Origin of the sequence: Clostridium sp. MCC353 (assembly GCF_018785315.1) — a bacterium.
GTDB lineage: Bacteria > Bacillota > Clostridia > Lachnospirales > Lachnospiraceae > CHH4-2.
This window is the reverse complement of sequence record NZ_WQPN01000039.1, coordinates 29,750-87,420: the sequence shown is the minus strand read 5'-3', so window position 1 is coordinate 87,420 and position 57,671 is coordinate 29,750. Positions and strand designations below refer to the sequence as shown.

Below are 57,671 nucleotides of genomic sequence, written 5' to 3'. Positions count from 1 at the left end.
ATCCCGCCAGACTTATGTCAGCGGCAAGGCGGTGAAAAAGACAGGAGAACTTCTGAAAAAGAAGATTTTGGAATATGCGTCTTATATGCTGAAACTGGATGCGGATGCCATGGATATCATGGATAACACGGTTGTCAGCAGAGAAAACGGAGACGCTCTGCTTTCTATGGAAGAACTGGCAACCACAGCATTTTACAGTTTGGACCGCTCGGTGCACATTACGGCGGAAACTACCAGCCACTGCAAAGAAAATACATTTGCAACCGGAGCCTGCTTTGCTGAAGTGGAAGTCGACATGCCGCTAGGCAGGATCAAGGTGCTCAATATTGTCAATGTCCATGACAGCGGCGTCCTCATCAACCCTAAACTGGCCGAAGCCCAGGTACATGGAGGCATGAGCATGGGGCTGGGATACGGTCTGAGCGAACAATTGCTATTCGATCCGAAAACAGGCCGTGCGTTAAATGACAATCTTCTGGATTATAAGCTGCCCACAGCCATGGACACCCCGGACCTTAAAGTGGAATTTGTAGAATTGGAAGATCCCACAGGCCCATTTGGAAACAAAGCATTGGGAGAACCGCCTGCGATCCCGGTAGCCCCGGCTCTGAGAAATGCAGTTTTAAATGCCACAGGCGTGGCGGTGGATTCCCTGCCTTTGGATCCCCAGAAACTGGTGGCGCATTTTAAAAATGCCGGATTAATTTAGAGGGAGGATGCATATGTACGATATTGAAAAATTTTATCAGGCATCGGATATAGATGATGCGGTCCGCGCTCTGGAAGCAGATCCGGAGGCTGTGGTGATCTCGGGAGGCAGCGATGTCCTGATTAAGATCAGGGAAGGAAAGCTGGCAGGATGTTCTTTGGTCAGCATTCATGGGATTAAGGAGCTGGAAGGCGTGAGGATGGAAGAGGACGGCACCATTGTGATCGGCCCTGCCACCACATTTTCCCATGTTACCAACAATGAAATCATCCAAACATATATACCAATTCTGGGAGACGCCGTGGATCAGGCCGGAGGCCCCCAGCTCAGAAATATCGGCACAGTGGGCGGAAATGTCTGCAACGGCGTAACCAGCGCGGACAGCGCATCCAGTTTCTGCGTTTTAGACGCGGCGCTGGTGCTGCAGGGCCCGAACGGAAGGCGTGAAGTGCCGATAACCGAATGGTATACCGGACCTGGAAGAACCGTCAGGGAACACGATGAGCTTTTGGTGGAAATCCGTATTAAAAAAGAGAGTTATGAGGGTTACGGCGGACATTATATCAAGTACGGCAAGCGCAATGCCATGGAAATCGCGACTTTAGGCTGCGCGGTCACTGTGAAACTGAGCGATGATAAGAAAAAGGTGGAAGATCTGCATATCGCCTACGGCGTGGCAGCCCCTACCCCGATCCGCTGTTTTGCCACAGAAGCCAGGGCAAAAGAAATGGAAACAGGTGAGGAGCTGTATCAGATGGTGGGCAGGAGCGTATTGGAGGAAGTGAATCCCCGAACCAGTTGGAGGGCTTCCAAGGAGTTCAGGCTTCAGCTTGTGGAAGAGCTTGGAAAGAGGGCTCTGAAACAGGCGGTGATCAATGCGGGAGGTGAATGTGATGCTTAAAATTATCCATATGATTGTCAACGACAAGCCGGTGGAACTGGCTGTAGACGACAGAGAATCCCTGCTTGAAACCTTGAGAAACCGTCTGGGCCTCACCAGTGTAAAAAAAGGATGCGAAGTGGGAGAGTGCGGCGCCTGTACCGTTTTGGTGGATGGAGAAGCCATAGACAGCTGTATCTATCTGACCATGTGGGCGGAGGGCCGCAGGATCATGACGGTGGAAGGGTTAAAAGGACCAAACGGAGAACTGAGCCCGATCCAGAAGGCATTTGTGGAAGAGGCGGCGGTCCAATGTGGATTCTGCACTCCGGGCCTGATAATGACAGCCGTGGAGATCGTGGGAACCGGGAAACGCTATAACCGCGAAGAACTGAGAAAGATGATTTCCGGCCATCTCTGCCGGTGTACGGGATATGAGAATATTCTGAATGCGATGGAGAGGATTGTGGAGGAAACTTATAAGGTGGTTGGAAAAGAGTAAGTCGGGCGGACTGGGACTGGAAAAATCAACAAAGAAATAAAAGAAAGAGATGAAATTAAATATAAAATAAAATATAAAACAGAGTGAAGCTGCGGAGAGTGAATTTTTGCAGCTTCACTCTGTTTTGCTAACGGTAAAAGGGCAGTTCAAGAGAAAAATATGTGGTGTACCTTCCTATTTAAGGAATCCCATGTTATAATTTGGTTGAAAATCAGATTGTGAGGCGGTAGGCTGAAAGAGGAGGAATATTATGAATATGCTGAAAAAGATCCCAATCACTCAAATAGAAAACATCAAAATCGGCCATGCCCAGGACGAAACCGGAGGGACGGGATGTACGGTTATCATCTGCGAAACAGGAGCTGTTACCGGAGTGGATATCAGGGGAGGCGGACCGGCGTCCAGGGAATCGGCTTTGCTCAATCCGGTGGCGGCCAATGACGGAGTCCACGCTGTCCTGCTCAGCGGTGGCAGCGCCTTTGGCCTGGATGCGGCAGGCGGTGTGATGGAGTATCTGGAAGAAAGGAACGTGGGTTTTCCGGTGGGAGTGACGAAAGTCCCGATTGTATGTGAATCCTGCCTGTTCGATTTGAGGGTTGCGGATTTTAAGGCACGGCCGGACAAAAAGATGGGCTATGACGCCTGCGTCGATGCGGAAAAAAACAGCCCGGGCCAGGGAAATGTGGGAGCGGGAACCGGAGCTACGGTGGGTAAATTCTACGGAGAGGCGGGAATGATGAAGTCCGGCCTGGGCATTTACGCGGTATCCCTGGGGGAGCTGAAAGTCGGAGCGGTTGTGGCGGTCAATGCGTTGGGAGATGTCTGCGATTATGAAACCAATGAGAAGCTGGCCGGGCTGATCGATCCTAAGACTGGTGAATTTACTGACAGTGAAGAGGCATTTTACAGAGCGTATGCCAATATGAAAGATCTTTTTACCGGAAATACCACCATCGGCGCCGTTATTACCAACGCAGGGTTTAGCAAAACCGAGATGACAAAAATCGCTTCCATGGCTCAAAACGGATATGCCAGAAGCATCCGTCCGGTGCATACCACCGCAGATGGCGACAGCATTTATGCCATGTCCGCAGGCGGGGTGAAAGCGGATATCAATGTGGTGGGAACGCTGGCCGCAAAAGTGATGGCTGAGGCTGTAAAATCAGCGGTTTTAGAAGCTGAAGGCGCTTATGGCTTGAAAGCGGCCCGGGATTTCGGGGCACAGATTAAAAAATAATGCCAGCAGATATATATTTGTCTGATATTTTTCTTCCATCTGAACTGTTATCATTAATGTGTTAAGAAAGAAAAAAATTGTTGCAATCCTCTGATAAAGGTGAGATAATTTACGCGTATGTGATTACAACATATTAAAGGAGGAAGAAAAATGAGAAAATTTTTAAGCGTTGTGTTAACAGCGGCCATGGCTGCGTCTTTAGCGGCGTGCGGAGGACAGGCTAAGACAGAAGAATCCAAGCCTGCAAACACCACGGCGGCAGAAGCGACAACCGCGGCGGAAGGGTCTGCTGCGGCAGCAGGAGATTCTAAAGAAGCTGGACAGCCGTCAGAAGCGGCAGCAGGCGAAGGCGTGGCGAAAGAAGATTTAAAAGTCGGCTTCATTTACATTGGCGATGAAAATGAAGGCTATACCGCGGCTCATTATGCGGGAGCCAAGGCAATGCAGGAAAAGCTGGGATTAACAGACGACCAGCTCATTATCAAATGGACCATTCCGGAGGATGAAACCTGTTATGACGCAGCAGTTGATTTGGCAGATCAGGGCTGCAACATCATTTTCGCAAACAGTTTCGGACATGAGCCGTATATGCTTCAGGCGGCGGAGGAATTCCCGGAAGTGGAGTTCTGTCATGCGACCGGCTATCAGGCTAAAGGAAGCGGACTGGCCAATATGCATAACTATTTCACCTCTGTTTATGAATCTCGTTACGTATCAGGTGTGGTTGCAGGTTTAAAATTAAACCAGATGATTGAAGAAGGCAAGATTACGGAAGATACCGCGAAAGTAGGCTACGTAGGCGCATTCCCATATGCGGAAGTTATCAGCGGTTATACGTCGTTCTTCTTAGGCGTCCGTTCTGTATGTCCTACTGCAACGATGGATGTAACCTATACAAACAGCTGGGCAAGCTTTGACCTGGAAAAAGAAGCTGCCGAAGCTTTGATCGCGGATAAATGCGTGCTGATCAGCCAGCATGCGGATACAACCGGAGCGGCTACTGCCTGTGAAGCGGCAGGGGTTCCGATTGTGGGATATAACATTTCCATGATTGCGACCGCTCCCACCCAGGCCCTCACTTCCGCCTCCATCGACTGGGCCCCATATGTTACCTATGCGGTACAGAGCGTAATGGAAGGAAAAACAATTGAACCTGACTGGTGCCATGGATACGCTGAGGGAGCTGATAAGATCACAGAACTCAATGAAGCATGCATCGCTCCGGGAACTGCTGAAAAGGTAAAAGAAGTGGAAAGCGCTATCATCGATGGTTCTTTAAAAGTATTTGATACTTCAACCTGGACCGTAAAGGGTGAAACGATGAATTCATGTGAGAAAGACGGCATCGAATACATATCTGACGGATATTTCCATGAATCAGAATTTGCGTCTGCCCCATCTTTCGATATCATCATTGACGGTATTACAGATTTAACCAAGAAATAAAAATAGAGAGAGGCGGAGCTGCCTGCTGGTAGTTCCGCCTTTTTAAAATGGAGGTCTGTCTGTGGGACAACAGATAAATGCGATTGAATTAAAGAATATCACCAAGAGATTTGGAAAAGTGGTGGCCAATGACAAAGTATGCCTTTCTGTCCGCAACGGGGAAATCTTGTCCATACTGGGAGAAAACGGCAGCGGCAAGACCACGCTGATGAACATGCTTTCCGGGATTTATTTTCCGGATGAGGGCCAGATATTTGTAGAAGGGCAGGAAGTCACGATCAAATCGCCAAAGGATTCCTTTGCTTTGGGGATCGGTATGATCCATCAGCATTTTAAGCTGGTAGATGTTTTAACCGCGGCGGAGAATATTATACTGGGGCTGCCGGGCAGAGAAATTCTGGATATGCAGGAAGTTGTAAAGAAGATAACTGAATTGGTTCAAAAATACGGATTTGAATTGAATCCCAACCAGAAGATATACGATATGTCGGTTTCACAGAAACAGACGGTGGAGATCATCAAAGTGCTGTATCGGGGAGCCAGAATCTTGATTCTGGATGAACCGACTGCGGTATTGACCCCGCAGGAAACGGATAAGCTGTTTGCCGTACTCAGAAATATGCGGGCGGATGGGCGTTCCATCATCATAATCACGCATAAGCTGCATGAAGTTTTGACCTTGTCGGACCGTGTATCCGTTCTCCGAAAAGGCCGGTACATAGGAACTGTGAACACTTGTGATGCGACGGCGGAATCGCTGACCGAAATGATGGTGGGCAAAAAAGTGAGTTTGGATATTGACAGACCAGAGCCAGTGAACCCGGTAAAAAGGCTGGAAGTAAATGGCTTGAGCTGTGTGAATAAAGAGGGAATCCCCACGTTGAGCGAGGCATCGTTTACCGCTTATGGAGGGGAGATTCTGGGAATAGCAGGTATTGCGGGAAGCGGTCAGAAGGAACTGTTAGAGGCGATTGCAGGGCTGCAGCCCATAAACGGCGGCCGGGTCACTTATTATCCGACGGAAGGAGAGGCGGAAGTGATCACCGAGAAATCGGCTGCTGAGATCCGCAAGCTGGGAATCCGCCTTTCTTTCGTGCCGGAAGACCGCCTCGGCATGGGGCTTGTGGGTTCCATGGACATGACGGATAATATGATGCTGAGGGGATACAACAAGGGAAAAAGCCTGTTTGTGGACAGAAAGACGCCGAGAAGCCTGGCGGAAAGCATCATAGAGAAGCTGGAAGTGGTGACGCCGGGAGTGTCCACTCCGGTGAGAAAACTGTCCGGCGGCAATGTACAAAAGGTTCTGGTAGGACGGGAAATTTCGTCAAATCCCACGGTGCTGATGGTGGCCTATCCGGTGAGGGGACTGGATATTAACTCCTCTTATACCATTTATCATCTGTTAAATGAACAGAAGCAGCAGGGCGTGGCCGTTCTCTGTGTGGGAGAGGATTTGGATGTCCTTTTGGAATTGTGCGACAGGATTCTGGTACTCTGTGGAGGAAGAATCAGCGGCATTGTGGATGCCAGGACAACAACGAAGGAAGAAGTAGGGCTTTTGATGACAAAGACCGGAAAGGAGGGGAACCATGAGTAAAGAAGGGGCTGTTAACCTGAATAAAGAGCCATTTGCCCACATTTCCAAGAGGGACGATATCTCGTTCTGGAAGGCCTGGGGAATCCGCCTGGCGGCTGTCCTCCTCTCTCTGGTGGTGTGTGCGGTTGTCATTTTTGCGCTCACAAAACTGAATCCGATTGAGGTTTATAAAGCTATTTTCAGCGGAGCTGTAGGAACCAGCAGAAGATCCTGGGTTACGATCAGGGATTCCCTGGTGCTGCTGATCATAGCCATTGGAATCACGCCTGCGTTCAAAATGAAATTCTGGAACATCGGAGCAGAGGGCCAGGTATTGATCGGAGGCGCTGCAACCGCGGCGGTTATGATCTATGCCGGGAATTCCATGCCTTCCGGGATGCTGTTTCTGGTTATGATTATAGCCAGTATTGCGGCAGGCGTAGTCTGGGGTCTGATTCCGGCGGTGTTCAAAGCCTATTGGAATACGAATGAAACTTTATTCACATTAATGCTTAATTATGTAGCCATGCAGATCGTCACATTCTGCATTGTTTTCTGGGAGAACCCGTCCGGTTCCAATACGGTGGGAACGATCAATTCATCCACGAAAGCGGGGTGGCTGCCTCCTTTATTCGGCCTCACCTATGGATGGAATGTGGTTCTGGTCCTGGCCATGACTGTGGGGATGTACATCTATCTGAAATACAGCAAACAGGGCTATGAGATTTCCGTGGTGGGGGAAAGTGAAAATACGGCCAGTTATGTGGGAATCAGCGTAAAGAAAGTGATCATGAGAACCATGGCCATTTCGGGCGGCATCTGCGGCCTGGCCGGGTTTCTGTTAGTCAGCGGCGCAGGCCATACCATCTCCACCAGTACGGCGGGAGGCCGCGGTTTTACTGCGATTATCGTGGCGTGGCTGTCTAAATTCAACGCGTTTGCTATGATTTTAGTATCCTTCTTTTTGGTGTTTATGCAGAAAGGAGCGATGCAGATCGCATCCCAGTTTAAGTTAAATGAAAATGCCTCCGATGTGATCACCGGCATTATCCTGTTTTTTATCCTGGGCAGTGAGTTTTTTATCAACTATAAAGTGGAATTCAGAAAAAGATGTAAGGAGGGCTGATGATATGGGAATTATCGCAATATTTCTTCAGAAGGCAATTGCCCAGGGCATCACGATTCTTTACGGTGCCTTAGGTGAAATCGTAACGGAAAAGTCAGGAAATTTAAATCTGGGTGTGCCCGGGATCATGTACATGGGCGGAATCGCCGGACTGACCAGTGCATTTTTATACGAGAATTCGGTGGAAACGCCAAACGGTGTGATTGGGCTTTTGTTATCATTTGCCTGCGCGTTTCTCTGTTCTGTTTTGGGCGGATTGATCTACAGCGTGCTGACCATTACGCTGAGGGCCAACCAGAATGTGACTGGTCTTGCGCTGACCACGTTCGGCGTTGGATTCGGCAACTTTTTTGGAGGGTCTTTATCCCAGCTGGCAGGCGGTGTGGGCCAGATTTCCGTGGCAGCTACAGGAGCTGCTTATAAAACGGCCATACCCGGCCTGTCTAAAATACCGGTAATCGGGGAAATCTTTTTCTCCTTCGGTTTTCTGACGTATCTCTGCATCGTTTTGGCGGTCATCCTGTCCTGGTTTTTATCAAGGACGAGGAAGGGGCTGAATCTCAGGGCAGTGGGGGAAAACCCGGGAACCGCGGATGCGGCAGGCATCAGCGTGACCAAGTATAAATACCTGGCAACCTGTATCGGCAGCGGGATCAGCGGCCTGGGCGGACTTTATTTCGTTATGGAGTATTCAGGCGGAACATGGACCAACAATGGGTTCGGCGACAGAGGCTGGCTGGCCATTGCACTGGTTATTTTCGCACTGTGGAAACCGGTTAATGCGATTTGGGGATCCATTTTGTTTGGCGGGCTGTACATTTTATATCTCTATATTCCGGGATTGGGAAGAAGCACTCAGGAGATATTCAAAATGTTTCCGTATCTGGTGACGATCATTGTGCTGATCTTTTCCAGTTTCAGGAAAAAGAGGGAGCATCAGCCGCCGGGAAGTTTGGGGCTGGCTTATTTTCGGGAGGAGAGGTAGTTTGTTGGCGGAAAGGACGCTGAGAGAATCCTTTCCGCCATGCTCCAGAACGGACGCGGACAGAAACAGGCGGCATGGCGGCTCCGGGTTTGCAGAGAGGGTAGGATTAAGACAAAAAGAGGCCGGAAAAGATGGGACCGGCGCCATTCGAAGAGAACTTCTTATAACTTCTCTTCGAATGGCGCCTTGAATGTTGATTTGGAAATACAACATTCACCCATCTTTTCCGGCCTCTTTTTGCCTAAATTTTACCGATCTCTGCAAACATGTCGCCGCCATACCGCCTGTTTCTGCCCGTGTCCGTTCCGGAGCATGGCAGAAAGGATTCTCTCAGCTGGGTATCTCAGGCCAGGGGAAAACTTAATAGATTGGTGTAGCCGAAAACTGTTTGAGATTAAAAAAGCAATTTGTTGCTGAACTAGTTTACAGGGAACAGGGCGCCGGAGGCGTCCGGGCGGAAGGTTTTGGGGGTGGTGAGCATTTGACCGTTTTCCTGGAGGTAATAGGTTTTGCCGTCGATGGTCAGGAAACCGGTGCACATGATTCCGTCAGTGTCTAAGTAGTACCAGCTTCCGTTATCGTTGAGCCAGCCGGTGAAACGGGCGCCTTCTTTAGTGTAATAAACCCAGTTTCCGTCTTCCTGGGACCAGCCAAAAGGAGGGAGCTGATCTTGGGCGGTACTGGCGGAGGAATCGGCAAAGAGCACCAGTTTTGTGGCTCTGTTGGCGGTCGGTTCGGTCCAAATCAGGCAGTTGTCTCCGGGTTTCAGGCTGCGGATGTCGATGTAGTTTCTGGTTAAGTAGGGCAGGAAGGTGCAGTCTGCGGGAAGTTCATAAACCGTGTCCCCGGATGTCAGAGTGCCTGCCGTCTGGTCCGCATTTAAAGTTATGCTGTCAATGGTGACGTATTCGGGAACTTTATAATCGGCTGGGATATTGCATAAAATCATGGATGGATTGCCTATCGGGGGAAGACTCATGGTTACAGCCGGGCCAATGTAGGCATAGATCAGTTCATTGTCCCTGATCTGATCCTGGGCCACAGGGAATCCGGTTACTGCATCCAGGATCCGGGTATGCTGAGCGGAGATGTTAAGAACCAGTTCCTGGCCGTAGCCGTTTTGATCGTCTCTTCTGATGGTCAGACGGTTGTTTTCATTTTGGGTAACAGGGCCGTATATCTTTAGCTGTTCGGCGCCGCCGGACGATACGGCGGCGCTGGCGGATGCGGCGTTTCCCGTGAATAAAATTGCTGACATGCAGGCGCAGGCCAGCAGTGATTTTGATAATTTTCTCATAATCTTCCTCATTTCCGCAGGAGATTGAAATCCCTGCATTTTTGATGAGTTAACTATATCAGGTATTTCCGGAAATTGGAATTACGAAAGGCTTACAATTTCTTTCGTAATTCCAAACTATTGCTGTGTTTTGCGGAAATAGACGAATACAAAATATTTTACAATGCAGAATACTGCAAATAAGGAAGAAACAAATTCCGCAGACGGAACAGCCAGCCATAACCCGTTGATTCCTAAAAGGACAGGCAGAAACAGGATGGCCAGGATCTCTGCGATAAAGGTCCGCAAAAAGGAGATGGATGCGGAAATCAGGCCATTTGACAATGCGGTAAACAAGGCCGATGCGAAGATGTTAATTCCCGCAAATAAAAAGTTCCAGATGAAGATCCGGTAGCCGTGGAGGGTCAGCTCATAGAGGGCATTCCCTCTTCCTGTGAAGACCGCGACTACGAATTCGGCGGTAATGAATGCGGTCAGCACCACAAAAACAGTAGCGGTGATAACCAGAAAGGAGCATTTTTTAAAGAGTCCTCTCAGTTCTTCTTTGTTGCCGCTGCCGTAGTGGTAACTGAATACCGGCGCGATTCCGTTGGAAAATCCTATGTGCAGGGCGGCGAACAGAAACTGGGTGTACATTACCACACTGAGGGCGGCGACACCGTCTTCCCCGGCCAGCGTCATCATGGATTTATTGAACAGAAATACGATAATTCCCGACGCCACGCTGGATACCATTTCTGAGGAACCGTTGGATAGGGTCTGTAAAATGGTTTGGGCCTCATACCGGAAACGGGCAAAACGAAGTTCTCCCTCATTTCTATAGAAGAACAGGAAGGATGGGATGCTGGCTACCAGACAACTGATGCCGGTGCCCAAAGCCGCCCCGATGATTCCCAGATTCATAGGCACAATAAAAATATAATCCAAAACGATATTTGAAATTCCGGCCGCTACCGTTAAAAATAATGACAGATTAGGCTGTCCCGCCGTAACCAGCAGCGTCTGGAAAATAATCTGAAGAATGGAAGCCCACAGGAAAATGGAATAGACCCTGAGATATTTTGTACATTCTTCGATCAGACGTTCGCTGGAACCGAGAAGCAGGGAAATTTCCCGGGAAAATGCTACCAGCAGCACAGAACAGATGATACCCCAGGCAAATGTGAAGGCGATGATCAGTGAAAATGATTTCCGGGCGCCTTTTACATTTCCCTCTCCCAGTTTTCTTCCTATTACGGCGCTTCCTCCGGTTCCCATCATAATTCCGATGCCGTTGGTCAGATTGATAACCGGAAGAACGATGTTGATCGCCGACAAGGCGTCGCTGCCCACGAAACGGGACACGAATATGCCGTCCACAATTGTATATAAAGATGTAAAAATCATGGTCAGGATGCTGGGCAGTGTGAAAAGCAGAATATCCTTTGTTGTAAAATGTTTCGAAATTGAGTATTTCAAGTCTGTTACCTCCCTGTAAGTTGTGATACAATGAGGAGCATATAGTATGGGGTAACCCAACGGTCAAGAGGAAACGTTAAAAATATTCCCGATGGCTAATTTCTCACCCCTAAATTTGTGCCGGAGCCATAAATTTGAACTGGATTTGAACTTTTCAGGGCGTTGTTATGCAGCGCAGAATTTGTGCAGCGCAGAATTTGTGCAGCGCAGAATTTGTGCAGCGCAGAATTTGTGCAGCGCAAAACTTGTGTTACGCAAAATTTGCGTTTCGCAAAACTTGCGTTACGCAAAACTTGCGTTACGCAGTACTTAAAAAAATTGTTCCGGCAGGGAAGGATTTATATTATATGAAAAATGAGAATTTATTTCCAATAGGAGAATTTGCCCGTCTGTGCGGGGTAAAAAAAGATACGCTGTTTCACTATGATAAAATTGGCATATTAAAGCCGGAGGTGATCGCTGAAAATGGATACCGTTATTATTCCTACCGCCAATTTTCCACATTTGACATCATTGCCTGTTTGAAGGAATGCGGCACACCTTTGCGGGAGATCAAATCCTATATCGATAACCAGGACACGGAATATTTCTTAGATATTTTACAGGATAAGGAGCGGATTCTGGAGGAGGAGCAGGCCAAAATAGAGCGGATGCGCCGGGTGATGAAAAATACTGTGGCTATGACGAAAAAAGCTCTGACTGTGGAATCCGGGACCTGCGGAATCGAGGAATGCGGGGAAGAACACATGCTGGTCACTGAAAAACTTTGTATTAAGGAAGGAAGTCCGGCGGATCAGATGAATGCAATAGATCAGTTGTTTCATGTGATCGAAGAAATCAAAATGCAGGAAGAGTTTCCCATAGGATCCATTGTGCTCAAAGAGCATCTGCTGGAGGGCGAATTTATAGAAGATTATTATTACTGCAAAATATCCGGTTCCGCGGATCATCCCCGGTATTTAAAAAAGCCTGCGGGAACTTATGCGTTTATCTATCATGTCGGCCCTTACCAGACCCTGCCGGAATCTTACCGGAAACTGATTGCGTTTATCGGTTCACAGGATTACGGAATACGTGGAAATGGTTATGAGCAGGAGATGATGAACCATCTGGCTGTGAAGGATCCTGAAAAATATGTGCTTAAAATATCCATTAAAATCGGGAAATTGGATTGAGGGATTTCGAACAGGTAAATAGCTGCCGGGCGGCGAAAAAAGAAAACAAATTGATGAATGCTCAAACAGATTTTATGGAAAGATAAAAGGTGAAACTGCGGTTTGCAGGAAGATTTTTGTACATTGTTAATTTTCTCGAACAAGTGTTTGCAAAATAAAATAGATTGTGATATGATGGGTTCCATAGCATATTGAATATCTTATTATGAGGAGTTAAAGAATGGCTAAGCAATACATCAAGATACGGGGTGCCAATGAGCACAATTTAAAGAATATATCCCTTGACATACCAAGGAATGAGTTAGTGGTACTGACCGGCCTCAGCGGTTCGGGCAAGTCCTCCCTTGCGTTTGATACGATTTACGCGGAAGGGCAGCGCCGTTACATGGAGTCGCTGTCTTCTTACGCCCGCCAGTTTTTAGGACAGATGGAAAAACCTGATGTGGAGAATATTGAAGGGCTTTCTCCGGCCATTTCCATTGACCAGAAGTCCACCAACCGTAATCCCAGATCCACAGTGGGAACGGTAACGGAGATCTATGACTATATGAGGCTTTTATATGCCAGAATCGGCATCCCCCATTGCCCTAAGTGCGGGAAAGAGATTAAAAAACAGTCGGTGGACCAGATGGTGGATCAGATCATGTCCATGCCGGAGCGCAGCAGAATTCAGCTTCTGGCCCCCGTAGTCCGGGGACGGAAAGGGGAACACGCCAAGGTTTTGGAACATGCCAGAAAAGGCGGATACGTGAGGGTGCGTGTGGACGGCAATATGTATGAGCTGTCGGAAGAGATCAAGCTGGATAAGAATATCAAGCACAACATTGAGATTGTGGTAGACCGGCTTGTGGTGAAAGAAGGGATTGAGAAACGCCTTACGGATTCTATCGAGACGGTCATGGCTTTGTCGGACGGTCTGATGACCGTGGATGTGACGGACGGGGAACCTGTTAACTTCAGCCAGAGCTTCTCCTGTCCTGATTGTGGAATCAGCGTGGACGAGGTGGAACCCAGAAGCTTTTCCTTTAATAACCCCTTCGGCGCGTGTCCGGACTGTTTCGGACTGGGATATAAGATGGAATTTGATGAAGACCTGATGATTCCTGATAAGAGCCTGAGCATCACACAGGGAGCTATCGTTGTGATGGGATGGCAGTCCTGCGCGGATAAAGGAAGCTTTACGCGGGCGATCCTGGATGCGCTGGCAGAAGAGTACCATTTCAGTCTGGATACCCCATTTGAAGAATATCCTAAGGAAATCCATGATGTGATCATCCATGGAACGAAGGGAAAGGAAGTAAAGGTTCATTATAAAGGACAGAGGGGGGAGGGCGTTTATGATGTGGCCTTTGAAGGCCTCCTTATGAATGTGGCCCGCCGCTACCGTGAGACGTATTCTGAATCTTCCAAGGCGGAATATGAGACATTTATGAGAATCACCCCCTGTCCCGGCTGCCGCGGCCAGAGGCTTAAAAAAGAATCCCTTGCGGTCACTGTGGGGAATAAGAATATCTATGAAGCCACCAATATGTCCATTGTTAAGTTCAGAACCTTTTTAGAGAATCTTGAACTGACTAAGATGCAGACAGCCATTGGTGAGCAGATTTTAAAAGAAATCAAGGCAAGAGTTACATTTTTGATCAACGTTGGCCTGGAATACCTGTCCTTATCCAGAGCTACAGGGACTTTATCCGGCGGTGAGGCCCAGCGTATCCGTCTGGCAACCCAGATCGGTTCCGGGCTGGTGGGAGTTGCGTATATTCTGGACGAGCCCAGCATCGGCCTTCATCAGAGGGATAACGATAAACTGTTAAAGACCCTGCTCCATCTGCGGGATCTGGGCAACAGCGTCCTGGTGGTGGAACATGATGAGGATACCATGCGTGCGGCGGATTTCATTGTGGATATCGGTCCGGGAGCGGGAGAACACGGCGGCCAGGTGGTGGCTGTGGGAACGGCAAACCAGATTATGAAGTGTAAAGAATCCATCACAGGCGCTTATCTCAGCGGGAAAATTAAGATACCGGTGCCGGAGGAACGCCGTCAGCCAACGGGGTATCTGAAGGTAAAAGGGGCGGCAGAGAACAATTTGAAGAACATCGATGTCACCTTCCCATTAGGGGTTATGACCTGTGTGACCGGAGTTTCCGGTTCAGGAAAGAGTTCCCTGGTCAATGAAATCCTATATAAAGCGCTGGCTAAAAAACTGAACAGAGCCAGGACAATTCCCGGAAAGCATAAGGGAATGGAAGGGGTGGAACTGCTGGATAAGGTTATAGCCATCGACCAGTCCCCCATCGGAAGGACGCCAAGGTCCAATCCTGCCACCTATACAGGAGTATTTGATCTGATCCGGGATCTGTTTGCATCCACTTCCGATGCGAAGGCAAAGGGTTACTCAAAAGGACGTTTTAGTTTTAATGTAAAAGGCGGACGGTGTGAAGCCTGCAGCGGTGACGGTATTATCAAAATTGAGATGCATTTTCTGCCGGATGTCTATGTGCCCTGTGAAGTCTGCGGCGGAAAGCGCTATAACCGTGAGACGCTGGATGTGAAGTATAAAGGTAAGAGCATTTATGATGTTCTCAATATGACTGTGGAAGAAGCGTTGAAATTCTTCGAAAATGTACCGTCCATTGCCCGTAAAATATCAACATTGTACGATGTTGGACTTTCCTATATCCGATTAGGACAGCCGTCTACGGAATTGTCGGGAGGCGAGGCCCAGAGAATTAAACTGGCAACCGAACTGAGCAAGAGAGGGACGGGAAAGACGATCTATATTTTGGACGAGCCCACCACCGGCCTTCATTTTGCGGATGTCCATAAGCTGGTGGAGATTTTGAGAAAACTGTCTGACGGAGGAAATACGGTTATCGTGATCGAACATAATCTGGATGTGATCAAGACTGCGGATTATATTATCGACATCGGCCCGGAAGGCGGAGACAAGGGCGGAACGGTAATTGCCCAGGGAACACCGGAAGAAGTGGCCGAATGCCCGTGCTCTTATACCGGACAGTACGTTAAAAAATATTTATAAAAAATTCTTGCCAACAAAAAACTCTTATCATATAATATAGAACATTATGAAACAATGCGGGCCAAATTAAGTCTGCCATTGCATATAGAGGACATAATACAGAGGACATAGGAGGAAAATTTGTGGATAGAGAGATGATTATTGTGCTGGACTTTGGCGGACAGTACAATCAGTTAATTGCCAGAAGAGTCAGAGAATGCAGCGTGTATTGTGAAGTTCATCCGTATACTTTGAGCTTGGACGAGATCAGGGAGATGAACCCCAAAGGGATCATCTTTACGGGCGGCCCCAACAGCGTATATGGAGAGGATTCTCCGCGCTGTGAAAAAGAGATCTTTGACTTGGGCATCCCGATTCTGGGGATTTGCTATGGTTCTCAGCTTATGGCCTATATGCTGGGCGGTAAAGTTACCACTGCCCCGGTCAGCGAATACGGAAAGACAGAAGTGGATGCGGATGGAAGTTCTGTGATCTTTAAGGGAGTTTCATCTAAGACGGTCTGCTGGATGAGCCATACCGATTATATTGAGAAAGCACCAGAGGGCTTTAAAGTCACAGCCCATACCCCGGTTTGCCCTGTAGCGGGAATGGAATGCGGGGAGCGTGGATTATATGCGGTGCAGTTCCATCCGGAAGTCATGCATACTCAGGAAGGCAAGAAGATGCTTTCCAATTTTGTATATGATGTGTGTAAGTGTTCCGGTGACTGGAAGATGGATTCTTTTGTGGATACTTCCATCAAAGCGATCCGCGAGAAAGTAGGAACCGGAAAAGTGCTCTGCGCCTTATCGGGCGGCGTGGATTCTTCTGTGGCCGCTGTTATGCTGGCAAAAGCGGTGGGAAAACAGCTTACCTGCGTGTTTGTGGATCATGGACTTCTTCGTAAAGACGAGGGGGATGAAGTGGAAGCGGTATTTGGCCCCAGCGGCCCATATGACTTGAATTTCATCCGCGTAAACGCACAGGAACGCTTTTATGAAAAGCTGGCCGGAGTGGAAGAGCCGGAAGCAAAACGCAAGATCATCGGTGAAGAATTCATCCGCGTTTTTGAAGATGAAGCGAAGAAAATTGGAAAAGTGGATTATTTTGTTCAGGGAACCATTTATCCGGATGTGATCGAATCCGGCCTTGGCAAATCCGCAGTGATTAAATCCCACCACAATGTGGGCGGACTTCCGGAACATGTTGATTTTAAAGAAATTATCGAACCACTGCGCCTGCTGTTTAAGGACGAGGTGCGAAAAGCCGGTTTGGAACTGGGAATACCGGAATACCTGGTATTCAGACAGCCATTTCCGGGCCCCGGACTGGGCGTCCGCATCATTGGCGCTGTGACGCCGGAAAAGGTGAGGATTGTACAGGAAGCGGACGCGATCTACAGGGAAGAGATCGCAAAAGCCGGAGTGGATAAAGATCTGGGCCAGTATTTCGCAGCGGTTACTAATATGCGCTCTGTGGGCTGTATGGGCGATGAGAGGACATATGATTACGCAATCGCATTGAGAGCAGTTTTGACCTCTGATTTCATGACTGCGGAATCCGCAGAACTACCTTGGGAAGTGCTGGGGACGGTTACGCGCAGGATTGTGAATGAGGTGAAGGGCGTGAACCGGGTGCTGTATGACTGTACCGGGAAGCCGCCGGCTACGATTGAATTCGAATAATAGAGAAAAGTCCAGGAACCTAGTGTTTATGCGGGTTCCCGGGCTTTTTTTATGGCCCGTGACATTGCTGTGACATTATTTTTTTGAAATTTGGTATTTTTAGGTCGCCGCGCTGCTATGCCGGTACCGGTCGGGAAGCACGCTTGCAAGGGAATTGATTAATTTGAGATCCTGTGATAAGATTTCCGTATGAGCACCGTGTACAGGGTGGCAGCCTCCCATCTTACCAAAGAAGGGAGGTGGTGTGGTATGGGGACATTTGAAATTTTGAGCTTGCTCTTTTTGGGCGGCACGTTCCTGATCGCATTACTGACCTACATAGACAGGCATAATAAGAAATAAAAAATGCCTACCCTGTCAGCCAAACAGGATAGGCGCGTCCTCATGAGGACGTAACTTGAACGCTGGGCTTCCACCTTGTGGGCGGTTGCTCTTTTGCTATACTCATTATACATCAGAAAAAAAGAAAATGCAAGCAGAGGGAAAGCTCCGGATAGCGTTACTTTACTTTACTTTCGGAAACAAAAGATAGAATTCACCCATATGGCAGAATTAAGATTTGTTCCTTCTAAGTTATCATATTTTGTCTGTTTTTTCTACCGCCTCTTTTCTGCTATATTCTGTGACAGGTCATGTGGCTCTTTTTCCCCTTTCAGCATGGCTGCTACGAAATTTTCAATTTCCTTGATGTCATTTTCGATAAAATGTAGTATACCATTATGAATAGAAAGCACTTTCCTTTGTTGTGATCGTATTTCGCAAATTAAAACATACCACAAAGCGGTGCTTTCTTTTTTTGTTTTTGATAGTTTACATAATTTACCATCAACTAATTATCTGAAAGTAATGTTACGCTAATATTCAATCCTATCACCAATTCGTTGTTCATCATTTATGATATTCTTAAATTTCCGATTCCCTCCAACTGCATAGTGAAAATATTATATTAGTCACGTACTGCCATATTGATTCTAGTGTCTTCATGATCTCCGCTGACCCCATCTATTTAGAAAATAGAAAAAACGCGCAAATCAAAAAGGGGATAGTGAAACTCCATAAAAGTTTATATAAAATTAATAGACTTACTGGTCTGTTTGTGATATATTGTAAAAACAGACCAGTAAGTCTATTTCAAGGAGAATATGCTATGAAACGTGAAGAAAAAAATTTAATCAGCTTACAAAAAATTTTAGAGTATGCAACGCAGGAATTTGCGCAGAGAGGTTATGGCCTGAGTTCTGTCAACACTATTTGTAATACGGGGGGCATTTCCAAAGGAATTCTTTATCATTATTTTAAGGATAAAGACGAACTATATTTGTCATGCCTGAAAACTTGCTTCGAACGATTGACTGCCTTTCTGAGAGAAGAGGCAACGGATATCCAAGGATCTGTTGACGAATGTTTGGAACGTTATTTTAATGCGAGATTGATTTTTTTGAGAAAAATCCTCAGTTATGCCCCTTGTTTTGTGAGGCAGTTATTACGCCGCCTGTCCATTTGAAAGATGCGATTTGGGAAATCAGAGAGGATTTCGATGCACTGAATGTTTTTGTACTGACTAATATGCTGGAAAAAGTACCGCTCCGGCCGGATATCACGGTGGATGAAGTGGTTAAGATATTCCGGCTGTATCAGGACTTTATTAACGCGCGGTATCAGATGGGCAACTTTGAAGAAGATGGATGGAAGCAGCATGAACAGATTTGCAGGCGGTCCCTGCATGTTCTGCTGTATGGCGTGATAGAAAGGGGGAACGGGCATGAAGAGAGCTTCTGCTAATAATCAAGAATCTATTTTATCTGACATTGAGCCTGCAAAGGCAATTATCAAGCTGGCTGTTCCCGCTACCATGGCACTGCTGGCAAAGGCTGTCTATAATATAGTAGATACAGCATATATCGGAATGCTGGACAGTGATATCGCCCTCGCTGCTGTGGGCGTCACTCTTCCTCTGCTTCTCATTATGGTTTCAGTGGAAAATATCTTTGCGGCAGGCGCAGCAGTGCTGGCAGGCCGGCAGCTGGGAGCGAACGATAAAGAGGGAGCTAACCGCATAGTGACAACTATAGTCGGCCTCTCCATGTTGATTGGTATTTGCCTTTGCATTTTGGGGATAATTTACATGGAACCGCTGTTGCAGGCGTTCGGCGCCTCCGAAGCGGTTCTTCCTCAAGCGAAGGATTATGCGTTTTGGATGTTTATAGCCGCCCTGTTTAATCTTCCGGCTCAAAGCCTTAACTGCGCGGCCAGAGCGGAATCTTCCGTAAAAATATCCTCTATCGCGGTTATCTCCGGAGCGCTGCTGAATGTAGTGCTGGATCCGGTATTTATGTTTTCCTGGGGTTTTGATATGGGAGTAGAGGGGGCGTCCCTTGCCACTACAATTTCCCAGTTTGTGACCTTTGGCATTCTGATGTGGTTCTATCTGGGCGGACATTCCATTATTGAAGTCAAACCGCGCTATTTCAGGCCTTCCTTCAGTTTGGTATGGAGCGTTATGTCCATTGGAATTCCCACAGCAGTCATACAAATCTGTCTTGCTGTTGCAACCTCGCTGACTAATATCGCCGCAAAGCCTTTGCCGGATGCAGATCTCATCATAGCAGCTTACGGTGTGGTGCAGCGGTTGATACTGATCGGCTGCTATGTGGTTATGGGGTTTATGCAGGGATATCAGCCGGTAGCTTCCTATGCTTTTGGAGCTAAAGATGAAGAGCGCTTCCATCAGTCCGTGCGGTTTGCGTTAAAAGGCTCTCTGCTGTTGACTGTGGCAGTGGCAGCAGTATATATTCTGCTGGCCCAGCCCCTTATCCTGCTGTTTAACCGAAATCCGGCCGTAGTGGAGTTTGGTAAGTGGCTGTTGATTTCGCAGGTAGCGGTTTATCCTGCGTTTGGCTTGTGTTACATGATGACGATTACATTTCAGACCATCGGGGCATCGAAGATGGGGCTGCTTTTGTCTATGATCCGTCAAGGTGTATTTTATATTCCGTTTATTCTGTTTTTGCCACGCGTATTTGGAGTGTCAGGCATCTATTTTTCACAGCCTGCTGCAGATGTGCTGACCATACTTTTGTGCGTCCTTCTTATAAAACCGATGAAGAAGACTGCATCAAAAATGATGGATAAAACAGGGAAGAGGACGTAAAATAATTCCCATTTAGGTGGGGGAAAATTATGAAAAATAAGACTAGACTATGAAATGATATTTCGTATATAATATTTTTCACGAAAAAACAATAGCAACTTGTGATCAAATATGCTTTATAATCGTCTAATTCTGCAAAAATATTGTTATTTCATGTCATTTATGGTATTTTGGGGTTAGTGAGACAGCTTAGAAATAACGGCCGATGAAAGCGATAAATCACTAATAATTACATATTACATTTCTTAATATCATATCTGTTATAATCTATGTTTTCTAAAAAACAGCGTCTGGTTTCCAGGCGCTGTTTTTATTTCATAGGAAAGTTCATCCTATGAAATAAAAAGCCCTCCGGGCAGGAACGCACTACGGCGGAAAAGGAAATATGCCGCTGAAGCGGCCCGCCGTAGGCGGAGAATCCCGTGAACGGGATTCTTTCTTGTATGGTATCCATTAATTGAAATGAAAACAAAGACGGAAAAAGAATTTTTATATCTATAGTTGTTGTACATTAAATGCGGTAGTCTGCGGTGGAATGCTGGCGGTCTGGAAGTTCGCATGGGTAATCCGTACCATCTGGCCCGGCTGCAGATTTCTGAATCTTATGGGCAGACCGAAGCGGTTTGTAAAAGTAGTTGTGTTGGTAATATTAAACCTCGTTTGATTGTTCATATTATTTCGATCTGATGTAATGATATAATTTTCGTCGAAATCAATAAAGATAATCTGTCCTGTAGTAGTTGAAGACGGCCGCTGAGGCGGGAGAGGACGTGGGGGCGGGAGAGGCCGCTGAGGCGGAAGGGGCCGCTGTGGAGGAAACGGCTGCGGAAGGCTGCTTTTTACCATAATTAAAATTGCATTGGACTGAGGGGGAATACTCCTCGTCATACGTGAATCAGCTATAACATTTACGCGCATTCCCTTCTGAAGGCAGCATAAACACATACTTTGCCCGAAGGAATTTAAGATAGTAGTGTTTGGATTGATATTTAATCTGAGACTTTGCTTAGAGGTGGAATTGCTTCCTCCCGAGGAAGAGTAAGTGATCAATATATTTCCTGAAGAATTATTAAAACAGAACGCATCCTCTATTAAAGCATTATTTATTCGTATTGTGTTGCCGAATAAGAGTTCAAGTGGATCAAAAGCCATAATATATATTACCACCAGAGTATTTTAATACAATGTATGCGAATTTTATTTGAAATGTGTGCTGATTAGCGCTGAAACTGAAATAAAAACACCGTCCGGTTGTCAAGCGATGGATTACCTGTTATAATCCACATAAGTATGAGGGGCCGGCAGTCAGCTCTAATTTCTGAAAAAGTTTTTGGGAGATAACAGATTAATTTAAAAGGAGACAGTCCATGTGCAAATGCGGTGTGTGCCAGAGAATTGAATTGATAAAACAAGGCCAAAATCCTTACTTTGTAAAAGAACTTGAAACCGGATATGTTGTAATCGGAGATTATCAAAGATTTAGAGGATATACTCTTTTTCTGTGTAAAGAACATGCGGAAGAACTGCATTTTTTGGAAGAGGAATTCAGATATAAATTTCTACGGGAAATGTCAACGGTTGCGGAAGCGGTTTACAAGGCTTTTAAGCCGGATAAACTGAACTATGAACTGTTGGGAGTGGGCAATGCAGTCCATATGCATTGGCATTTCTTCCCAAGGCGGAACGGTGATACCCCCAATCCGGGGCCTGTATGGAAACTGGATAAATCAGAGATGTACCATGAAAAATACCGTCCTGCCAAACTGGATCTGGAAGAGTTGAAAGCCCAGTTAAGGGCAGAACTGGATCAATTAACAGAATGACGGAAAGCAGGAGAATGACGGAAAGATATGGTGAACGGATGATTGTCACAGATTTTAAAGAATGCCACATAAAAGAGGCGCAGAGAATCGCCCATGAGAATTATGACGAGGAACGGATGCATACACCGATATTGCCTGAGATCGAAATATTCCCGGATTTGACAAATTTTGCAGCCAACGGACTGGGAGTGGCGGCATTTGAGAATGACCGTATGACCGGGTTTCTGTGCTGCTTTAATCCGCGGGAACGCGTATTTGGATCTTTAGCGAGAGGATGTTTTTCACCCATCCAGGCACACGGTGCGGTAATAGAAAACAGGGAAATGATCTATAAGAGGATGTACCAGGCAGCAGCGGAAAAATGGACGGCTCAAACGATCGCCTGCCATTCAATCGCCCTGTATGCCCATGACCATGAGGCGGAAAATGCCATGTTTACTTATGGATTTGGCCGCCGGTGTGTGGACGCAGTGCGGGCGATGGAGATAATTCCATGCCGTCCATGCGGCGGGATTACGTTTGAAGAGCTTTCGAAAGCAGATAAAAGGCGGATAAAAGAACTCCGGTGGATGCTGGCGGAGCACATGGGAAAAAGCCCTTGTTTTATGCGCACTGAGAGGAAGGATTTTGAGCGGAAATTTGGGGCATGGGAAAAGGAAGATACCAGGGTATTTATTGCCAAAGATGGAGAGGAACTTGTCGCATTTGCCGAGATTTCAGATGAAGCGGAAACATTCGCCGCAACCCAAACGGCGGATATGTGTAATTTGTGCGGGGCGTTTTGCATTCCCAGATTGCGGGGAAGGGATGTGTACCAGAATTTGCTGAACTTTGTTATGATTCAGATGAGGGCAGAAGGTTATAACCGGCTGGGCGTTGATTATGAAAGCTTTAATCCCACGGCGAATGCCTTCTGGCCCAAGTATTTTTCTGAATATACACACGGCGTCGTCCGCAGAATTGATGAATGCGCCTTTATGGGCTGATATAGACGGCAAATGCTGGAATTCAGAAAGGAGGGACTTTTAGTTTGGAAATATTCAAGGGAGGCCGGATTCCGGCGGAACATAAGAAGAGAGAGAAGAAAAAAGCGGCGTATGAAAAAGAATTCAGATACCTGATGAGCCAGGAAGAGAAGATGAGAAAGACCGCGGAGCAGAAAACAGATCCTGCATGGAAGAAGAATCTGGAGCAGAGGATTCCACCCAAAGTCCAGGTGAATCTGCAGAAAGCCTTCTGCACCGCTTTTTCCGTGGTATTTGAACAGGGAGAAGGGCTGATTGGAAAGACCTTTAACAGAGAAACCATTTTAGAGGATTACTCGATTCAGGATTACGCTGTTCAGGTGAAAGGAAGCCATAAACAGATAAAAAACATGAGAAAAAAGGCAGGAGCGCCTGACTTGAGAAACCTGGCCATAACGACAGCGGAGGGAATCGGTTTGGGAGCTCTGGGCATCGGAATCCCGGATATTGTCTTTTTTACGGGTTTTATCCTTAAAGGCGTATATGAAACATCCCTTCATTACGGTTACGATTACATGCTGCCTGAGGAAAAACTGCTGATTTTAAAGCTTTTGGAGGCTGCGTTGGCTAAGGGAGAGGATTGGAACCGGCTGAATGGGGAAGTGGATTCCTGGATGGAACAGGGAATGGGGACGGCAGACATGGAGCAGGAGCTTAAAGCCCAGATGAAACGGACTGCAGACGCATTTGCTCTGGATATGCTTTTGATGAAATTCATACAGGGCCTTCCGCTGGTCGGCGTCTTGGGAGGGGTGGGAAACCCGGTTTATTATAAGAAGATCATGAAATATGTCCGGCTGAAATATCAAAAACGCTATGTCCTAAACGGTCTTGAAAAGATAAAAAAAGACCAGTCATAACTGCCGGTTAAAAAATATAAAGAAAAGTTAACAGACGCTCAATTGTGACACGGGTCTGAATCTGTTATGCTGAAATGTGTCTGCCGGAACGTATTTTTTAGGCGGATTTTAACAGCGCAATAAACAGATTGGAGGAAGATGCCAGGATCAGCGCCTGATGAAACGGAGTTTTGTCAGTTCTCCGTTTCCCGAAGGCGCAAATACCGGCAGAAAATCATATGAAAATTGGTGAAGTGATACGCAAATACCGGAAAGAGAAACAGCTCACACAGGAACAGATGGCCAATTGTCTCGGAGTTACGGCTCCAGCCGTCAATAAATGGGAAAATGGAAATGCATATCCGGATATCACGCTTTTGGCCCCCATTGCCCGGCTGCTGGGAATCAGCACGGACCTTCTATTGTCCTATCGGGAAGAACTTACGGATAAAGAGATCACCGGGATGGCGGCCTGCCTGGGAGAGAAGCTCAGGAAAGAAGCATATGGACAGGCGTTTTCATGGGCTGAGGAAAGGATTCTGGAATATCCCAATTGTGATAAGCTGATTCTCACAATGGCCCAGATTTTGGACAGTTACCGGTATATAGTCAAAGCGGCGGATGCAGAAACCTATGACGGCAGAATCCATGGATTTTATGTGCGGGCGTTGAACAGCAAAGATCAGGAAATCGCCCAGGCGGCCGCGGCCGCGCTTTTTTACTTCTGTTTATCGAAAGAAGAATTTGATACGGCCCAGGAATACCTGGATCAAATACAGGAGAGAACTGTGAACCCGGACCGGCTGCAGGCGGTGCTGTATCAAAGGCAGGGGAAGACAGAGGAAGCGTATGAACGATATGAACGGTTATTATTTTCCTCATATGGTGACATCAACTGGGCTTTGAATGGAATCCACACCCTGGCTTTGGAGGAACACGATGTGGATAAAGCTGAGAAAATGGCTGAAAAACAGAGACAACTGGCGGAATTACTGGAAATGGGAAAATATATGGAAGTTTCTCCCGGTCTGGATCTGGCAGTGTTGAAACAGGATAAAGAAGCGGCCATTCAAATCATGACGGATCTGGTTCATAATATAAAACATGTGGACGGGTTCAGAAATTCAAAATTGTATGAACACATGAGTTTTTCCAACTCGGGAAAGAAGAATTTCGCATTCATGCTTTTGAAGGAATTAGAGGAAGAAGAAAGCATTGATTTTATTAAAGACGATAGACGATATAAAATGCTGATGCGGGAATTAAAGAACATGGCGGAGGAATAGTGGTTTTTCCATGATTAGAAAGCGGCTGATTGAGGCCGCTTTTTTCTATATAGAATCCTGTCTGTGGGATTCTTTCTTAATTCCGATTGTTTTTAACGGGCAGGTTGAGTATAATAAATCCTATAGATTGTATATGGAATAGTTAAAATGCATAAAAACCTATCATAACGGAAAAGCGAGGGATTGAGAGTGCCGGAAGGAAACAGCCAGTGGATGCGGAAAGATAAAAATATTGAAGCCTGCCAAAAGGATGATTATACAATAAAAAATGTTGCTTCTTATATCAATAAGATTGACCAGCTCATTACCGCCCGGAACAGTGAAGACAGTATTCTGGTGTACAGGGGGGAATCCAAATGGTATCCCACATCCTGCCGCGCCAATATCTTCCGTAAAGGTGTGATGGATGGAAACCGCTTTTTTGAGAAAAGCTTATTTGATGCCATGAGGCAGAGTTATCTGACCAATGACAAGCGTTATCTGGACAATGCCATTGACGCCCAGCATGGGGAATTTCCCAGCAGGCTTTTGGATGTAACCTATAACTGCCTGTCGGCCCTTTACTTTGCGGTCACGCCCTATTACCATAACCCGGAAAATTCCATGGATCAGGAAGACGGGATGGTATTTATCTTTTTTATAGATGAAATTTTCAGCCCCAGCGCCCAGAATACCAATGACAATTATGACGCGATCATCAACCGGGATAAGAAGTGGTATACGGATAAGATCATATTTGAGAAAAACCATAAATTCATCGACCATACGAAGCTGAATAAGAGGATCATTGCCCAGCAGGGGGCATTTATACTGTTTCAGGGAAATGACGCGTCTGATCTGCCGGATTATATGACCTATGGAATCCGTATTCCCAAAGAGGCGAAACCTCTGATCAGAAAAGAACTGCGGCAGATGTTCGGGATTCATACCGGGACGATTTATCCGGAGATCATGAACCTGGTGGACGATATCAGCGAAAAGAGCAAGAAATTGAACACGGAAGAATTCTGCTGCAATAATGAGCTGAATTACGCTGTGAACAACCTGAATAAAGAATTGGATTATTATTTTGACTATATCATTGATAAAAAGAGAGCGGCAAAAGAAGATGGCGGAAAGGCGGATATTGACCAGGCTTTAATTTATGTGGAATCGGTAATCAACAGCTACCGGATCGGCCTGCTGGATTTCTTAGAAGATTTTCCTCAATATGAAGAAGAAAACGTGATAACCAGGGATCAGATGAAAAAGATCATCGGCAGATATAACCAGATGGTCGCTGATTTTACGGAAGAACTGGGCCGGTACGGTATTGAGGCATTTTCAGGCGGACAGTTACAGATTTTGACCGATTGATACTTGAGGGACGGCAGCCCGCCTTTCCGGAAACTGCCGGCGCCGTCTCAGACGGCATACGTGAATGGTTGAAAGGACAAAGGATAAATGAGTGTGATCAGGATGAAGACAAAGAAGATAGAAGCGTATGGGGAATACATCAGAAATATTTTAATTAACCGGGATATTGACTGCGACGAGCAGTGGTGGGAGGGACTGGAGTCCAGTTCCGAAATCGAGAGCCTGATAAATACAGAGACATACAAGATCAGCAATTCCCTCAAGATGAAAATTGAGTCCGAGGAGAAATTCATATTTTTAGGATTTAAGCAGTGCGTGGACAGGGAAAGGCTGCTGAAAGAAATCGGGGATGAAGTGAAACATATGGCTGATGGCTATGACGGCGGGCTGGGAAGCATTCATTTGGTCTGTTTCGTGACAAATATGAGAAACCGGATTTTTCTGGAAAAATTGATCTGCTCTGAAGAAGGGCAGAAGATGAAGAGACGGGTACGGACCATCACCGGGAATAAGAGAGACAGGATCAACTGCACCTATATTCTGGATCACGAGTTCAAGAAGCAGGATATCAAGCTCGTAAACCTGAAACGGTATGAACTCATACAGATGCCTGCCCCCAGAAGCCATATTAACTGGGAAGGAAATGAAACCTTTAAGGCAGGGCGGAAAGGTTATGTGATGACCGTGGATCTGTACCAGCTGGTGGAGATCTATAATAAAGTGGGAGACCGTTTGTTTGACCGGAATGTAAGGTATGGCCTCAATGAGCAGCTGGGGGTGGACCAGGCGATCAAAGATACGCTGGAGAACAATCCGGAGCAATTCTGGTTTAAGAATAACGGCGTCACCATTATGGTGGAATGGCGGGATTTTAAGCTGGACCGGGTTGGCGAGATCCTGCTCGAGAGTTTAAATGAATATGGGAATTTACAGTTTTCTGTGATCAATGGGGCTCAGACCATCACTGCGGCTGCGGAGTATTTCTATGGACAGGAATATGAGCTGGAAGAATGCCGGCTGGAGGCGGAGAAAAAGAAGATAAGGGACCGGATTAACGGTTCCAAAGGAGCCCAGGTATTGCTGCGGATCATACATATTCCCCGGGAGGAGGAAGGCGGCGCCCAGGATGGCAGCTCAAAAGAGGTCAGTGAGATCAGCGTGGCATTAAACCGGCAGAAGCCGATTAAGTCGGAGGACATTGCGTTTGCGTCGCCGTTTGTTGAAAAAATGGCGGGATATCTGGAACGGGAGCAAAGGGCTGGAAGAAAGTATTTTAAGCTGGTAAAACGGGGAGAGGACAGCCGATTCGAACACAGCATTGATTTGGTGGAGTTTGCCAGGGCCCAAAAAGCCTGCGCCGGGGAGCCGGGGGATGCCAGAAGCAAAGGCACCAATACGCTGCTGAGTTTTGAAAGCGGGTTGAACGCGGACTATCATTTTAAGGACACCGGTATTTTTGCGGAAGAGTGGATGAACGCGGACCCGTCGGAAGAACCCCTGGTTTTCCAAAAATATTACGGAGCCGTCAGCTTTGCCGTGAAAACCAGCCGATTGTATGAAAAACTGCGGCCGGATTTTTATTTTCCGGATTTCAAACAGCAGGTTGTGATTCAGAACGGAAAATGGTACTTTACGTCTTATCTGACAGGCCTGTTCAACTCGTTTCATACGGACTTTTTGGAGTTTCAGGATCGTTTTGATCTGGTGAACCTCTGTATGACGGAGCTTATGGAACTGTTTGCCAAACGTGTGGCGGAGCTTTCCGGTGACTACCTGGAAGATGAGTACGAGTTTAATTCCAACCTGTTTAAAAAGAATGAATTTTTTAACTATATCGTCAATGAAATGGATTGGACAGAATTTGGTGATTTGGTCAATGACCTGCCGGAATCAGGGGGCAATCTGTTATTTACGGGGCCTGAGGACCAGTCGGCAAACAGGATCCTGGCCCTGAAGGTCAACCGGATAGAATTGGGAACCGGGGAGGACGAACAGGATATTTCTGTTGATAGTACGGCTGAGGCCATGGTTAAAACTACGGAATATATACTCACTAATTATCATTATACCAACGCTGAAATCATCGCATGGTGCGGAGGCTGGCTGGGCGATGACCGGGCTGAGATCGATTTTACCGCCGGATATTTCAGGGGCAGAGAGAAGAAGATAATGGTAAATGGAAAAGAGTACTGGATTGGGACTTCGTCCAACAGCAAGAGAAAATACGACCAGATAGAAGAGCTGTGTATGGTGGTCGGAGTAAAACACGGAACCATAAGATGGTATTCCAAAAGTGTGAAAAAACCCATATTTGAATGGTAATGAGCAGTCCGCCCGCAGGATACCACCTGCAGGCGGACGTATCATTTCAGACAGGTCTGAACTGTTACAGGCGGACTGCATTTTATGCAGTTTAGGATTCCCACAGTTTGACGAAAAACTGTGCATTGGAGGCCAAATACTTATATTTATGGCGGATGATGTGAAAGGTCCGCCGGATATGGAAATCTGTGTTCAGTTCCACCAAATCCCCCTTTTCCAGCATGTCTTTTAAAAGGTGGCGGGAGAGCACCGTAACCGCTTTGCCGTTTAGTACCTGTTGGAAAATATTGGAGTAATTGATTGTGGACCAGACGGGGGTCAGCTTTATCCCATTTTTGGCAGCTTCGCTGTTCAAATGCTCTCTGGTTCCGGTTCCATTTTCAGGAAGGCTTAATCCGGCCTCATTGAGATCCTGGAGGGAGAGCATTTTAGAGGAGCGGTCTATTGAGTAACCGGCCAGGGGATGAAACGGAGCGCATACGGCGGCCAGGTCATCTTTATGAAACGGAGTGGATACCAGGGTATCTAAATGAATAATCCCTTCAATAATGCCCAGATCCAGCTCATTCACAGCCACCTTTTCTTCCACATAACTGCTGTGATTTTCCGTAATCCGGACCAGGGTGCCGGGGTAGGTTTCATAATACCGGTCCAGATAGTTCTGAATGTAAGTGATGCCGATCCCAAGGCTGCAGCCCACTTTTAAAACAGGGGAAACTGCCTGGGACTGGAGATGGTTTTCGAGCTGTTCCATGCTGAGTAGAACATTTTTGCTGTCCTTCCACAACTGCTTTCCGGCAGCGGTGAGATAAATCTGGCGGTCAATCCGGTCAAAGAGACGGACATCATAGTGTTTTTCCAGTTCGCCAATCATTCTGCTCACTGCTGGCTGGGTCATATAGAGACGTTCCGCCGCTTTTGTCATGCTCAACTCTTCACACACCGTGCAGAAGACCGTCATATGTTTTAAGGTCATAAGCCCTCCTATCCATACTGAAAATGATATGATACTAATGCAATTATATTATTTTACACATGGATATGCAAGTGATATACTTCATTTGAACAAAAGAAGATTTAAAAAGGCAGATTTTGAAATGGGCGGCAGATTTGGCGGCGTCATGTCCAAACCGCTGCTAAAAAAGGAAAGGGAAGGGGATTGGTGATGAAAACAGATACTGCGGCAAATAAATTGAAAACATTGTTCTGCTCCAATTTTATGATCAGCGCCTGTACATTTGGCGGGGGAGGCGTTATCATACCGGTTTTGCAGAAAAAGTATGTGGAGGATTTGAAATGGATTGAGGAAGATGAGATGATGGACATGATCGCCATCGCCCAATCCTCACCGGGTATTATGGCAGTGAATACCTCCATTATCATCGGATACCGGATAGCGGGGATCAGAGGGGCAGTCTGCTCCATTGCCGGAAGCGTGCTGCCTCCAATGGTAATTTTATCGATAATTTCATTCATTTATGAAGCGTTCTGCACCAATTATATCGTTGCATTGGTGCTGCGGGGAATGGAAGCCGGGGTGGCGGCAGTGATGATCAATGTGTCAATAAACATGTCCGCCAATGTGGTAAAACACAAGAATCTGCTCAACGATATTCTTTTGGCCGCAGCAGCAGTGGCCGCCATATTCTTTGGAGTTCCTATTATAAAACTAATTCTGATATGCGGCGCCATCAGTATAGCTGCGGTGGTTATAAACGGGTATAAGGAGAAAGTGAGGGGAACGGCATGATCTATTGGCAATTGTTTCAGACATTTTTTATTGTTGGCTTATTCGGATTTGGCGGCGGCTATGGGGCGACGGCGCTGATGCAGGATTTGATCGTGAGCGAGCGGGGCTGGCTGACTATGAAGGAATTTGCGGATGTGATCACCGTATCCGAGATGACACCCGGCCCTATGGGAATTAACATCGCTTCTTTTGTAGGCGTTCAGATGGCGGGAATCCCCGGAACGGTGGTATCTACCTTATCTTACGTACTTCCTTCCGCAGTAATTGTCATGACGCTGGCATGGTTTTATATGAAATACAGGCAGCTAAAAGGGGTTCAGCAGGTATTAAAAGGCCTTCAGCCGGCAGTCTGCGCATTAATCATATCTGCCGCAGTCCGCCTTGCGGTGAACGCAGTCTGGGCGGGCCATATAGAGTTTGCGAAAACCAATTGGCCGGCGGCTGCCATGTGCGTTGTTTTTTTAGTATTGCTCCGGAAAAAATGGATCGCACCGATACCTGCAATATTCGCCAGCGGTGCTGTTGGGGCGGTTATTTATGCATTTTTGGGGTAGAGAGTTAATTTTTTTTGCGGGAGTTACGCCGTGAATCCTGGGAACGGGGACGGGCAGGGCCTGCGCCCCCCCGGGGGCCAGCTTCCAACCGTAAGTGGGGCTAGGTCTGCAAGGGCGGACAGAGGCGGTGCGGCGCCCATTCGAGGTGAACTCTTTATGGACTTCACCTCTCAGTGGGCGCCTCAGAAACTGATCTGGTTTTCAGTTTCTGCCCGCCTCTGTCCGCCCTTGCAGACCTAGCCCCACTTACGGTTTCCAGATGCCCCCCAGGGGCGCAGGCCCTGCCCGTCCCCGTTCCCAGGATTCACGGCTGGGTATCGGCTGAATAAATTTACATCACCCCTCAAGGCATTTTTGAAAATGCCTTGAGGGGTGATGTAAAAAAAATGGATGCGGTAAAAAATCCCCCTTCTGCTTCCCCAGGCTGACACTAAACCTGCATTCTACAAATCAGGCCTGAGAAAACCAGCAGGAAAGCGGGACGACGGCCCGCCCCGCCTGTCCCAGCCCCCGGCTCTCCATACGGCCCCTCGCCCCGCTTTCCTGCGTAACTTACTCATCTCCCCCCAGCAAAATCCCCTCCTTTAAACCTGCATATCATTTCATTGGTCAAACTGAAATCATCATATTTAGCTGTAATCTCATCTCTCTCCATCCACACTGCCAGGGACAATTCCTGTTCGTCCACATGGAGGGTGTCGTCCCCGTCCAGTTCGCAGAAGAATCCCATTAAAAGGGTACTGGTCATGGCCCAGGGCTGGCTTTTGTAATAGGTGATATTTTTTACTCGGATTCCCGTTTCTTCCATAACTTCCCGCCGCACTGTTTCTTCAATGGATTCCCCGATTTCTGTGAATCCCGCGACCAGTGCATAGTTGGAATATTCCCTTCCCGCATATTTGGTCATTAGCAGTTTGGTTCCATTGGTAACGGCTACAATGACAGCCGGATTGATCCTGGGATAGACCAGATTGGAGCAGGCGGTACAGCGCAGCATCCGCTCCTTATGGTCATGTTCCAGCTTTTGGCCGCAGCGTCCGCAGAAACGGTTGGTCTGGTACCAATTGATAATGTGCATGGCAGTGAGGCCGGCGAATGCCAGGTGTTTGGGCCTGAGGGAGCGGAAACTGCTGCGGGGGACAAAATGATATCCGTCAGGCGGCGTCATCCCCGCTGCGTCCAGCCAGAAATAATCCTCCTGGTCAATGGTGAATAAAAATATGGAATTCACTCCATGCGGCGCGATTTGGCCGTATTGGGGAAATGAGAACCCGTCTTCATTTTCACTGACCAGTACGGAGCCATTCTGTGTGATAATTATTAAGCTGTCAGTCTGTGGTTCCTTTTCCGTGTATTCATTATGGAAAATATGTGGTGTGATATCCTGTATCAAAGCTTGAATCCTCCTCTAAAACGTTTGTGGCAGACAATATGTCTATACTACCACAAAAACCGGGAAAATCAAGAGAAATGCCGTCAGCCCCGGGAATGCAGCCGGACCAGTAAAAGGCCGGTTATGGCCAGTAAAAACTGTGAGGCGGGAGAGGACAGCCACACGCCGTTTAGCCCCATCATTTTCGGAAGAAATGCTATGAGCAGGACGGATAAGAGAACCGGCTCTCCGTAAACCATGAGGCAGGCGGAGCCGCTATTTCCTGTGGCATAAAAATAGGATGTGGTTACCCGGCAGAAAGCGGTGAAAAGAAAGCCCGGGAGGAAAAAATTCATTCCCTGTACGGCAGCTATACCCACCTCACCGGACGCTCCGAAAAGAGGGGGAATGTAATCTGCCAGTAAAAAAATACCGGCGCCCATTATGAAAGCGATGATTGCGGAGAATAGGTAAGCTAAAACCCGGACCTGCAACGCACTTTTTAAATCCCCCTGTCCCAGGCTCAGGCTGATCAGCGGCTGGCTGCCGTCACTGATCCCTTGGAGAAGCAGGAGGACAATGGAGGTCACATAAGAAATCACTGCGTAGGCGGCAACCGCAGATTCTCCGCCGTAAGCCATAGCCCATTTGTTGAGAAGGATCATGACAAGGAAAGGCGACATGGTAAGTCCAAAGGGAGAAACACCCGTTTTTATGATTACGCCTGTGACAGAGGAACGCCATCTGTAGTGCCGGAAGGATAAACCAGCCGCTTTTTTTACCAGGAAAGCCAGGCAGGGCAGAATGGTACCCCCCTGGCCGATGACAGTTGCCAGCGCCGCCCCTGTCATCCCCGTCTGGAAATGGGCGACGAAAAGCCAGTCCAGCAGAATATTTGTGATAAAACCGCAGACCATAGCGGTCATGGCCAGCAGCGCCCTGTTAAAATTCCGGAGAATAGGGGTTAAGCCTGTGGCGAAAATCTGGAATACGGTTCCGGTTGTGATGATCTTCATATATTCGGATGCGGCCTCCAGCACATGTCCATTGGCTCCCATGACAGACAGCAGAGGCCGGTACAGAGAGAAAAACAGCGCTGTCAGGACGGCTCCGGCAGCCAGCAGAAGTCCCAGGGTACTGCCCAGATAGAGCTTTTCCTGCTCACTGTCATTTCTGCCTCGGAAGATGGATATTTGGATGGCGCCTCCCATGCCCAGCCCTGTGCCCATGGCCTGAATAAATGCCGCCAGCGGGAATGCGATATTTATAGCCGCCAGCCCGGTATCGCCCATATTCTGTCCGATGAAGAATCCGTCTACGATTGTATACAGGCCGGAAAACGCGAAAGCGAGCATGGACGGCAGTACGTTTTGGAAAAATTTGTTAGTCATTGTAATTACCCCACTTTTCTAGTATGATAGAGAGTATAAATGTTAAAGTAACTTTAATGTCAAGAGCTTTTTATAACGCGGCTGTTAGAAAAGGTTATTGCTCACAGCCCCGCAAAGCGGCACGGCCGGCAGGCCGTATCCGCCCGAGGGGGCTGTGAACAATAATCAGAAAGGCGGTGGGAGTTTGAACGAACAAAAGACGCTGACAAAGCTGGCAGAACTGTTCCATATCGCCCCTTCGGCTTTGAGATATTGGGATAATGAAGGGCTGATCCGGTTTGAGCGGTCGGATGAGAACAATTACAGATATCCGTCCATCCAAACTATGCTGGACATCTGCGAGGTGCTTTTGAACCGCAGCCTGTCCATCCCTCTCAGGGAAATGCGGAAGATTCCACAGATGAATGCAAAAGAATACGAACAGATGTTAGATCAAAATGAGAAAAAATTAAAAGAACAGGCCAGGGAAATACAATTGGCAGTTAAACGGATCCATATAAAACAGCAGCGTCTGAACCAGCTGAACCAACTTCGCCGGCAGAACTGTTTTGTGGTGGAGGAGAGACTATTTCCGGCCGTTAAAGATTTTTCCTTTCAGAGTGAGCAGGATCTCCAGCGTTTTGTTACCGATCCCTATCAGGCTGCCGTTTTAGTCTCCCCGGATGGAACCATCCGGTACGGCCTTTTTACAAAAGAAGAGAAAGGCATGATTCTGCGGAGGGCCGATGAACAGAAGAAACGTTATCTCAAGGGGCTGCTCCGCCTGCCTTCCGATGGGAGGGAAGAAAGCAACTACCAGGCATTTTCAGAAGAAGCCGCACATTTGGGCGCCGCTCAGGGGCTTGTTTTCGGCAGGTTTTTGATTTCAGTCTGCGACCAGGACAGGTACGATTATTATGAGGCGTGGATGGAGCTGGAAGAGTGATTTGACATTACAGAAAGAGAGAGGATACAGCCCATGCTGGATTTTCATACAAAATACAGGCCGTTGACATCACGGCCATTTTTATCCAATCATACATATGCCGAATATCCGCCCTGCCAGGCCCTGAAACCGTATATCTCCTGTTACTGGACCACGTCAGAACCGGAAAATATACCGGGATCAGGAGAATGCGGCGGGGTGCTGGTGATACCGGATACCTGTGTCGATCTGATGATAACGGTCAACCATACCAGACAGAAAATAACGGGCAGGTGGTGCGGGATGCAGGATCATTCCTATGTAACGGAAAGCCGTCCTGTGACAGGGGAACAGATTTCCGGCTTCGCGGTGCGGTTTCATTTTTGGGCGGTTCATCTGTTCCTAAATTTGAATTTCCGGGAACTTTATAACCAGGTATTGGATGCGGAAACGGTTCAGAGAGAGTGGCTGACCGTATTTGAACCATTTTTTTATGTTTTGGATGTGAAAGAACGGATTCAGCTGGTGGAGAAATTTTTGGCCGATAAGTTGGCTGAAGACCGTGTTGACCACAACCTTTTTAATTCATTTCAGCAGATTCTGTCATCGTCGGGGACGGCGACGGTCAGGGAAATCTGCAGTTACAGTTGTATCAGCCAAAGGCAGTTGGAACGCCAGTTCCTGCAGCAGGTCGGATTGTCCATAAAAAGAACTTCTAATTTGGTCCGCTATCAGAATGTCTGGCGGGAGGTGGCCGGATCGGAACAGTTTGGGATTCAGGACGCGGTTTACCGTTACAGATATGCCGATCAGTCCCATCTTTTAAAGGAATTTAAACGGTTTCACGGAGTGACGCCGGAACAGGCAAAACAGATCGCCTTGTCAAACCGTTAGATGTCGTTTTTTTACAATACTAATTTCTATGCGGATGATATATTAAGTACCGGAGGCTGGAGTATATTTAAAATTTACTTTAGGGAAGTCTTATCACATAAGGCCGCGGCTGGCGGTGGAAATGAGGATTGTATGAAAAAATTAGATCAAAAAGCATATTGTGAAGTGAAAAATTGGATGCACCGCAATGCCAGGGCATTGGAATTGGCTGTCTGGCAGTATCATTTTGAAGATGGAAGCCGGGAAAAGATAGTGGAGGAATTGGCCTATTATCAAAATGAAGACGGAGGATTTGGAAACGTGCTGGAAGCAGACTGCTGGAATCAGGAATCCACGCCGTATACTACCTTAATTGCCATTGGTATTTTGAGGGATATAGGGGCATTTGCTCCGGCTGATCCTATGGTGCAGGGGATTTTCCGGTATTTGGAAAATTGCAGGTACTGTTCCTCACAGGGATGGTTTTTCTCCATTCCATCCAATGACCAATACCCCCGCGCTCCGTGGTGGACTTACAATGAAGAGGCCAATGCCCTCCATGGAACGGGTATAACCGCTTCTCTGGCAGGAACGGTTCTTCATTATGCGGACCGGGATTCCGAACTGTTTAAAAAGGCGGCAGACTATGCAAAACAGTTATTGGACAAGGTGAGTACAACGGAAGATTTGGGAGAAATGGGCGTCGGCGGAATCTTCATGCTGGTGGGAGATATTGAGCAGAGCGGTTTGTCGGATCAATTTGACTGCACCGCAGCGAAACAACGTCTTCCGGAACTGGTTAACCAGGCTATCGAGAGAGATGTGAACAAATGGAACGGTTACTGTATGAGACCGTCGGAATGCATTCCGTCCCCCCATGCCCCGGCTTACAGGGGAAATGAAGAGATTGTGGAGAAGGAGCTGGACTATCTGATTGAAACCAGAAACCCGGGCGGAGTGTGGAATATTACCTGGTCCTGGTTTGACTTAGGAGAGAAGTACGGCAAGGAATTTGCCATCAGTGAAAATTGGTGGATGGCCACAAAAACGATTGAAAAGATGAGATTTTTAAGGAATTTTGGAAGGTTATCATAATTGATTCAGAGTAATTTTCGAATATAGGCTGATGTTGGCGGAATGCTGTATTGATTTTTTACAGCATTCCGTTTTATTATTGTAACGAAATGACAAAAAATCGGATGTATAGAGTGAAAGGGGGAATGACAGTGCAGGATATGGACCGTATTTACAGGGAATACGCTCACATGGTCTATAAATATTTACTGGTGAAAACCAGGGACAGCGGCTGGGCGGAAGAACTGACCCAGGAGACATTTTACCGCGCCGTCTATTCTCTTGAAAACTATAACGGGGAATGTAAGGTATCCACCTGGCTGTGTCAAATCGCCAAACATGTCTGGATGCAGGACCTGGAGAAACGGAAAAAACACCGGACAGAGGAACTTACGGAGAATATGGAATGGAAAACGGCCGGTATGGATGAACAGCTTCTCTATTCGGAGCAGAAAATGACGGTGATGAAGGCTCTGCACGGAATGAAAGAGCCTGCGCGGGAAGTGATGTATCTGAGGATATTCGGGGAACTGAGTTTTAAGGAAATCGGTGAAGTGATGGGCCGGAGTGAAACCTGGGCCAGAGTTACATTTTACCGGGGCAGAAAGGGATTGATGAAAGGAGAGATTATATGAGCCGGAAAATGGACTGTGATATTATTCAGGATCTGCTTCCTCTCTATGCGGAACGCCTGGCTTCTGAGGCCAGCTGCCGGATGGTCCGGGAACATTTGGAAGAATGTGAAGAATGCCGAAATCTGTTAGCCGAACTGGAAACTCCGGTTCAGGGGATGTCGGAGGAAGAAAAAGAGGAAATTGATTTTTTAAAAAAGATAAGGAAACGCCATAAAAGGCTTTTCAGGGCGACAGCAGGCTTGACAGTGATTCTGCTGGCGGCTGTACTGTCTGCAGCCGTTAAATTCTATGTGATTGGAAACCCGGTCGATCCAAATTCAGTGACCTATGAATGCGTGTATGACCCGGAGACGAAGGAACTGACGGTCCGCGGAACGATTAATTACCGTATGACGGAATTTAGCGGTATACGGGTGAAGGAAAGCAGCATTTACGGGAACACTCTGGATGTAAAGGTGCTGGGGGCCGACCGGTTTTCCTATGACAAAAACTATAATACGAATTTTACGGAAACCATTAAGATACCGGATGACGGTGAATGCTGGCGGGTGGATTTGGTGGGGCCGGGATATACCAGGCGCAGTCTATGGGACGGATTCCGGTTCGAGGACATGACGCCGGAAGAAATGGAGGAGTTCTTATCACCGGAAACCCGTGTCACCTCGGACCAGGTGAAAATGATTACGGCAGATATGACCAGTGCAGACGTTCAGGAACTTCTGGGGACCACGACGGGCACCTATCAGGACGGCTCCCTGAACTATACTTTGACTTATATTGTGGATGAAGACTATCTGATTGAGCTGGTTTTCGACACATCAAACCCAGAACTTCCCTGCGGTAAAACCGGAGAAGAGATTCTGGAAGGGAAACGTAAACGGGAACCATTGGAATACCGGATCGAAGGAGACAGGCTTATCACATTTCCGGGAGAACAGGGATGAGACCGGGGAACCGTCCGGATAGGTCTGAACAGTTACGAGACCGGGGAACCGTCCGGATAGGTCTGAACGGTTACGAGACAGGGGAACCGTCCGGATGGGGCTGAACGGTTACGAGACAAGAGAACCGTCCAGATAGGTCTGAACAGTTATGAGACCGGGGATTGACGGAATGGTTTCTGCACAAAAAAGATGGAAATTAGGTGAAAGTGTGTTATTATAAAAAAGAAGTAAAGGGATTTAGACAAAAAGTTTGTTATTAAAAAATAAAGGGATTAACGGGTCATAAAGTTTCAGAACCGTATTTTAAGGACATATGTTTGAGGAGGAACAATCATGGGAGAATTGTCAAAGCTGCCCAACTTAGGGCCGGTTGTGGAAAGCCAATTAAATCAGGTGGGAATTACCACTTATGAGCAGTTAAAGGAGGTTGGGAGCAAACAGGCCTGGCTGAAAATTAAGGCCATTGACAGTTCTGCCTGCATTCACCGCCTGCTGGCTATTGAGGGTGCGATTCAGGGGATTAAGAAAACCCAGCTTCCGGAGGAAAAGAAGGAAGAGCTGAGGGGATTTTACAGGGCGGCTAAAAAGTAGGGCGCAGCGGCAGTCGCTTTCATTTAAGGGATTTAGTCGGAAGCAAAACAGATATATATGATGATTATTGGAGAAATTATATGGATGGATCGGGAATAAAACCACAGGTAATTGAAGATGAAAGAAATACTGGAAGCCCATGGATATGAAGAAGGGGCAACAGGTTCGCCTAAAACTATTCTAAAAACAGCTTATAAAGCTGGAATGATAAAAAATGAAGATTTGTGGCAACGGTTCAGATAGGTCTGCGCATTTACTGCGCGGACCGTACGAAAACATGGTGGTCGCAGGCATCCAGCCCTTCGCCGCAGGCGACTTTAATGGGCTGGATGCGTAACAGTTCAGACTTGTCTGAACTGTTACGATTTGTGGCTCCGGGCTTTGCAGGAGCGGAATAATGTTGCTCATTCCTATAATCAAAAGATAGCGCTTGAAATTGTCATGTGGGTAAAGTTGACTTTTTATAATACATTTTGTGAATTGAAAAAGGAAATCGATGATAATTGGATATAGAAGGCAGCAGTATTCCCTTTGTGACAGTGACAGACTACATGAGCAGTGATATCGGCGGTCTGATGGAATTAATTTGAGGTTATCGAATACCATAAAGAGCAGGAAGAATGTGGAATTAGACAGTTCCACATTCTTTCTGCTCTTTTTTTGTATAAAACATCCAAAATTATAAACAAAACAGTTGACTTGTTATGCACAATGTGTTACGCTTCAATCAGATAATGCATCATGCATGATGCATTATCTGGAACCGCCAAAATAGAAAAGGAGGATTTTATTTATGAAAAAACTGACAGCATTTTTTCTCATCCTCGCCGTATCAGGCGCCCTGACGGCCTGCGCCACGGCAGAGACGACTCAAAAAACTGACAAATCCGCTGACAAGACAGAGACAGCTAAGGACAGCACTGAATATATAACAGCCGTAGACGGCAGCAAGGTGGCTAAACCGGAGAAATTTCCAAAGGGACCGGTCACAATTCTGGTGGGATCGACTGCGGGAGGGGGGACGGACATCATGTCCAGGGCCCTGGCGGAACCCATGTCGGAGCTGATGGGGGTGGCTGTGAACATCGTAAACCGGGAAGGCGCCAGCGGCACCATTGCGGCTGACGAATGCGCGAAGGCGAAGCCGGACGGATATACGATCATCACCGGCATGCCCGCGCCCTGGTACATAAAACCGCATCTATCGGATCTGACCTATGATCCGTTCCAGGATTTCCGCAATATTTCCGTCATATCGCCGGATGAGCCCCTTGTAATTGTGGTTCCCGCGGATTCTGAGATCGGGGACTTTGAACAGGTGGTACAGATGATGAAGGACGGGGAGAAAGTGGTATGGGGGACATCCAACCCAGGTTCCGTCGGAAACTGCGGCCTCAGCGATTTGTTCATGAAAATGGATATCTACGGCAAGTTTGAGATGGTGCCCTTTGCGGGCGCGGCCGACGCCCTGACTTCCCTGATCGGAGGCCATATCACCATCTCCACGGCCGACTTAGCTGAAGCGGCTCCGAGAGTGGCCAACGGAACCCTCAAGGCCATCGCAGTATTTGGAAATGAGCGCTGCGAGGCTCTTCCCGATGTTCCATGTCTGAAAGAGCTGGGATTTGACAATACGGACTGGGTGATTGCGTTTAAATGGATCTCAGTGCCCGTGGAAACTCCGGATGAGATCGTGGACTACCTGAAAGCGGTGATTGATTTGTCCGTGATGAGCGATTCCTATAAGGAGTTCATCAGATCTCAGAACGGTCTCGACACCTATATCATGAGTGAAGAGGATTTGGATAAAAAATTGAAGGAATGTTATGATGCATATGATGAAGTCCTTACGGCCACCGGGCAGCATAAATAATCTGTCCGGAAGCGGCCGGAGGCTGAGGCCGGCAGGCCTGTGGGGAGGATGCCATGAACCAATATAAGACAAATATAATAACCTCTGTATTTTTTATCATTTTTGGAATTGCAGTTTGGACTGCGGTGCCGTACTGCATCCGGTATGCGGACACTTACAGCATGGGAAATGAGATTCTTACCAGCTATTTCATGCCTCGTGTCCTCGTGGTGATCCTGGTCTTTAACAGCACAGTCAATCTTCTGATCAATCTGACGCATTATCTGAGATCCAGAAAAAACGGAAGCGCCATGCCCGCCTATGCAGGCATAGCGTGGGCGAAGGAAAGGCATGTCCTGGTGTTTGCCGTCATCATGCTGGTCTATGCGGCAGCGCTCACCCATTTGGGATTCATCCTCTCTTCCGCAATCTGCTGCGGCGCCCTGCTGGTCTATGTCCGGGATAAGAAACCGCTGCATTATGCGATTGTACTGGCTTTTATCATGGTGATGTATCTGGTATTCACCAGAGTGCTGTATGTAAAACTGCCATAATTTAAGGAGGAAAAATGGACGCGTTATATGTGTTAAAAACGATTTTTACCGCGACGAACCTGTTATTCATGCTCCTTGGCATGGCGGCCGGAATCATTATAGGCGCTCTTCCGGGGCTGACGGCTACCATGGGAGTTGCCATATTGCTGCCGCTGACCTTTGGTATGGACTCGATCACCGGCATGCTCACCCTTTTGGCAGTGTACTGCGGAGGAATTTACGGAGGGTCCATCACCGCCGTTCTGATCAAAGCTCCGGGAACGCCGGCCTCAGCCGCAACGGTTTTGGACGGCTATCCGCTAGCCCGAAGAGGGGAAGGTGGAAATGCTCTGTATGCGGCATTGGTCAGCTCCGTGATCGGGGGTGTCTTCAGTTGTGCCATGCTGATGTTCTTCGCACCTAAGCTGGCTTCGGCCGCGCTCAGATTCGGGTCCCCGGAATATTTTTCACTGGCGCTTTTTGGCCTGACCGTGATCTCCACCGCCACCAGCAAAAATGCTTTTAAAGGGCTGATGATGGCTTCCATAGGCCTGCTGATCACCATGATCGGCATCGATCCCATCGAAGGGGTGACCCGTTTTACCTTTGGATTCACCAGTCTGAGCAGCGGGATCGCTCTGGTTCCCGCCATGCTGGGAGCATTTGCGCTGACAGAGTTGTTCGCCAAAATGAGAGACGGAGATCAGACATCGGGAACGGTTGCTGGCTACAGCAAGGCCAATCTGAAGATTAAAGATATCCTGTCTTACTGGAAGACGATTCTTAAATCTTCCTGTATCGGCACATTTATCGGGGCTGTGCCAGGCACAGGAGCGGCAATTTCCTCATTTCTGGCTTATAACGAAGCGAAGAGAGCGTCCAGGGAGCCGGAGACTTTTGGAAAGGGAAACATAGAGGGGGTAATCGCATCGGAAACCGCCAATAATGCGGTCACAGGCGCTACCCTGATCCCGCTTCTGACCCTGGGAATACCGGGCGACAGCGTGACCGCTATCCTGATCGGGGCTCTGATGATGCAGGGAATCGTGCCGGGACCCACCTTATTTACGGAAAATGTGTACTGGGTCTACGCGATTATGGGAGGTTTGCTCATTATCAACATCCTGATGTTGTTTGAGGGCCGTTTTTTCTGCCGCTTTTTCGTCAATGTCACGAAAATACCGGCCAACGTTCTGGTAGCGCTGATCATGGTTTTATGTGTTCTGGGATCATTTGCCGTGAATAACACGGTATTCGATGTGAAAGTTACCCTTGTTTTCGGGATTCTGTGCTATGTCTTATCGAGGCTGGATTTCCCAATGACCCCGCTTGTCATCTCCATGGTGCTGGGCAGTTTAGCGGAGCGGAATCTGCGCCAGTCCCTGGTCATGTCGGGAGGGAGCTTTTCCATATTTTTCACCAGGCCCATCAGTGTGGCGTTTCTGCTGGTAACTTTTCTTCTGATGGCGGTATCCGTGTGGAAAACCCTGCAGGAGACATCCAAGAAGAGTGTGGAAGAGCTGCTGACAGAAGCAGCCGAAAAATCCATGAACGAAGCAGATGGGTGCTTAAACAAAACGGAGGAATAAAACACGCTCCAGGAAAGGAAAGAGAAAAAATTGAAAGCGATCATGGTTATGTTTGATTCATTGAACAGAAGAATGCTGTCCACCTATGGGTGTGACTGGACTCATACGCCCAATTTCACCCGCCTGCAGGAGCGCACAGCAGTATTTGACAACAGCTTTGTGGGCAGCATGCCGTGTATGCCCGCCCGCCGGGAGCTTCACACGGGGCGGTATAATTTTCTGCACCGTCCATGGGGGCCGCTGGAACCTTTTGACGACTCCATGCCGGAGCTGTTAAAAGAACACGGTGTCTACACCCATCTGGTAACCGACCACTACCATTACTGGGAGGACGGGGGAGCCACCTATCATACCCGCTACAGCTCCTGGGAAGGCGTGCGTGGACAAGAAGGAGATCCCTGGAAGGGATTGGTGGGAGGCCCCGATATTCCTGAGAACAGGATTGGGCGCAATATCTTTTATACGCCTCATTACTATGTAAATAAAGAGTATTTAAGCAGGGGAAAGCCGTGTGCAGTTCAGACATTCGACCTGGGGCTGGAATTTTTGGAGACCAACCGGGAGAAGGATAACTGGTTTCTGCAGATTGAGGCGTTTGACCCCCATGAACCCTTCTTTTCTCCCAAAGAATACGGAGATCTGTATACCCATGAATACGATGGCCCGGAATTTGACTGGCCGGATTACAAGCAGGTGACAGAATCACCGGAGGAAATCGACCATGTGCGCAGGCTCTATGCGGCGTCCCTCAGCATGTGTGACCGCCAATTGGGCAGGGTGCTCGATTATATGGACGATCATCAGATGTGGGAAGATACCATGCTGATCGTGTGTACCGACCACGGTTTCCTTTTGGGGGAGCACGGCTGGTGGGCGAAAAACAGAGCGCCGTACTTTAACGAAGTAGCCCATACCCCTCTCTATATCTGGGACCCCAGGTATGGGATCAGGGGAGAACGGCGGCGGTCTGTGGTACAGATGATCGATTTCGCGCCTACGCTGCTCCGGTATTTCGGGGTTAAAATACCAAAGGATATGATGGGCAGGCCTCTGGATGAAGTGATAAAAGAGGACAGCCCGGTGCGTGAGACAGCTCTGTATGGACTTCACGGAGCCCATATCTGCTGTACCGACGGGGAATATGTGTACATGAGAGCCCCTGTATCGGAAGAAAACCAGCCGGTCTTTTCCTATACGCTGATGCCAATGTCAAATGCCAGTTTTATGACGGAGAGAGAATTGAAAACAGCGGAGCTGACCGGTCCCTTGTCATTTACCAAAGGAATGAAAGTCCTGCGCATGCAGTTTTTCGGACGGCCTAAGAATATCGGAATCGGTATCGAATCCTATCAGCAGGGGACTATGCTCTATGATCAGGTAAATGACATCCATCAGCTGAACCAGATCAAGGACAGGGCGTTGGAGGAGCGCATGATCCATAAACTGATAAAGGCCATGAAGGAAAATGATGCGCCGGAAGAACAGTATGAGCGCCTGGGGCTTTTGGAGTATATGGAACATTTGGAATAGAGGAGGGCAGACAATGAGTTCGAAACCTAATATATTATTTTTCTTTACCGACCAGCAGCGGTATGATACGGCCGGCTGCTACGGACAGAAGCTGAACGTTACGCCGAATCTGGACCGTCTTGCAAAAGAAGGAATAAAATTTGAATATGCCTTCACCTGCCAGCCGGTATGCGGCCCGGCCCGTTCCTGTCTGCAGACCGGACGGTATGCCACAGACACCGGCTGTTATACCAACGGGCGGGCCCTGGATGTGAACATGGATACCATAGCGAAACAATTGAAACGGGCCGGATACGAAACCGCATATGTGGGGAAATGGCATCTGGCGTCCGACCGGCATAAACCAGGAGAGCATTTGTACGCCACGTCCCCGATCCCTTTGGAGCGCTGCGGAGGATATGAGGATTATCTGGCTATAGCGGATGTGCTGGAGGCCACAAGCCATGGGTACAATGGATATGTGTACGATAAAGAAGGGCGAAAGATGGAATTCACCGGCTACCGGGCGGACTGTATTACGGATTATGCAGTGGATTATCTGCAAAATAAGGCAGCGGAAGATCCATTTTTATTATTCATTTCCTACATAGAACCCCATCAGCAGAATGACCATGGCCGTTATGAGGGGCCAGCCGGGTCTAAGGCGCGGTTCCGGGATTATGAGGTGCCCGAGGATCTTCTGTGCGGAGAGTTTGAAGGTGACTGGAAGCAGAATTACCCGGATTATCTGGGGCAGTGCAGCAGTCTGGATTATAATCTGGGGCGGATTGTGGATGTTTTAAAGGAAAAAGGCATGTACGAGGACACGATCATCGTCTATACCAGCGATCATGGAAACCATTTTAAAACCAGGGAAGGGGAATATAAGAGGCAGTGCTTTGAAAACTGTCTGCGCATTCCGCTCATCATCCGCGGGGGTGAATTCAGGGGCGGGAAGACTTATACGGATCTGGTCAGTCTGATCAACCTGCCTCCGATGGTGATGGAGCTGGCTGGCCTGCCGGTTCCGGAGTACATGCCCGAGCGTTCGCTTCTCCACCTGCTGCATGACGACGAACCGTGGCAGGAAGAGATCTTTTACCAGATTTCTGAGACGGACTGCGCCCGCGGAATCCGGACAAAACGCTATAAATACTGTGTCTGGGCGCCTCACAAGCAGCCTGTGCTGCGCATGAATGAGGAATTTTCAGGACATCAGTATCATTATGAAATGATTCCCAAATGCAGGGCGGACAGTGACAGTTATGTGGAACAATATCTGTTTGATCTGGTAAAAGATCCGGTGGAAGCGGATAATCTGGTTTTGAATCCAGAGTACGGCCAGATCAGAAGTTATCTTCGGGAACGCCTTATTTCCCGGATGGAACGGGCTGGGGAACAGGCGCCGGTCATCTATCCGGCAGGCACGGATTTAAACCGGGAGTACAGCATATAGTAACAGTTCAGACAGGTATGAACTGTTACAGCACATAAGCCGTCCGGCGGTTCTTTTCCCGATCTGCGGTTGAAAAGAGCATAAGTTGTGTTATAATTGGAAGAAATGGCAATACATGGAATTAATGGCCGCTTTTAGATGGATAGGTGGATGCCAAATTATTAATTAGTGGGAGAGATATACAAGATGGGTGTAAATATAGATGCAGATGCTATGAAGAGAAGCACTTCCGATTATGTGACGGAGGTCTTGAGAAAAGCGATCATTACGCGTGAGCTGGCGCAGGGTGAACGCCTGGTCGAGATCGATATAGCGAAAAAGCTGAATGTGAGCATCACTCCGGTCCGTCATGCATTTATGCAGCTTTCAAAGGAAGGCCTGATCGAAGTCTATCCGTATAAAGGCAGCTATGTCACGAAGATCACTTCAAAGCTGGTGTCCGATATGTCCGTATGCAGGACGATGCTGGAACCGGAGTGCGCTCTGTACGCCTATGACAATTTTCTGGAAACCGATCCGGATTACCTGAAAAATATCGTCATAACAGCCAGCCAGGAGTATGAAAGAACCAATGATCTCTACACTCTGCTGATCAATGATGCGAAGCTGCACAGAAGCATCATAGAGTTTTCAAAGAATAAGGTGATGCTGGATATGTGGGAAGCGATCAATTTCCGTGTGCTCCTGCTACAGTCTTACGCTAAGAAGGGAAAGGAATTCAAAATATCCCAGTTTATCAATAACCACGCAGAAATCGTGGAGACTCTGGCGTTAAAAAAGGGGAAAGAGGCATTTTCCAAGGCGGTGAAAGATCATATGTTACGATCTAGGGAGAATGATTTTCAGGGTTTTTTTGAGGAATAAGAATATGATATGCCGGAAAGAAGGCCGGAATTGGGAAAGCAGCTCCAGTTCCGGCCTTCTTATGGTACGAAACAATACTTGTAAAGTGAAAGAGTATGAGTTAAAATATGAGTGAAAACTAAATAACGCAAAGAAAAAAACACAGTCCCGGCCGGTAGTCCGGGCGCAGCTTTTATCTGTCAGTAACCTGCCTCCTCGGTTGTCCATTCTTTGCTGTAAAAAGCGAGGAGTATTTATTATGCAAAAAAGCAGACTGACAGTTTATTACAATGGCGCCCTGTGGATTGGAGTTTATGAACGTATTTTGGATGGCCGGCTGGAAGCGGGCAAGATCATATTCGGGCCAGAACCAAAGGATTATGAGGTTTACCAATTTCTGCTGCAGAACTGGAAAAACCTTCGATTCAGCCCTCCGGTAGAGATTGAGAAGGAGACGGAGAGCAGGATTAATCCAAAACGAATGCAGCGCATGATCAAAAAACAGCTTGAAGCAGATGGAACCGGGACGGGCACGAAATCCCAGCAGGCATTGAAATTACAGCAGGAACAGGCAAAAGCGGAACGAAAGCATTTCAGCCGTGAACAGAAAGAAGAGGACCGGCAGCGCCAGTTCCAGTTAAAACAGCAGAAAAAGAAAGAAAAGCATAGAGGCAGATAGTAACAGTTCAGACGGCTTATCTTCTTGACCGAAAAAGCCGGTCAAGAAGCACCGGATGTCCATCCGATGTGAAAATTGATAAAGAAAGCTGCTTACAAGCGAGCTTGACGCTGCTTTCTTTATCAATTTTCCCGCCGTCTGAACTGTTACGCTTATTTTGGTGATTGACAAATTTTTAATCTAATGATATTGTAGGTACAGAAATTGAGAGAGAGGTGTCTTTTTGTTAATTGTATTTGTTATGGAAAATAATTAATCTATGAAGATGGTAAGAAAGCCGGAGGAACTTGTAAAAGATTCCTTTTGTTTGTGTACCGTCAGTCCATGACAGATATGCAATAGCGGATTCGAGATAAACCTATGCGGCATTCCCTGTTTATGGATGTCCATAGGTTTTTTTATTTTCCATTTTTCATGTAAAAACAGATGTAACAGTTCAGACGGCTCATCTTCTTGACCGAAAAGGCCGGTCAAGAAGCATTGGATGTCTATCCGATGTGAAAACTGATAAAGAAAACTGCTTACAAGCGAGCTTGACGTAGCTTTCTTTATCAATTTTCCCGCCGTCTGAACTGTTACAAACAGATTATAAAAGAGTTTGAATGAGAGGAAAATACAATGAACAAAACATATGAGACACTAGGTTACACAACGATTTTAAAACAGATGTCAGAATTCGCAAATTCCAGGCAGGCAAAAGGGATGATACTGGAAATGAAGCCGTTTTTGGTGGAATCAGAATTGAGGAAACATTTAAGAGATACCACCCAGGCCAGAAAGATGCTGGATCTGGCAGGTGTTCCGCCCATACCATCCATGGATGGAGTGGAAGAACTCATTTTAAAAGCGGTGAAGGGAGATATGCTGTTTCCGGAAGACCTGGAGAAAATCGGTTCCTTTCTGGCGGCAGTCAGGCGATTGGGAGATTATCTGAGAAAAGGGGTGGAGCAGCAGATCGGAATCGCTTTTTACAGAGAGAATCTGACGCCTATGGAAGATCTGGAAGAAGTGATCGGAAATGCCATACGAAACGGGCGGATCGATGATTATGCTTCCGGTACGCTAAGGGATATCCGCAGAGAACTGGTCATGCTGGAAGAGAAAATAAAGGCAAAAGCGGAAGCACTGATGAAATCCCAGAAAAACTGCATGGCGGAGAACTTCATCGTGACCCGCAACGGACGAATCTGTCTGCCGGTTAAAAAGGAATATAAAGGAAAGATACAGGGGGCTGTGGTAGACCGTTCGGCCACAGGTTCAACTTTGTTTATCGAGCCGGAACAGGTCGGGCGGCTGAAAGAAGAATACGACCTGGCAAAACTGGCAGAAGACAGTGAAGAGCGCAGAATCCTGTATGAAATTACCGGCATGGCGGCGGACCGGGAAGAAATTTTTTTAGAGAACATGAAAACGGTCATAAAGCTGGATTTTATATTCGCAAAGGGCAGGATGAGCCTGGAGATGAACGGAGCGGAACCGGTGATCAATACAGACCGCCGGATCAGGATAGCAAAAGGCAGACATCCCATGATAAGAAAAGAAGAATGTGTTCCGCTGGACTTTGCAATCGGAGGAACGAACCGGGGAGTGATCATTACAGGGCCCAATACGGGAGGAAAGACGGTGGCCATTAAAACCGTGGGCCTTCTGAGCCTGATGGCATGTTCCGGCCTTCACGTCCCCTGCGAATCGGCGGATATCTGTATGAACTGTCAGGTGCTCTGTGACATCGGAGACGGCCAGAATATCGAAGACAATCTTTCCACATTTTCCGCCCATGTCACCAGGATTCTGGAGATTTTGAAACGGGTGAACCGGGAAAGCCTGATTATCCTGGACGAACTGGGTTCGGGAACTGATCCGGCGGAAGGGATGGGAATCGCGATTGCCATATTGGAACAGCTCAGGATGAGCGGATGCCTGTTTTTGGTGACCACCCATTATCCGGAAGTGAAGGCGTATGCGGAAAAACATGAGGAGATCATCAATGCCAGAATGGCCTTTGACCGGGAAAACTTAAAACCTCTCTACCGTCTGGAAATCGGGGAAACCGGAGAAAGCTGCGCCCTTTATATAGCGAAAAGGCTGGGAATGCCGGATGATATGATCGCCGAGGCGGCGAAGGCGGCATATGGAAACCAGGCGGAAGGCTTGACGGATCAAACCCTTCCGGAACTCACAGGACGGAGCCGCTTAGAAAAAGTGAAGGTTTCGGGAATCAAAAAGATGGAAGTGAAAACTGATCTGGTGCAGCGCCCCGGTTTATTCAGGCGGGGCGACAGCGTAGCCGTTCTGCCGGACGGAAAGATCGGCATTGTGGTGAAAGAAGAGGATGCCCAGGGGAATGTGCTGGTGCAGATCCAGAAAGTAAAACAGCTATACAACCACAAAAGGCTAAAGTTAAAGGTAAAAGCTTCTGAACTCTACCCGGAAGATTATGACTTTTCCATCATATTTGACACGGTGGAAAATAGAAAAGCCAGGCATAAAATGGGAAAAGGGCATCAGGAAGGGCTTGTAATTACGGTTGAAGAATAGAGACGCCAGCAGTTCTCAGCAGTTGATCTGATCTTTAACCAATGCGATAAAATCCGTGAAATAGGAAGGAAGATAGTTTCCTTTTCTGTATGCAACCGCAATGGGAAAGGAGAGATCTGAGGAACCGATTTCAAAACTGGCTATCGGCTTGTCGTAGCGGAAATATTTGATATAACTTTCATAATTGAAGGAGACCCCATAGCCTTCTGCGGTCATTTGGGCTGCAGTTTCCATATTCTCTATTATAAAGGTCTTTTTGGGCGTGAATCCGGCCTGTGAAAGGGCTGAATCAGTAAAGGCGCGGATTGACTGGGCAGGGGACTGCAGGATAAAACGTTCATTTTCCAATAATTTTGCATCGATCCAGGGATAGGCATGTCCCTGGATTTTTTCTGCTGTCTGGCAGGCAGGATGATCCCAGGGAATGGACATGATAAGGCGGTCCTGGTAAATGGGAACGATTTCCAGCTTTTCCGCGTCAAAAAAACGGTTTGTTATAATCAGATCCAATTCACCGGATAATAACATTTCTTCCATGGCTTTGCTGCTGTTTTCAGTCAGAAGAACTTCGATTTGGGGATAACGGCTGTGAAATTCAGTCAGCACTTTGGGAAGCAGGTAAGTACTCCGGCGGCTGTGAATGCCCAGGCGCAGGCGGCCTGTATATCCGGCGATCAGATCACTCAGTTCCGCATGAAACTGATGTTCCAGAACCAGCATCTGTCTGGCATTTTTCAGATAAATCTCTCCGGCGCAGGTGGGAATAAAACGTTTTCCAATCCGGTCAAACAAGCGCACTCCCATGCGTTCCTCCAGACGGCTGATAAATATACTCAATGTGGGCTGGGTAATGAAAAGCTCATCCGCCGCTTTTGTTATGCTCCCGTGTCTGGCCAGCGCAACCACATATTCCTGTTCTTTCAGATCCATAAAATCCCTCCCCCAAAATCATAGCCTTAGTCAATGATTATATTAAAAAAAATAAATTAGACAAATGATTATGAAATCATTATACTGGAATTACCAGGAAAGGTCAAGAAAAACGGCCTTTTCCCAAATCCGCGGCCCGGGGGAATATGAGATAAAAGGAGAAGGAGTTATGTCAAAAGAGGAGAAAGCAAAAAAGGGGTTTCGGATGCCCCACACATTTGTCATTATTTTCATCATCATTTTAGCAGCAGTTTTATTTACCTGGCTGATTCCGGCGGGAGAGTACGCCAGGTTTGAAAATGAACAGGGAATAAAGGTGATCGATCCATCCCAGTTCAGTTTAATCAGCAGAAGTCCGGTTAATCCGCTGTTCATCACATCCTACATTGTGAATGCATTTATTAAAAACGCGGACTTAATTATGGTTATTTTATTTTCCGGCGGAGCGTTCCACATCATCACCCAGACGGGAGCGCTTCAGGCGGTTATCGCAAAACTGGCGAAAAAGTTTTCCAATCATATCGGGATATTCATTCCTCTGCTGTCCCTGGTATTCGCGTTGATCTGCACCACTCAGGCGGTAAACATGTTTATCGCATTCGCACCGGTTATGGTAATGCTGTCTCTGGCCCTTGGGCTGGATTCCATCTGTGGCGCTGCGATCATTATTCTGGGAGGGGCCATTGGTTTTTCTACAGGGACATTGAATGTGAGCACCACGGTGATCAGCCAGAAAATCGCAGAGCTTCCCTTATATTCAGGGATTGGCTACCGGTTTTTATGTTTCGGCGTCTTCTTTGTGGTAACCAATCTGTTTTTAATCCGTTATGCTAATAAGATCCGCAAAAATCCCAGCCTGTCCCCCATGTATGAGCTGGACAGCCAAAATGCCATGAAAGCAAACCTGAAACTGGACGATTTCGGGGAGATGACATTCAGAAAATGGCTGGCGGTGGTTTGTCTGGTGATTGCGCTTGTTATTATCGTGTACGGCAGCGTTTTTAAAGGCTGGGATGTGGCGGAACATGCGGCCGTATTTATGGCACTCGGCATAATAGCAGGTCTGGCGGCAGGATTTAAACCAAGCCAGATTTCCAAAGAATTTTTGGCCGGATGCAAGGATATGCTGGGAGCGGCCATGATCATCGGGCTGGCGCGCAGCATCGGAAGCATTATGACGGACGGAAATATCATCGATACGGTAGTACATACTCTGGCCGGCATATTAAATGTGATACCGTTCTATCTCCAGGGAATAGGAATGCTGATTGCTAACACGATTATTAACGTGTTCATCACCTCCGGTTCCGGTCAGGCGTCGGTAGTGATGCCGATTATGGTGCCTCTCGCAGACCTTCTTGGAATGACCAGGCAGACTGCGATTCTGGCCTTTAACTTTGGAGACGGATTCTGCAACTATGTGCTGCCGACTTCCACCGCCTTGATGGGCATCATCGGCGCGGCCAATATTCCCTATGATAAATGGATGAAATTCATGTGGAAATGTTTTCTGCTCTGGATGGCCACCGGCGCGGTCATGATATTGATCGCTCAGATCATCCATCTGGGACCGATGTAATAGGATTGGCTGGAAGAAAAAGGCGCTGTCCGGCAGCGTCAGAGAATTGGAGGGAATCATGAAGAGACTATTATTTGAGGAGATAGAAAAACAATCGGATCAGCTTATCTATATGGCTGATACCATTTTCGACAACCCGGAAACGGGGGGAGAGGAAAAAATGGCCTCCGGGCTGCTGGCCGGTTATCTGGAAAAACAAGGTTTTACCGTGGAAACAGGGCTGGCCGGTTTGGACACCGCTTTCCGGGGAATCTGGCAGAATGGACAGGGGGGCCCTGTAATAGGCCTTCTCTGTGAATACGATGCGCTGGAAGATTTGGGACATGGCTGCGGCCATCACATGCAGGGCCCTGCATGTGTGGGGGCGGCCGTGGCGCTGAAAAACAGGTTCCGGGATAAACCTTACCGGCTTGTGGTATATGGAACTCCGGCGGAGGAAACTTTTGGAGGCAAAATCAATTTGATGAAAGCGGGATATTTGAAGGAGCTGGACGCGGCGCTGATGATGCACGGCGCCCCGGATACCTGTACGGATATGAAATGTCTGGCCCTGTCGTCCTTTGACGTCATTTACCGCGGTAAAGCCGCCCATGCAGCCATATGCCCGGAAGAAGGCAGGAGCGCTTTTGACGCAATGCTCCTGGCCTTTCAGGGAGTGGAGTTTTTAAGAGAACATGTGAGGGACGATGTGAGAATGCATTACACGCTGAGACAACTGCCCGGTCCGGAAAATGTGGTTCCGGAAGTTTCAGCCGGCCGGTTTACGCTCCGATCCTTTTCAAGAGAATATTTGGATGAGGTGATAAAACGGTTTATGGATGTGGTGGAGGGTGCCGCTTTGATGGCAGGTGTTTCCTATGAAGTAGAAGAACAGCCGCCTCTGGATAATAAAGTCCCTGTGACCACATTAAATAATCTGCTGGTGGACAATGCCAGGGAGGCAGGAGCGCCGGGAATAAGGCCTCCCAGAGAGCGGACCGGGTCTACTGACTTTGGAAATGTAATGCATGAGATCCCGGGCAGCTGCATCCGCGTAAAATTCGTACCGGAAGGGACTTCTTCCCATTCCCAGGCCTATATCGATGCGGGAAAAACCAAGGAAGCCCATGACTGTGTGTTGTATGGGGCGAAAGCCATGGCAGGAACGGTTCTGGATCTCTTGCAGCAGGAGGGGATTTTGGACGCGGTAAAAGAAGAATTTAAGAAAAACAGAGAGATATATAAATAGAAGGAACAGTCCGCCTGCCATCAGGCGGGCGGACTGAGGAGAATAGGGAAGGGATGGTAAAAACGAGATGGCTAAACATGATTTGGTAAAGAAAGGATGGTAAAAAAGATGGTCAGAAAGAAAAATATGGTTAAAAATATATGCTGTCTGCTGGCCGGATCTTTTATCTACAGCCTGGGCACCCATTGTTTTGTAGCTCCTGCCAACATCGCTCCCGGCGGAGCCGCCGGCCTGGCTTTGATGGCAAACTATGTATGCGGCCTGCCGGTGGGAATTCTGACTATGGTGATAAATATACCGCTTTTAATTCTGGCATGGATCTATTTGAGCAGAGGATTTGCCGTCAGTACGGCGGTTTCCTGCGGCGTCTGTTCAGTAATTCTGGACATGGTAGTGGCTCCGGTGTTCCCAGTTTATCAGGGAGACCGGCTGTTATGCAGTTTATTCGGAGGGATACTCGTAGGGGCGGGTATGGCGCTCATATTTCTTTCAGGTTCCACTACCGGAGGAAGCGATATTCTGGGATATATTCTTCAGAAAAAGAGACCTCATATTTCCATCGGCAGGGCGCTGATGATTGTGGATGGGATTGTCCTTCTGTTTTCCATTTATATTTTTAACAATGTGGAATCAGGGCTTTTCGGCCTGATCGCCCTGTATGCCCAGACAAGAGTGATTGACAGTATGATCTATGGAAATGATATGGGCAGCATGGTGACCATTATAACCGGAAAACCCGGGGAAATTGCGTCCAGGATTATTGAAGAACTGGAACGGAGCGCCACGATTATGGCAGGAAAGGGCGCTTACAGCCGAAAAGATACCCAGGTGCTTCTCTGTACGGTGAGAAAATCCCAGTTCAGCAGGCTGAAAGAAATTATCAGGGAATCGGATCCGGCGGCATTTGTCATGGTAACAGAGACGACAGAGGTGTTTGGAGAAGGGTTTAAAGAAATACAGCAGGAATAAAAAATGCCGGAACTCAATGTGAGTCCGGCATCTGAATTATCTTATGCAACGCAAACGTTGGCTGCTTTTAATTTGCGGGAATCTTTCGGATCGATTTCGGTATCGAATGTAACTTTCTGGCCTTCTTCTAAGCTCTTGAATCCGTTGGAAACGATTGCTGAAAAATGTACGAATACATCATCTCCGCCGTTATCATTTGTAATAAATCCGTATCCTTTTTGTGCGTTAAACCACTTAACTGTACCGTTATTCATAATCAGTACCTCCATATAATATTCGAATCAAAGAAAAAAGCTGACCGCAGATAACAAATCATTTTAAACGACTTGTTATAGCGCGGTCAGCTTTAAAATTCATATTGATTACTGGTGTAAGCATAACACTGATTTCAGAAAGTGTCAATCAAAATGTGTAAATAATGCGTTAAAAACAGGCGGCGATCATCTTTTGGCGAACCTCTTCTTCTGTGATCTCCATAGCTACAGAAAATTCAGAACAAATCAGCTTTTCGACCTTTTTCAAATTCCTGTCATCCGTTGCGGTTAAGTTCTTTCCGGCCAGGGAGCGCTTGCTCTTTTCCTGCTCAATCCCTTTAAATACCTCCAGATATTGTTTGTAGTCTCCGGTTTTCATAATTTCTGCATATTCTTTTTCACGGAATTTATTGTTTTTGTTATATAGTCCTTCTAATTCAGGCATACATCCTACATACTGTTCCGCCTGCTTTTTAGAAATGGTGTATCTCATCATATGTTTATTCTCTAATTTTACGTAGATAATATTACCGGTTGTATGAAGGGGCTGCAGTTTGTAATAAACCTGGCCGGTTTTTATAAAATCAGGAACTCCAATATCCCGGATCTGGCACACACCGCCATTTTCGTATACGATAATATCATTAATTTTAAACATACAATCACCCTGACTTTCTATTTGCTTGACAAAAAGGAAAAGGCTGCATTGATACCACGATATGGTTCAAGGCAGCCTACTAAATTAAGTATAGCACATTTTAAAGGATTTTCCTAGTGAAAAATGATTTACTTTTTAATTTCTGTCTTTTTTTGCAATAATGTATTATAATTGGCATTGAGATTTATCAAGGAAAAACAGGAAAGCGCAGGTCGCAGATTATGAACCCGAACCAATTTGCCAGTTATGGCTTAACAGAAGAACTATTGGAAACCCTCAGATTATTAAAATACCATACCCCTACGCCGATTCAGGACCGTGTGATTCCCCTGGCGCTGGCCGGAAAAGATGTGATAGCCAAATCCCAGACCGGAACGGGAAAAACGGCTGCATTTGCGATCCCAATCTGCCAGATGGTTTCGTGGGAAGAAAATCTGCCCCAGGCCCTGGTGCTGGAGCCCACAAGGGAGCTGGCCGTACAGGTGCGGGAGGAGCTGTTCCATGTGGGCAGGAAAAGACGGCTGAAAGTTCCTGCCGTATTTGGAGGATTTCCCATTGATAAGCAGATTCTGACCTTGAAACAGAAATCCCACATTGTGGTGGGCACGCCTGGGCGGGTGATGGATCACATACGCCGGGAGAGTTTGAGGACAGAAAAGATCCGGTGTCTGGTGATCGATGAAGCCGATCTGATGCTGGATATGGGATTTATGGAAGATGTGAAAATGATCATGGACAGCATTCCGGGAAAACCCCAGATCCTGCTTTTCTCCGCCACCATCGGTGACCGGGTCAAGCTGCTGGCAGACGCTTATCTGCCGGATGCGGTTTTTGTGGAAATGGAATCAGAAACGGAAACCGCCCAGGGGATCCAACAGGCTGTTTACAACACTGGGGCAGAGGATAAATACCGGACGCTGTTTCGAGTGCTGGTGAGGGAACGGCCTTCCGACTGCATGATTTTCTGCGGAACCAGGGAAATGGTCAATGTCTTGTACCGCAAACTTTCAAAAGACGGGCTGCGGTGTGGAATGATTCACGGCGAAGTGGATCAGGGGGAACGGCTGAAGACCATAGAAGCCTTCAGGGATGGCAGGATTCATTACCTGATCGCCACCGATGTAGCGGCCAGAGGGGTGGATTTCGATAACATTTCCCATGTGGTCAATTATGATTTTCCAACAAATAAAGAGACATTTGTCCACCGTTCAGGAAGGACGGGACGCAACGGCAGGACGGGAAAGGCCATCAGCCTTGTAACAGAGGAAGAAGAACGGTTGAAACAGACGGTAGAAGCCTACATCGGGGAAATGCTGCCGGTAATGGAGTGCCTGGAGCCGGATGAGGCGGAAATCAGGGCATTTAAAAACAGCCAGAGGAACCAGACGCCTTTGAAAGTGAGAAAAGGGGCCTTACTCAACCGGTCGATCATGAGACTTTCCATCGGAGGCGGCAGGAAGTCGAAGATGAGAACCGTTGATATCGTGGGGGCCATATGCAATGTGGAAGGAATCATTTCTGATGATATCGGCATAATAGATATCAGAGATAGTTTAACTTATGTGGAGATACTGAACGGAAAAGGAGATTTGGTGCTGGAAGCCCTGCAGAGTAAACCGATCAAAGGTAAGGTCAGGAAAGTGAGGAAAACCAAAACTTGATAGAAGGAGTGTGGTAATGATGTGGTTTTGGATCTTTTTATTCATCTGCAACATGCTTGTGCCTGTTACGATGATAGGGTTCGGGATGCTGTTTAAAAATCATCCCCCAAAGGAAATAAATTCCGTTTATGGGTACAGGACAAAACGTTCTATGAAAAATAAAGAGACGTGGGAATTTGCCAACCGGTACTGTGGGCGGCTGTGGCTGAAAATCGGGGCGGTTATGGCTGTACCCACAGCCATTGCCAGCGCATTGGCCTATCCCCTGGATGATGACGGGCAGGGCTGGGTGTCTATGGTTGTGGTTACAGTGCAGTGTATAGCGCTGATCGGATCTATTTTTCCGGTGGAGCGGGCGTTGAAGGAGGAGTTTGGGGAGGAATAAGGGCTTTTTTGCATCAG

51 protein-coding genes (1 of these 51 cut by a window edge) are annotated in these 57,671 nt (G+C 47.4%); 43 read left to right on the top strand and 8 right to left on the bottom strand.

What is annotated here, in order from left to right; translation table 11 throughout:
- The 8 genes from xdhA to GPL15_RS09325 form a co-directional block, all read left to right on the top strand.
- Window positions 1-709, top strand: partial view of a xanthine dehydrogenase subunit XdhA gene (gene xdhA / locus GPL15_RS09360; protein ID WP_215698273.1) — the final stretch only. 1,586 nt of this gene lie to the left of the window's left edge; the window shows 709 of its 2,295 coding nt (coding positions 1,587-2,295); its start codon lies off the left edge, out of view; it ends in the stop codon at window positions 707-709.
- Between the two features lie 13 nt (window positions 710-722).
- Complete coding sequence (gene xdhB / locus GPL15_RS09355; RefSeq protein WP_215698271.1) at window positions 723-1,610, top strand: xanthine dehydrogenase subunit XdhB; 888 nt, start codon at window positions 723-725, stop codon at window positions 1,608-1,610.
- The gene (gene xdhC, locus GPL15_RS09350; RefSeq protein ID WP_215698269.1) at window positions 1,603-2,091 is read left to right on the top strand and encodes a xanthine dehydrogenase subunit XdhC; all 489 of its coding nucleotides are present in this window, start codon (window positions 1,603-1,605) and stop codon (window positions 2,089-2,091) included. The genes xdhB and xdhC overlap by 8 nt, the downstream gene beginning before the upstream one ends.
- A 259-nt stretch (window positions 2,092-2,350) precedes the next feature.
- Entirely contained in the window at window positions 2,351-3,328 is a 978-nt protein-coding gene (locus tag GPL15_RS09345; RefSeq protein WP_215698311.1) for a P1 family peptidase, read from the top strand.
- A gap of 150 nt (window positions 3,329-3,478) precedes the next feature.
- Window positions 3,479-4,774: a BMP family ABC transporter substrate-binding protein gene (locus tag GPL15_RS09340; protein ID WP_252198243.1), complete on the top strand. Its 1,296-nt coding sequence runs from the start codon at window positions 3,479-3,481 to the stop codon at window positions 4,772-4,774.
- A gap of 61 nt (window positions 4,775-4,835) precedes the next feature.
- The gene (locus GPL15_RS09335; protein WP_215698267.1) at window positions 4,836-6,374 is read left to right on the top strand and encodes an ABC transporter ATP-binding protein; all 1,539 of its coding nucleotides are present in this window, start codon (window positions 4,836-4,838) and stop codon (window positions 6,372-6,374) included.
- Window positions 6,367-7,479 (top strand): ABC transporter permease, encoded by a 1,113-nt coding sequence (locus GPL15_RS09330; protein WP_215698265.1) that lies wholly within the window; start codon window positions 6,367-6,369, stop codon window positions 7,477-7,479. Before GPL15_RS09335 ends, GPL15_RS09330 begins: the two co-directional genes overlap by 8 nt.
- 4 nt (window positions 7,480-7,483) lie before the next feature.
- The gene (locus GPL15_RS09325) at window positions 7,484-8,464 is read left to right on the top strand and encodes an ABC transporter permease (RefSeq protein ID WP_215698263.1); all 981 of its coding nucleotides are present in this window, start codon (window positions 7,484-7,486) and stop codon (window positions 8,462-8,464) included.
- 418 nt (window positions 8,465-8,882) lie between these two features.
- On the opposite strand, the gene GPL15_RS27390 is transcribed toward GPL15_RS09325, so the two are convergent.
- Window positions 8,883-9,761, bottom strand: coding sequence for a hypothetical protein (locus GPL15_RS27390; RefSeq protein WP_252198242.1), 879 nt, complete (start codon window positions 9,759-9,761; stop codon window positions 8,883-8,885).
- Between the two features lie 117 nt (window positions 9,762-9,878).
- Window positions 9,879-11,219, bottom strand: a complete 1,341-nt coding sequence (locus tag GPL15_RS09315) for an MATE family efflux transporter (RefSeq protein ID WP_215698261.1) — start codon at window positions 11,217-11,219, stop codon at window positions 9,879-9,881.
- A 347-nt stretch (window positions 11,220-11,566) separates the two neighbouring features.
- Here GPL15_RS09315 and GPL15_RS09310 point away from each other — a divergent pair, with 347 nt between their 5' ends.
- The 13 genes from GPL15_RS09310 to GPL15_RS09260 all read left to right on the top strand — a co-directional run bounded on the left by GPL15_RS09310 (window position 11,567) and on the right by GPL15_RS09260 (window position 28,903).
- Entirely contained in the window at window positions 11,567-12,394 is an 828-nt protein-coding gene (locus GPL15_RS09310; RefSeq protein WP_215698259.1) for a MerR family transcriptional regulator, read from the top strand.
- Window positions 12,395-12,614: 220 nt separating this feature from the next.
- Window positions 12,615-15,437: an excinuclease ABC subunit UvrA gene (uvrA, locus tag GPL15_RS09305; RefSeq protein ID WP_215698257.1), complete on the top strand. Its 2,823-nt coding sequence runs from the start codon at window positions 12,615-12,617 to the stop codon at window positions 15,435-15,437.
- A gap of 122 nt (window positions 15,438-15,559) precedes the next feature.
- A complete protein-coding gene (gene guaA, locus GPL15_RS09300; RefSeq protein ID WP_215698255.1) occupies window positions 15,560-17,101 on the top strand; it encodes a glutamine-hydrolyzing GMP synthase in 1,542 nt (513 codons plus the stop codon).
- A 249-nt stretch (window positions 17,102-17,350) separates the two neighbouring features.
- Window positions 17,351-17,443, top strand: coding sequence for a putative holin-like toxin (locus tag GPL15_RS27385; protein WP_227031483.1), 93 nt, complete (start codon window positions 17,351-17,353; stop codon window positions 17,441-17,443).
- Between the two features lie 805 nt (window positions 17,444-18,248).
- Window positions 18,249-18,605 carry a TetR/AcrR family transcriptional regulator gene (locus GPL15_RS27380; RefSeq protein WP_252198241.1) on the top strand — a complete coding sequence of 119 codons (357 nt, stop codon included), beginning with the start codon at window positions 18,249-18,251 and terminating at the stop codon, window positions 18,603-18,605.
- Window positions 18,602-18,883 carry a hypothetical protein gene (locus GPL15_RS27375; RefSeq protein WP_252198240.1) on the top strand — a complete coding sequence of 94 codons (282 nt, stop codon included), beginning with the start codon at window positions 18,602-18,604 and terminating at the stop codon, window positions 18,881-18,883. The genes GPL15_RS27380 and GPL15_RS27375 overlap by 4 nt, the downstream gene beginning before the upstream one ends.
- Window positions 18,864-20,252 (top strand): MATE family efflux transporter, encoded by a 1,389-nt coding sequence (locus tag GPL15_RS09290; RefSeq protein WP_215698253.1) that lies wholly within the window; start codon window positions 18,864-18,866, stop codon window positions 20,250-20,252. Before GPL15_RS27375 ends, GPL15_RS09290 begins: the two co-directional genes overlap by 20 nt.
- 1,367 nt (window positions 20,253-21,619) lie before the next feature.
- Window positions 21,620-22,075, top strand: a complete 456-nt coding sequence (locus tag GPL15_RS09285) for an HIT family protein (protein ID WP_215698251.1) — start codon at window positions 21,620-21,622, stop codon at window positions 22,073-22,075.
- 14 nt (window positions 22,076-22,089) lie between these two features.
- A complete protein-coding gene (locus tag GPL15_RS09280; protein WP_215698249.1) occupies window positions 22,090-23,061 on the top strand; it encodes a GNAT family N-acetyltransferase in 972 nt (323 codons plus the stop codon).
- A 44-nt stretch (window positions 23,062-23,105) separates the two neighbouring features.
- Window positions 23,106-23,960, top strand: a complete 855-nt coding sequence (locus GPL15_RS09275) for an EcsC family protein (protein WP_252198238.1) — start codon at window positions 23,106-23,108, stop codon at window positions 23,958-23,960.
- A 218-nt stretch (window positions 23,961-24,178) separates the two neighbouring features.
- Complete coding sequence (locus GPL15_RS09270; RefSeq protein ID WP_215698247.1) at window positions 24,179-25,225, top strand: helix-turn-helix transcriptional regulator; 1,047 nt, start codon at window positions 24,179-24,181, stop codon at window positions 25,223-25,225.
- 213 nt (window positions 25,226-25,438) lie between these two features.
- Window positions 25,439-26,581, top strand: a complete 1,143-nt coding sequence (locus GPL15_RS09265) for an FRG domain-containing protein (protein WP_252198236.1) — start codon at window positions 25,439-25,441, stop codon at window positions 26,579-26,581.
- A gap of 87 nt (window positions 26,582-26,668) precedes the next feature.
- Entirely contained in the window at window positions 26,669-28,903 is a 2,235-nt protein-coding gene (locus GPL15_RS09260; protein WP_215698243.1) for an AIPR family protein, read from the top strand.
- 91 nt (window positions 28,904-28,994) lie between these two features.
- On the opposite strand, the gene GPL15_RS09255 is transcribed toward GPL15_RS09260, so the two are convergent.
- Complete coding sequence (locus GPL15_RS09255; RefSeq protein WP_215698241.1) at window positions 28,995-29,879, bottom strand: LysR family transcriptional regulator; 885 nt, start codon at window positions 29,877-29,879, stop codon at window positions 28,995-28,997.
- 189 nt (window positions 29,880-30,068) lie between these two features.
- Between GPL15_RS09255 and GPL15_RS09250 the strand changes: the two genes are divergently transcribed.
- Together GPL15_RS09250 and GPL15_RS09245 are read left to right on the top strand one after the other, a co-directional pair.
- Complete coding sequence (locus tag GPL15_RS09250; RefSeq protein ID WP_215698239.1) at window positions 30,069-30,653, top strand: chromate transporter; 585 nt, start codon at window positions 30,069-30,071, stop codon at window positions 30,651-30,653.
- Complete coding sequence (locus GPL15_RS09245; RefSeq protein ID WP_215698237.1) at window positions 30,650-31,207, top strand: chromate transporter; 558 nt, start codon at window positions 30,650-30,652, stop codon at window positions 31,205-31,207. The genes GPL15_RS09250 and GPL15_RS09245 overlap by 4 nt, the downstream gene beginning before the upstream one ends.
- A 556-nt stretch (window positions 31,208-31,763) precedes the next feature.
- On the opposite strand, the gene nudC is transcribed toward GPL15_RS09245, so the two are convergent.
- Both nudC and GPL15_RS09235 read right to left on the bottom strand, forming a co-directional pair.
- Entirely contained in the window at window positions 31,764-32,600 is an 837-nt protein-coding gene (gene nudC, locus GPL15_RS09240) for an NAD(+) diphosphatase (protein ID WP_215698235.1), read from the bottom strand.
- A gap of 83 nt (window positions 32,601-32,683) precedes the next feature.
- On the bottom strand, window positions 32,684-33,970 hold the full coding sequence (locus tag GPL15_RS09235; RefSeq protein WP_252198234.1) for an MATE family efflux transporter: 1,287 nt from the start codon (window positions 33,968-33,970) through the stop codon (window positions 32,684-32,686).
- A gap of 184 nt (window positions 33,971-34,154) precedes the next feature.
- Here GPL15_RS09235 and GPL15_RS09230 point away from each other — a divergent pair, with 184 nt between their 5' ends.
- The 15 genes from GPL15_RS09230 to GPL15_RS09155 all read left to right on the top strand — a co-directional run bounded on the left by GPL15_RS09230 (window position 34,155) and on the right by GPL15_RS09155 (window position 49,990).
- Entirely contained in the window at window positions 34,155-34,895 is a 741-nt protein-coding gene (locus tag GPL15_RS09230; RefSeq protein ID WP_215698233.1) for a MerR family transcriptional regulator, read from the top strand.
- A gap of 33 nt (window positions 34,896-34,928) precedes the next feature.
- Window positions 34,929-35,768, top strand: coding sequence for an AraC family transcriptional regulator (locus GPL15_RS09225; RefSeq protein WP_215698231.1), 840 nt, complete (start codon window positions 34,929-34,931; stop codon window positions 35,766-35,768).
- Window positions 35,769-35,900: 132 nt separating this feature from the next.
- Window positions 35,901-36,842, top strand: coding sequence for a hypothetical protein (locus GPL15_RS09220; protein ID WP_215698229.1), 942 nt, complete (start codon window positions 35,901-35,903; stop codon window positions 36,840-36,842).
- Window positions 36,843-36,955: 113 nt separating this feature from the next.
- Window positions 36,956-37,456, top strand: coding sequence for a sigma-70 family RNA polymerase sigma factor (locus tag GPL15_RS09215; protein WP_346344930.1), 501 nt, complete (start codon window positions 36,956-36,958; stop codon window positions 37,454-37,456).
- Complete coding sequence (locus GPL15_RS09210) at window positions 37,453-38,400, top strand: zf-HC2 domain-containing protein (RefSeq protein ID WP_215698228.1); 948 nt, start codon at window positions 37,453-37,455, stop codon at window positions 38,398-38,400. The genes GPL15_RS09215 and GPL15_RS09210 overlap by 4 nt, the downstream gene beginning before the upstream one ends.
- A 333-nt stretch (window positions 38,401-38,733) precedes the next feature.
- Complete coding sequence (locus tag GPL15_RS09205; protein ID WP_215698226.1) at window positions 38,734-38,991, top strand: TfoX/Sxy family protein; 258 nt, start codon at window positions 38,734-38,736, stop codon at window positions 38,989-38,991.
- Window positions 38,992-39,108: 117 nt separating this feature from the next.
- Complete coding sequence (locus GPL15_RS09200; protein ID WP_346344928.1) at window positions 39,109-39,234, top strand: hypothetical protein; 126 nt, start codon at window positions 39,109-39,111, stop codon at window positions 39,232-39,234.
- 550 nt (window positions 39,235-39,784) lie between these two features.
- Window positions 39,785-40,864, top strand: a complete 1,080-nt coding sequence (locus tag GPL15_RS09190) for a tripartite tricarboxylate transporter substrate binding protein (protein WP_215698223.1) — start codon at window positions 39,785-39,787, stop codon at window positions 40,862-40,864.
- 53 nt (window positions 40,865-40,917) lie between these two features.
- A complete protein-coding gene (locus tag GPL15_RS09185) occupies window positions 40,918-41,397 on the top strand; it encodes a tripartite tricarboxylate transporter TctB family protein (protein ID WP_215698222.1) in 480 nt (159 codons plus the stop codon).
- 14 nt (window positions 41,398-41,411) lie between these two features.
- Window positions 41,412-42,965 (top strand): tripartite tricarboxylate transporter permease, encoded by a 1,554-nt coding sequence (locus tag GPL15_RS09180; RefSeq protein ID WP_215698221.1) that lies wholly within the window; start codon window positions 41,412-41,414, stop codon window positions 42,963-42,965.
- 30 nt (window positions 42,966-42,995) lie between these two features.
- Window positions 42,996-44,495: a sulfatase gene (locus tag GPL15_RS09175; RefSeq protein WP_215698219.1), complete on the top strand. Its 1,500-nt coding sequence runs from the start codon at window positions 42,996-42,998 to the stop codon at window positions 44,493-44,495.
- Window positions 44,496-44,508: 13 nt separating this feature from the next.
- The gene (locus GPL15_RS09170; protein WP_215698217.1) at window positions 44,509-45,930 is read left to right on the top strand and encodes a sulfatase-like hydrolase/transferase; all 1,422 of its coding nucleotides are present in this window, start codon (window positions 44,509-44,511) and stop codon (window positions 45,928-45,930) included.
- 186 nt (window positions 45,931-46,116) lie between these two features.
- Window positions 46,117-46,794, top strand: coding sequence for a GntR family transcriptional regulator (locus GPL15_RS09165; protein WP_215698215.1), 678 nt, complete (start codon window positions 46,117-46,119; stop codon window positions 46,792-46,794).
- A gap of 238 nt (window positions 46,795-47,032) precedes the next feature.
- Entirely contained in the window at window positions 47,033-47,452 is a 420-nt protein-coding gene (locus GPL15_RS09160) for a YjdF family protein (protein WP_215698212.1), read from the top strand.
- 618 nt (window positions 47,453-48,070) lie between these two features.
- Window positions 48,071-49,990 carry a DNA mismatch repair protein MutS gene (locus GPL15_RS09155; protein ID WP_215698210.1) on the top strand — a complete coding sequence of 640 codons (1,920 nt, stop codon included), beginning with the start codon at window positions 48,071-48,073 and terminating at the stop codon, window positions 49,988-49,990.
- A gap of 15 nt (window positions 49,991-50,005) precedes the next feature.
- On the opposite strand, the gene GPL15_RS09150 is transcribed toward GPL15_RS09155, so the two are convergent.
- On the bottom strand, window positions 50,006-50,920 hold the full coding sequence (locus tag GPL15_RS09150) for a LysR family transcriptional regulator (RefSeq protein ID WP_215698209.1): 915 nt from the start codon (window positions 50,918-50,920) through the stop codon (window positions 50,006-50,008).
- A gap of 169 nt (window positions 50,921-51,089) precedes the next feature.
- On the opposite strand from GPL15_RS09150, the gene GPL15_RS09145 reads away from it, so the two are divergent.
- The 3 genes from GPL15_RS09145 (at window position 51,090) to GPL15_RS09135 (ending at window position 54,696) form a co-directional block, all read left to right on the top strand.
- Entirely contained in the window at window positions 51,090-52,499 is a 1,410-nt protein-coding gene (locus GPL15_RS09145; protein ID WP_252198232.1) for a Na+/H+ antiporter NhaC family protein, read from the top strand.
- A gap of 58 nt (window positions 52,500-52,557) precedes the next feature.
- Window positions 52,558-53,727: a M20 family metallopeptidase gene (locus GPL15_RS09140; RefSeq protein ID WP_215698207.1), complete on the top strand. Its 1,170-nt coding sequence runs from the start codon at window positions 52,558-52,560 to the stop codon at window positions 53,725-53,727.
- A gap of 108 nt (window positions 53,728-53,835) precedes the next feature.
- Window positions 53,836-54,696 (top strand): YitT family protein, encoded by an 861-nt coding sequence (locus GPL15_RS09135; protein ID WP_252198230.1) that lies wholly within the window; start codon window positions 53,836-53,838, stop codon window positions 54,694-54,696.
- Window positions 54,697-54,737: 41 nt separating this feature from the next.
- Here GPL15_RS09135 and GPL15_RS09130 read toward each other — a convergent pair whose 3' ends face one another.
- Together GPL15_RS09130 and GPL15_RS09125 are read right to left on the bottom strand one after the other, a co-directional pair.
- Window positions 54,738-54,950 carry a cold-shock protein gene (locus tag GPL15_RS09130; protein WP_215698203.1) on the bottom strand — a complete coding sequence of 71 codons (213 nt, stop codon included), beginning with the start codon at window positions 54,948-54,950 and terminating at the stop codon, window positions 54,738-54,740.
- A gap of 169 nt (window positions 54,951-55,119) precedes the next feature.
- Entirely contained in the window at window positions 55,120-55,608 is a 489-nt protein-coding gene (locus tag GPL15_RS09125; RefSeq protein ID WP_215698200.1) for a CarD family transcriptional regulator, read from the bottom strand.
- 221 nt (window positions 55,609-55,829) lie between these two features.
- On the opposite strand from GPL15_RS09125, the gene GPL15_RS09120 reads away from it, so the two are divergent.
- Both GPL15_RS09120 and GPL15_RS09115 read left to right on the top strand, forming a co-directional pair.
- The gene (locus GPL15_RS09120) at window positions 55,830-57,269 is read left to right on the top strand and encodes a DEAD/DEAH box helicase (RefSeq protein WP_215698198.1); all 1,440 of its coding nucleotides are present in this window, start codon (window positions 55,830-55,832) and stop codon (window positions 57,267-57,269) included.
- 19 nt (window positions 57,270-57,288) lie between these two features.
- The gene (locus tag GPL15_RS09115; protein ID WP_215698296.1) at window positions 57,289-57,654 is read left to right on the top strand and encodes an SdpI family protein; all 366 of its coding nucleotides are present in this window, start codon (window positions 57,289-57,291) and stop codon (window positions 57,652-57,654) included.
- The last annotated feature ends 17 nt before the right edge of the window (window positions 57,655-57,671 follow it).

Excerpts from the sequence above, each read along its gene's own strand:
- GPL15_RS09115 (WP_215698296.1), top strand. The coding sequence starts at position 57,289 with ATGTGGTTTTGGATCTTTTTATTCATCTGCAACATGCTTGTGCCTGTT.
- GPL15_RS09310 (WP_215698259.1), top strand. The coding sequence starts at position 11,567 with ATGAAAAATGAGAATTTATTTCCAATAGGAGAATTTGCCCGTCTGTGC.
- GPL15_RS09150 (WP_215698209.1), bottom strand. The coding sequence starts at position 50,920 with ATGGATCTGAAAGAACAGGAATATGTGGTTGCGCTGGCCAGACACGGG.
- GPL15_RS09220 (WP_215698229.1), top strand. The coding sequence starts at position 35,901 with ATGAAAAAATTAGATCAAAAAGCATATTGTGAAGTGAAAAATTGGATG.
- GPL15_RS09255 (WP_215698241.1), bottom strand. The coding sequence starts at position 29,879 with ATGACCTTAAAACATATGACGGTCTTCTGCACGGTGTGTGAAGAGTTG.
- GPL15_RS09340 (WP_252198243.1), top strand. The coding sequence starts at position 3,479 with ATGAGAAAATTTTTAAGCGTTGTGTTAACAGCGGCCATGGCTGCGTCT.
- GPL15_RS09155 (WP_215698210.1), top strand. The coding sequence starts at position 48,071 with ATGAACAAAACATATGAGACACTAGGTTACACAACGATTTTAAAACAG.
- uvrA (WP_215698257.1), top strand. The coding sequence starts at position 12,615 with ATGGCTAAGCAATACATCAAGATACGGGGTGCCAATGAGCACAATTTA.
- GPL15_RS09250 (WP_215698239.1), top strand. The coding sequence starts at position 30,069 with ATGAAAACAGATACTGCGGCAAATAAATTGAAAACATTGTTCTGCTCC.
- GPL15_RS09135 (WP_252198230.1), top strand. The coding sequence starts at position 53,836 with ATGGTCAGAAAGAAAAATATGGTTAAAAATATATGCTGTCTGCTGGCC.
- GPL15_RS09235 (WP_252198234.1), bottom strand. The coding sequence starts at position 33,970 with ATGACTAACAAATTTTTCCAAAACGTACTGCCGTCCATGCTCGCTTTC.
- GPL15_RS09325 (WP_215698263.1), top strand. The coding sequence starts at position 7,484 with ATGGGAATTATCGCAATATTTCTTCAGAAGGCAATTGCCCAGGGCATC.
- GPL15_RS09285 (WP_215698251.1), top strand. The coding sequence starts at position 21,620 with ATGTGCAAATGCGGTGTGTGCCAGAGAATTGAATTGATAAAACAAGGC.
- GPL15_RS09210 (WP_215698228.1), top strand. The coding sequence starts at position 37,453 with ATGAGCCGGAAAATGGACTGTGATATTATTCAGGATCTGCTTCCTCTC.
- GPL15_RS09165 (WP_215698215.1), top strand. The coding sequence starts at position 46,117 with ATGGGTGTAAATATAGATGCAGATGCTATGAAGAGAAGCACTTCCGAT.
- GPL15_RS09160 (WP_215698212.1), top strand. The coding sequence starts at position 47,033 with ATGCAAAAAAGCAGACTGACAGTTTATTACAATGGCGCCCTGTGGATT.
- GPL15_RS09145 (WP_252198232.1), top strand. The coding sequence starts at position 51,090 with ATGTCAAAAGAGGAGAAAGCAAAAAAGGGGTTTCGGATGCCCCACACA.
- GPL15_RS09120 (WP_215698198.1), top strand. The coding sequence starts at position 55,830 with ATGAACCCGAACCAATTTGCCAGTTATGGCTTAACAGAAGAACTATTG.
- GPL15_RS09130 (WP_215698203.1), bottom strand. The coding sequence starts at position 54,950 with ATGAATAACGGTACAGTTAAGTGGTTTAACGCACAAAAAGGATACGGA.
- GPL15_RS09265 (WP_252198236.1), top strand. The coding sequence starts at position 25,439 with ATGCGGAAAGATAAAAATATTGAAGCCTGCCAAAAGGATGATTATACA.
- GPL15_RS09330 (WP_215698265.1), top strand. The coding sequence starts at position 6,367 with ATGAGTAAAGAAGGGGCTGTTAACCTGAATAAAGAGCCATTTGCCCAC.
- GPL15_RS27380 (WP_252198241.1), top strand. The coding sequence starts at position 18,249 with ATGAAACGTGAAGAAAAAAATTTAATCAGCTTACAAAAAATTTTAGAG.
- GPL15_RS09270 (WP_215698247.1), top strand. The coding sequence starts at position 24,179 with ATGAAAATTGGTGAAGTGATACGCAAATACCGGAAAGAGAAACAGCTC.
- GPL15_RS09185 (WP_215698222.1), top strand. The coding sequence starts at position 40,918 with ATGAACCAATATAAGACAAATATAATAACCTCTGTATTTTTTATCATT.
- GPL15_RS09280 (WP_215698249.1), top strand. The coding sequence starts at position 22,090 with ATGACGGAAAGATATGGTGAACGGATGATTGTCACAGATTTTAAAGAA.
- GPL15_RS09190 (WP_215698223.1), top strand. The coding sequence starts at position 39,785 with ATGAAAAAACTGACAGCATTTTTTCTCATCCTCGCCGTATCAGGCGCC.
- GPL15_RS09140 (WP_215698207.1), top strand. The coding sequence starts at position 52,558 with ATGAAGAGACTATTATTTGAGGAGATAGAAAAACAATCGGATCAGCTT.
- GPL15_RS09180 (WP_215698221.1), top strand. The coding sequence starts at position 41,412 with ATGGACGCGTTATATGTGTTAAAAACGATTTTTACCGCGACGAACCTG.
- GPL15_RS09205 (WP_215698226.1), top strand. The coding sequence starts at position 38,734 with ATGGGAGAATTGTCAAAGCTGCCCAACTTAGGGCCGGTTGTGGAAAGC.
- GPL15_RS09125 (WP_215698200.1), bottom strand. The coding sequence starts at position 55,608 with ATGTTTAAAATTAATGATATTATCGTATACGAAAATGGCGGTGTGTGC.
- GPL15_RS09225 (WP_215698231.1), top strand. The coding sequence starts at position 34,929 with ATGCTGGATTTTCATACAAAATACAGGCCGTTGACATCACGGCCATTT.
- xdhB (WP_215698271.1), top strand. The coding sequence starts at position 723 with ATGTACGATATTGAAAAATTTTATCAGGCATCGGATATAGATGATGCG.
- GPL15_RS09200 (WP_346344928.1), top strand. The coding sequence starts at position 39,109 with ATGAAAGAAATACTGGAAGCCCATGGATATGAAGAAGGGGCAACAGGT.
- GPL15_RS27385 (WP_227031483.1), top strand. The coding sequence starts at position 17,351 with ATGGGGACATTTGAAATTTTGAGCTTGCTCTTTTTGGGCGGCACGTTC.
- GPL15_RS09170 (WP_215698217.1), top strand. The coding sequence starts at position 44,509 with ATGAGTTCGAAACCTAATATATTATTTTTCTTTACCGACCAGCAGCGG.
- GPL15_RS09245 (WP_215698237.1), top strand. The coding sequence starts at position 30,650 with ATGATCTATTGGCAATTGTTTCAGACATTTTTTATTGTTGGCTTATTC.
- GPL15_RS09290 (WP_215698253.1), top strand. The coding sequence starts at position 18,864 with ATGAAGAGAGCTTCTGCTAATAATCAAGAATCTATTTTATCTGACATT.
- GPL15_RS27390 (WP_252198242.1), bottom strand. The coding sequence starts at position 9,761 with ATGAGAAAATTATCAAAATCACTGCTGGCCTGCGCCTGCATGTCAGCA.
- GPL15_RS09260 (WP_215698243.1), top strand. The coding sequence starts at position 26,669 with ATGAGTGTGATCAGGATGAAGACAAAGAAGATAGAAGCGTATGGGGAA.
- xdhC (WP_215698269.1), top strand. The coding sequence starts at position 1,603 with ATGCTTAAAATTATCCATATGATTGTCAACGACAAGCCGGTGGAACTG.